Origin of the sequence: Pseudanabaena sp. BC1403 (assembly GCF_002914585.1) — a bacterium.
Lineage (GTDB): Bacteria > Cyanobacteriota > Cyanobacteriia > Pseudanabaenales > Pseudanabaenaceae > Pseudanabaena.
Genome location: NZ_PDDM01000005.1, coordinates 173,015 through 230,685, shown reverse-complemented (window position 1 = coordinate 230,685; position 57,671 = coordinate 173,015). Strand labels below are relative to the sequence as shown.

Below are 57,671 nucleotides of genomic sequence, written 5' to 3'. Positions count from 1 at the left end.
CATCAGATTGAATTTGCCCAATGCAGGTGACCATAGTCCAGCACTCGCCATCACTAAGGCATCTTGATAGGATTTGGGTTGCCCCTTCGCTTCATTTAATGTCACCATCCGCAATTGTATTTTGCGCATGGAACTACCGATCGCTTCTTCAGGTTGAAAAATAAGATAAGCAGGATCATATGATTGAGTTTGATTAACCACCAATTGCACAGAACTAGAATTGCTTGATAAAGCATTACGCCATATTGGAAGCTCTCCCACTGGACTAGTCCATGCATCTAGCTCTACTAACTGCGATCGCTTATCATTAGAAAAGTAATAGATTTGTCCATAGGCGATACCACCGATATTCCCCGTTGTACTAAACCAAATTCCATTGAATTGAGAAGGAGGATTATTTAGTAATGTTAATTTTTTGAGTGGAAGCCGATTGCGATCTGGCCGCAATCGCTCAGGAATAGGCTCAGTAGCATATTTAAACTTTGGCGATCGCACAAAATATTCGTCAATTCCTGCAACTGTGGTTGTACTGACTAACAGGTATTTCTCTACACCCCGATCCCAAATGGGCTGATAGAAGCGAATTTCACGAATATTTTGGGTTTCTGTTTCCAAAACCGTATAGATGATTTCACCCGTTTTGAGATTGTAACTTTCGCCGAGCTTTAGGTAACTACGCCCTAACTCAGCTTGGATTTGCGGGATGCTTTTAGGAATATTCCATAATGAACTAGAGTAAAAAGCAGGAGCATCAGAAGACGCTAACCAACTGATCGCCAAGGGATTGGCTAGATAAATTAGTCCCAGCCCCGCCAAGCCCCCTACTAAAGGAATACTTACAACTACAAAAAAGTTTGTCCATGTAAAGCGATCGCGCGGATCAATTTCTGGTAATTCTGATGTAGAAGGATTAACGCCTTGCAACTCACGATCTGCCTTAACAAGATCGCCAAAAGGTTTTGAAGATTCAGGTAAAGATTTCATGCGCGGCATCGTAAATCTCAAACGGATGCAATAGCCTAGCATATGTGAGAGTTTACCGCGCCTACAGCGCAGTAAACTCTCACAATTGGCTTACCATTTTTAAAGAAAAGGGCTAAGATTGCAATAGTTAAATTTCTGTTGCAATCGCTACAACCTAAAAAAGTTTTCAAATGAGCAAATACTTATTTGAAAACTGAAGGTCAATCTTGTCAAAGGTTTTAAGTTTTAATTTTGCCGCAGGTAAAATTAAAATCGATATAGCGAATTAGCCACCAGAAAATTTAGCTAAAGCCAAATAGTTACGCCAAATAGTTACGATCTCACAATAAACATTCATGAATTAACGCATTATGTCTACATCAGTAACATCTCAAGAGTCTCAAGTTGCTCAAGACCGCATTATCTTTTTTGACACCACCTTACGCGATGGCGAACAGTCCCCAGGCGCAACTCTGAACGTGGAGCAAAAATTGCTAATCGCGCAGCAACTGGCTCGACTTGGTGTAGACATCATTGAGGCAGGTTTCCCTTTTGCCAGCAAAGGTGATTTTCATGCAGTCCAAGAAATCGCTAAGCTCGTTGGCACTGAGAATGGTCCCACGATCTGCGGTTTAGCAAGAGCTACTAGAGGCGATATTGAAGCTGCTGCCGAAGCAGTCAAGCCTGCGGCTAAGGGGCGAATTCATACTTTTCTCGCCACCTCAGATATTCACTTGGAATATAAGCTTCGGAAAACTCGCGCTGAAGTTTTAGCGATCGTGCCAGAAATGGTTGCCTATGCCAGATCAAAGGTTGCCGATGTCGAGTTTTCACCAGAGGATGCAGGTCGCTCTGATCCTGAGTTTCTCTATCAAGTATTAGAGGCTGCGATCGCGGCGGGTGCTAGCACGGTCAATATCCCCGATACGGTCGGCTATTTGACTCCTTCTGAGTTTGGCGCTTTGATCAAAGGGATCAAAGAAAATGTGCCAAATATCGATCGCGCAATTATCTCGGTGCATGGTCACAATGATCTTGGCTTGGCTGTGGCGAACTTCCTTGAAGCTGCCAAAAATGGGGCGCGTCAAATGGAATGCACGATTAACGGCATCGGTGAACGTGCAGGCAATGCTGCCCTCGAAGAATTGGTGATGGCTTTGCATGTGCGCCGCTCCTATTTCAATAGTTTCCTCGGTCGTCCTGCGGAATCAATTGCGCCGCTCTGCAACATTGACACAAAGCAGATTTACAAGACTTCTCGTCTTGTGTCCAACCTCACAGGTATGTTGGTTCAGCCCAATAAAGCGATCGTCGGCGCAAATGCCTTTGCCCATGAGTCAGGTATCCATCAAGATGGCGTATTGAAAAATCGCCTCACCTACGAAATCATGGATGCTCAATCCATCGGGTTAACCGACAATTTGATCGTGCTTGGTAAGCTCTCAGGACGTAATGCCTTGAGTTCTCGCCTCAAAGAGCTTGGCTTTGAGCTTTCGGAACAAGAACTTAATGCTGCCTTTGTGCGTTTTAAGGAACTTGCTGATAAAAAGCGAGAAATTAGCGATCGCGACTTAGAGGCGATCGTCAACGACGAAATTCGTCATGCACCCGAAGCTTTCAAGCTCGATCATGTCCAAGTAAGCTGTGGCGATCGCGCTATCCCCACGGCGACAATCACTATCGTCATGCCCGATGGTGCAGAAATTACTGATGCTTCAGTGGGGACTGGGCCAGTTGATGCAATTTACAAAGCGATTAATCGCATTGTGAATGTACCGAATCAATTGATCGAGTACTCAGTGCAGTCAGTTACCGCAGGTATCGATGCTCTCGGCGAAGTCACGATTCGTCTCAAGCATCCTGACGTGGGGACGCTCTCTGGACATTCTGCAAATACTGACATTATTGTTGCTTCGGCGCGAGCTTATCTCAGTGCTTTGAATAAGCTCTACTTTGCGCTTCAGTCTCCGACCACGAAGATAAGCGATCGCGACAAGCTCAAAAAAGAAGCTGCTCTGTAAAGCTAACTCCATAAGAAGAGGCAATTTACCAATTGCCTCTTCTTACAGCACTATCTTCAGCTAAAGCCAATGTTCTCGCCCCCTAAATCCCCCAATTCTGGGGGACTTGAATCTGGTTCCCCCCAGAATTGGGGGGGCTAGGGGGGCAAAAGTAAAACTTCTCAAACACTCTCTAAGTCATAACTTGCATAGCCAATTCGTACAAAGAAATTTTTGAAAGTGACGCTTTGCGTCACTTTCAAAAATTTCTTTGGTTTTTATGTCAGCGCAAAGCGCTGTGAATTCTATCCTAAATGCTAGAAAAAGTAGATAAAGAAGCAGTAACACAGCATGATCTCTGGATGCAACGCTGTATTGATTTGGCTAAAAAAGCGAGAGGGCAAACTGCGCCAAATCCCATGGTAGGAAGCGTAATTGTGCAAGATGGACAGGTCTTGGGTGAAGGCTTACATCCTAAAGCAGGTCAACCTCATGCAGAGATATTTGCAATTCGAGCCGCGCAACAAAAAGTCGAAGATCTGCGAGATGCAACCCTATATGTCAATCTAGAGCCTTGTAATCATCACGGGCGCACGCCTCCATGTTCTGAAGCAATTATCAAGGCGGGAATTGGTGAGGTTGTCATTGGTGCGATCGATGCTAATCCACAAGTATCTGGAACTGGTCGCGATCGCTTGCTTGCGGCGGGAGTGAAGGTGACTACAGGTGTTTTAGAACAACAATGTTTAGAGCTAAATGAAGCATTCTTCTATCGCATGAAAACGAATTTGCCCTTTGGCATTTTTAAATATGCGATGACCCTTGACGGCAAAATTGCGACGACTTCTGGGCATAGCTATTGGATTACTGGATCAGAGGCTCGGCATTTAGTGCATGATCTGCGCGTGGGTTGTGATGCAATTATTACGGGTGGGAATACAGTTAGGCTGGACAATCCCCACTTAAATACTCATGGATTGAGTGTTCATTCTCCTTTAAGAGTTGTAGTTACGCAAAGTTTCGATCTTCCTGAAGTTGCCAATTTATGGAACATAACAGATACCGAAAAAACCTTGGTAATCACTTTGCCTAATATCAATTCTCAACTTAAGCAAAAACTACGCGATCGCAAAGTTGAAGTTCTCGAACTAGATGACATATCTCCTGAATTCGTCATGCAAGAATTGGGTAAGCGTGGCTGCAATACAGTTTTATGGGAATGCGGAGGGAGATTAGGTGCAGCCGCAATTAAGGCTAAGATGGTACAAAAAGTTTATGCTTTTATTGCGCCCAAGTTAATTGGCGGATTTACGGCTTCGAGTCCTATTGACGATTTAGGATTAGCGTTGATGACTGATGCTATAAATCTTTCGCGATCGCAGTTTCAACAAATTGGTACAGACTTCTTAATTACTGGCTATCTGCAATGAACGACAAAACACCGCGCATTAATCTTCCACCTGAAGTTAGAAAATATGTTTTTGAGCGTGACAATTACCAATGTCAGAGCTGTCAGAAGATTGACCTTACTACTAAAAACTTACAAGTTGATCACATTATCCCGCTAGCACAAGGCGGAACTAATGAATTCAGTAACTTCCAAACCCTTTGTGCTAAATGTAATCGAGAGAAAAGCGCCAAACTCGATCCACGCTTTCGGAGATTGTATAGTGATTAGCAAAAGCGGCGCAATGCGCCGCTTTTGCTTAGACTGGTTGAAAATAAAATGCAAAGCCTAGAATTGCGTATGTCGCTACTAGCAAAGATCCTTCTAGCCAATTCGATCGCCCATCGGAACTAATCGAGTTGGCAATCAGCACCGCCACAGCAACCGCCACTAGCTCAAAAGGATTAAAGTTTAAATCCATTGGTTGTCCCATAAACCAACCGATAATGACTAGCACTGGTGCAACAAATAGCGCTATTTGCATACTTGAGCCTACGGCAACCGAGACCGAGAGTTCCATTTTGTTCTTCATCGCCACGGTAATCGCCGTTGTATGCTCAGCAGCATTACCAATGATTGGCAATAGAATTACCCCTGTGAATAGTTCTGTTAAGCCGAGTTGGGCTGTTGCCTCTTCTAAAGTTCCTACTAAAAGCTCAGATTCTAAGGCAACTAACAAGGTCACGCCAAGCAGAACCGAAATCCATAACTTAAGATTGATTTCCTGAGGATGTCCTTCTTTCTCCTCGGCATCATCTGCTTCAGATTTACCCACGTCATAGAGATAGGCATGGGTTTTCATCGAAAATAGAAGCGTTAGACAATAGACAATAATCAACACGATCGCTACAGCGATCGATAGCTTTTGCAAGATGTCTTCACTAATTCCCGTAGTCGTAAAATTTGCAGCCGTCGGCAACAAAATTGCCACTACTGCCAAATTCATAACTGAAGCGTTTAATCGCGCCATGGTTGGCTGAAATTCCTGCTCTTTGTAACGCAGTCCGCCTAAAAGCATAGACATACCCATCACCAGCAACAGGTTGCCAATGATTGAGCCAGTGATGCTAGCTTTTACAACACTGGTAAATCCTGCATTCAGTGCCACGATCGCAATGATTAGCTCCGTCGCATTACCAAAAGTTGCATTTAACAAACCGCCCCATGAAGGCCCCAAAACCACCGAGATTTCCTCGGTTGCTGTACTTAACCACCCAGCCAAGGGCAAGATCGCGATCGAAGAAGTCACAAATATCAGCGTAGAATTCCATCCTTGCAAGTGACCGATGACCGATATCGGTACAAATACAAGCAAACCAAAGGAGAAGATTTTCTTAAACATATGCAGCCGTTGTAGCATTAAGGCTAAATATACCAACAAAACCCAAAAAATTTAGAGGAGGTCGCTTCGCGACCTCCTCTAAATTTTTTGGGTTTAATTTTTTCTAAGCATTATGACGGTTTAAAATAACTTAACAAAGCATCGCTTTATTGCTATTCATCAGGAAATCTCCATGTCTGAACTTACCGCCGAACAACATCGCACTAAAATGCAGCGCCGCCAAGAGGTGCAACATCAGCGAGTCGCAGAGCGTAACCTCGAAAAAGGGCTGATCATCATTAATACTGGTGACGGCAAGGGCAAAACTACCGCCGCGTTAGGGATGGTATTGCGATCGCTAGGGCATGGATATAAAGTCGCGATCATTCAGTTCATCAAAGGCGCATGGGAACCTGCGGAAAAAAAAGTATTTGAAATGTGGCAGGATCAACTGTTTTTTCAGGCTTTGGGTGAGGGCTTTACATGGGAAACTCAAGACCGCGATCGCGATATTGCAAAAACCAAAGAAGCATGGGCAGTGGGACTTAGCTATATCAAAAATCCTGAATACAAGCTTGTTCTCCTTGATGAGGTAAATATTGCTCTCAAATTAGGCTATCTCGATGTCGAGACTGTGATTGCAGGGCTAAAAGAGAAACCTGCTGATTCCCATGTGATTCTCACTGGTCGGGGGGCTCCTGCTGAACTGATCGAAGTCGCTGACTTAGTAACGAGAATGGAACTTGTTAAACACCCTTTTAGAGAGCAAGGTGTCAAAGCTCAAGCTGGAATCGAGTTTTAGAACCCATTCAAGAATTAATTCAGATCCCCCCCAGCCCCCCTTAAAAAGGGGGGAGAATTAATTCTTCCCCCTTTTTAAGGGGGATTGAGGGGGATCTCTCAGAGATTTTATTGAACCCTTAGAAAAAATATGTCAAAAATTGGTGTTGGTATTATCGGAACGGGCTTTGGTCAGATTATCCATATTCCTGCTCTACAAATTCATCCTGATACAGAAGTTGTAGCGGTTTACCATCGCGATCGCATCAAAGCGCAACAAATTGCTGATAAATTTAATATGCCCCATGCTTGCGATCGCCTTGAGGATTTACTCGCACTACAACAAGTCCAAGCTGTCACCATCTCTACGCCGCCAAGTTTCCATTATGAACAGGCAAAAGCAGCGATCGAAGCTGGCAAGCATATTTTGCTAGAAAAGCCTGTGACAATGAATGCTCAAGAGGCGATCGCACTGTATCAACTTGCCCAAAAGCGTCAAGTCATCACCGCTACCGACTTTGAATTCCGTTGTGTCCCGCAATGGCGCTACTTTAAACATCTCCTAGATCAGAATCATGTGGGTAAAAAAAGGCTGATTCAAATTGATTGGTTGGTACAAGGTCGCGCCGATCCTAAGCGGGTTTGGAATTGGTATAGCCAAAAAGCTTTTGGTGGTGGTGCATTAGGTGCGATCGGTTCCCATGTTTTTGACTATGTGCGCTGGTTATTTGGTGACATTAAAAGTGTGTCTGGTCAACTCAGTACAGGCATTACTGAACGTCCTGATGCAAATGGTGTTCTGCGTCCTGTCGATGCCGATGACACCTGCAATATTCTCCTAGAACTTGCCGATGGAACTCCCTGCAATATTTCTCTGAGTACTGTCACCTATCGCGGTCGTGGTCATTGGCTGACGGTTTATGGTGAAAATGGAACCCTTGTACTGGGTAGTTCTAATCAATCGGATTATGTACATGGCTTCAGTTTGCGCCAAGGCAAAATCGATCGCACGGAAATGGAAGTTGTACCGATCCCATCCGAATATGAACTCCCCAAGACATATACCGATGGTCGTCTCGCGCCTGTGCTAGCCATATGTGATCGCTGGGTGCAGTCAATTCAAACTGGACAACCTATGACTCCGAGTCTCTATGAAGGTGCATGGTCACAGTTACTTATGGATTTAACTCAAGAGTCACACCAGCAAAAGAAATGGCTTGATGTTCCATCGTCTTTCTAGAGAAAAGTTAAAACAACGATCTTCCACAATATCGCTGTTTTAACAATTTGATAGGAATACAACAAAGAACGGAATAGTTAGGATAGATACTAACTGAGTAAAGCTTGATGAACAAGGGACTTAAGCTCCTTGTCTATCCTAAGCAACTTTAATACCAAAACATAAAATTGCTACGCCATTTTGTGTTTTGAAAACCCTTGATGGGTTTGGTTTTTAACTCACAGAAGTGTTGTCACACTTTTGTGAATTGGTATAACTTTGTTATACATCAAAACCTCAAAGTTGAGAAACAATATGAAATATTGCTCCTCAACTTTGAGGCTAATTTTAAAGCATAAGAAAACCACAAACAAAGCTTAAACTAACGATAAATTTGGATAACTAATACAAAAGTATGATCTTCTGTGGCGTGAGGAAAATCATACTAGCTTTGAAACTAACACATTCTAAATTGCAACAGTCATCCTTTGCAGTAGTCTTTTTAGGTTCATTATTTAATATAAATAGTGCCTATGCTATTGATACTCAATCAAATTCTACTTCCCAGAAGCGTGACATCCAAAATCATTTGACTGTAGAAAGTACTCTCCAGAAGATCGATCAGAATGTTCTTCAAGGTACTTTACCACAGTGCTGCCAATGACACGGTTTGGGTAGGCACGATTAAGACTTTATTCACTTTCTAATTAGTCGCTCTGATTAATTCTGGTTTAGCCGCACAAAGCACGGCTAAACCGCTTAAAACTCAATCCATCTAAATTAGCTAAAAATATATGAGCATTAAACGTAGAGATTTCTTGATGTTTTTGGGAGCAGGCGCAGGAACGCTCCTCTTTGATGCCATGCCCAAAGCTAACTCAAATCAAACTTTTTCCATGCCTTTTCTGGAAACTGTACCTTCGGGAGAGGCTTTTGCCGCGACAGTTAGCAACTTGAGTTTTAAACCAGTTCAAGGACCAATGCCACTCAAAACTAGTGGACTGTCTAAGGCTCAAGAGATTGCATCCCACAAAACCTTTGAGGTTGTCGATGATCTCGTTTTGCCAGAAGGTTTCACCTATGATGTAGTGGCAGCATGGGGCGACAAAGTAGGCGATTCACGTTTTGGTTATAACAACGATTATCTATCTCTAGTAGAAACAGGAGAAAATGAAGGTTATCTCACCGTTAATTTTGAATATATTAGCGACGTTCTTTGGGAACAGAGTTTCGGGAAGGTAGTTGGTAAATCTCTTCCTTTTGCTGACATGAATAAGGCACTCAAAGCCGCAGGAGATGATGGCATAAATGTGCTTGCCCTCGCTAAGAGTGATACTTTAAGAGCCAAGTTAGAACTAATCGCAAAAGAAGCCATGATCGATGTCGGCATCGGCGTTATTTCTGTCCGTCGTGATGCAGATGGAAAATGGGTACGCACCAATTCTAACGCCGATCGCCGTGTAACTGGGCTATCTGGTTTAGAGGATGGTCGCTATCTCAAATCTACAGGGCCCGCCGTGAATATCTTCCGCAAAACCGAAGGAATGGGTTATGTGGACAAACTAGGCGATCGCATTATCGGCACATTTAGCAACTGTGCAGGTGGCACAACGCCTTGGGGAACCGTGTTAAGTGCTGAAGAAAATTACCAAACCCTTGTACCAGACCAAGTGATGCCCGATGGAACTCCCTTTGCGCCGAGCAAGAAAAAGTTTGGGAAAAATGATGAAGATGAATTTGTTGGTCTTGGTAGCGTTTTTGGTCTCTCAGGCAATAAGTATGGCTGGATTGTCGAAATTGATCCCGCTAATCCTGAAGACTATGGGACAAAGCACACATGGCTGGGGCGCTATCGCCATGAGGCAGTTGGTATCCGTGCTGAAGCAGGTAAGCCTTTGGCTTTTTATTCAGGTTGCGATCGCCGTGGCGGACATCTTTATAAATTTGTCAGCAACGGTACGATTACCGATCCAAAGGATAAAGGCAACTCTAAGCTTCTAGAGTCAGGAATGCTCTATGCAGCTAAATTTAATTCCGATGGAACGGGAACTTGGATTCCGCTCAAGGCATCTACTCAAGTCAATCCTGATCAACCTAGTGTATTAGCAGGAAAAATGTTGCCCTTGCCAAAACGTCCTGATGGCGGCTCATTTAAGGCAACAAAAGATGAGGAAGTTGCCGAATTCAAAGCAAAATTCAAAGTTTTGGGCGATCTATATAAAGGCAACGATGCAGAGAAGCAGGGCGCAATCTTGATTGATGCTCACTATGCGGCTAATGCTGTAGGCGCAACCTGTACAGCTCGTCCCGAAGATACAGAGATTGTCCCCGATGGCTCTTTGATGATTGCTTTTACCTCTGGGTCAATTAGCGCTAGTGATGGCAGTCCTGATCTTCGCATTTTTAAAGGCAAAGATGGTAAAGCCCATGAGCATGGATGGATTATGCGTCTTGCCGAAAATAGCAATGCACCCGATGCGATGAGTTTCCGTTGGCGCATCCTTGCTACGGGTGGCGAACCCGCAGATGGCGGTCAAGGTTTCACAAATCCTGACAATATGGCGATCGATCGCAGTGGCAATATATGGATGGTGACAGATATTTCTAGCGATAAGTACAACAAAGCGATTCCTAGTCGCACTGACAAGGAAGGTAAACCCGTCAGCCAATCGAATCTACGGGGTCTGTACGGTAATAGCTCCATTTGGTTTATCCCCACATCGGGAGAAAATGCAGGTCAAGCTTACTTGTTTGGTTTTGGTCCAATGGAATGTGAAACTACTGGCCCATTCTTCAGTCGCGATCAGCAAACTCTATTTCTATCGGTTCAGCATCCAGGTGAAGTTAAGGGGACACGCAAGGATATGGCATTTGAGACTCGCAAACTTGCCATGCGAACAACAAGTGGTGAAGAGTTTATCCAAACTCGTAAGGTTCCCATTGGTTCTAACTGGCCCAGTTTAAAGCCTAATGAGCCACCGAAACCTGCGGTAGTTGCCATCCGTAAGCTAAATAATCAGCCTTTGATTTAACGTCATTTCGATAACAGTAAAAAGCGTTATTCCCAATTTATTGGGAATAACGCTTTTCTATATTTGAAGGCATTTTGTCTAGTTTCAGTGACGTTCATAGATATGAGGTTTGAAAAAAGTAAAAAAGGCGATCGCTATCAGACTTTTCAGTTTTATAGCGATTTAAGGGAACTCCAAAGAAAAAATGATCCACATAAAACCAAAAAACATGGCGGCGGGCTACGCCCGCCGCTATGTTTTTTGGTTCAATTATTTTGTGTAGTTATGCCTGATCGCTCAACAATTAGAATGGATTGAAGAGCGCGATGCTACTTGTAAAAGAGAGACTAAACAAAATAGAGGTGGCAATGGATATAGCGCTTTTTTAAACAATTGTCTGATGAGAATAACTATTGAAAGGACTAAGCTTTTAAGAGAATATTTGAGATAACTTATTGCGATCGCTGCGACATCTTGTGGGTTTAGGTTAAAGCATCCCCAAATTGAGGCGATCTAAAAACTTATAAATTTATGAATTTCCGTGGCTTCCCCTACATGAGGATATTATCTGGAACGCGAATAATTCATGACACTAACCGAAACAACAAGGTCATTTTCAGTCTTGGCATAAAATCTCTCTGGGAATCAAAGGGCTGGAATCAATCAGTAAATACAGAAATTTGCTTTCAAACCCGCTACAGCTAAAAATATAAAAACCATTGCTGGGCTTTGCCCAGCGGTCTTCTTTGTGGCAGGTTTGATCAACAAGTGCTGTAAGTACCTGTACTTATGATTTGTAACTTGCCATACTATTAGGCTTAATATTAAAAATACACTTCAAAAATTTATACAATCTCGTGAATTATTACTTTCCTGCTGATCCCCCATATTTTTTGTTTGCTATTTCCCTTCTTGCTGGACTCGCTTGTGGGCGATCATTTGAAGCAACTTTGCGGAATCTTGTTAGATCTTGGTCAAGCAGTAAATCTTCTCGCATCATGCTAGAGCTAAAAAGTGCAAGTATCAAAATCCCCTATCTTGGTATGACTATCAGTATCGCTGTTTTTATGTCAACAGGACTAGAGGTGTTTGGTTTCCCGACTCTATTTGGCTACATCGTCGCAATTCCGATCACTGTCGGTATTGCTTTCCTCGTTTGGCGGCAACTAGGACAGATGCTGGTCGAACTAGAACGGGGTGGCTCAGCAGCATTAGATCTTGATTCATTTGAAGGTTGATTTACATAAATCCTTGAAAGCTCTATTCAGCAAGGCTTTTAAGGATTTATGTGTACAATAACTAGTAGGCTTTTGCCAAGGCTAATCAATTAATGGATGCTAAAGAATTTTTGCAAAAATATCGAATGGGGCACAAATCATTTTCTAACGTTGTTCTAGTGGGAGTAGATTTACAAGCGATTGATCTTCACAAGATAGACTTTAGCCACGCCCTCATGAGCAAAGCTAACTTGGCTAACGCTAAACTTTGTCGTGCCAATCTCACTGGTGCAGATCTGAGCTATGCCAATTTGACTAATGCTGATCTACATCGGGCAAATTTGCGCCATGCTAATTTCAAGGGGGCTGATTTACGCAAAGCTGATTTACGTGGGGCAGATTTACGGGGTGCGAATTTGAGTTGGGCAAATTTACAAGAGGCACTTTTTGAGGGTGCTCAAATGGCAAATGCCAATCTATATAACGCAAAAACATAGAAAATGGACGCAAAGCGTCCCTTTTTTCAAAAAGTGTGAGGCGGCGCTATGCGCTGCCTCACACTTTTTGGGTTTTAAGCTTCGCCTGTAATTGATAGCCCTTCTACCCAAATCTGCGGCGCTACGCCTGAAGGTGTAATTTTTACTTCTGGTTCGATATAAACGATCGCCTTCAGCAATTCTAAAATATCGCCTGCTACAGTTGCCGATTCGACACTGATGCGATCGCCTTTATTGACTAGCCAGCCGTCAAAGGGTAAGGAGAATGAACCTTGAGATGCTTGCACACCAGCATGAAGCGCTTGTAAATCGTCGATTAAAATTACATTCTCAGCAGTTGCCAAATCATAAACTGTCTGATTGGAAGCATTCGCCTCGCTACTACGTTCAATATGGAAAAAATTAGGACTAACGGAAACCTTTGCGCCAATACTACCATTGCCTGTGGGCTTGGCATTTAAGCGTTTCGCAGTAACAGAACTGTGTAAGAAATTAGTTAACACTCCGTTCGTAATTAAAGGAGTGCGGCGAGTAGGAGTTCCTTCCCCATCAAATGTTGACGCTCCCACGTTCCCGACATGAAGTTCATCATCGCTAACATTTAAAAGTGGTGAAGCAATTTGTGTACCTATGGATTCTGGATTGGAAAGACTGTTTTTGTCAAGAATGCTCTGAGCATTGAAGAGACTTGAGAAAGCGCTGATTAAGCTCAAAAAGGCTTCAGGAGAGAATGCAACTAAATATTTACCAGATTTAATTTTGTCGTAATTCAAATGGCTAATTGTTTTCTCTGCTGTTTCCTCAACGCAGCCCTTGACATCAAGATCTTCAAAACTACGGCTTACGCGATATGCACCGCCACTGCGAGGTTTTCGACCGTCTTCTTCGGTTTTAGTATAGAGATAAATAGAGCTAAAAGAACTGCTTTCATTCCGCTTTGCGCCAGCGCTGTTCAAATAGAAGCGACTGATATCACGCTGAGATAAGCCGTTGTAGGGAACTCCTGCGATCGCATCATGTTTTGCCAATAAGTCCTTTTCTGCCGCTAAAAGGGTTTCGACTAGCTTTTCGATCACAGTTTGTGGTGAAGTTTGTGATTCGCGAGGTGGGATATCGGCGATCGCTTCGGGACTAAAATCGGGGATATTTTCTTTAGCGCCAAAGAAACTTGCTTCGTGAGCACTTTGGAGTGCGAGTTCTAGTCCAATGCGATCGATATTGGTGGTAGAAGTAACGCCCACAGTACCTTGATCATTCCAAACTCGTACGGTGATGCTAGCACGGTTGGAGGCTGACACCTGTTTAGGTTCGCCGCTATCGACTTCGGCACTGGTTTCATCGACGATCGCGCCATAAATATCAAATTTGTTAATCTTTAGCTTGTTTGCCGTCTCTTTAGCATCGGAGACTAACTTTTCTACACTGAGCGCTGATGACATAAACCTTTTGATCTTTTTAGTTGATTATTTCATTTTAGCAACTATAGCTATAGACACTTATTCCAAAGCACAAAATGGCTTTGCTATTTTGGGGTTAGTGTCACGCATTATTTGCGCCCTTAATGGTTGATAAAAATAAATTTGTAGGGGCTTAGCATTTGCGCCACAATTTTTAGACTCGTCGCAGAAACCCCGATCCGCAAATGCTAAGCCCTTTGTGCTTTTATAGGCAATTTGTCCCTGCGTTGTGAGGTTTAGGGCAAAGCATTCCCAAATGAAGGTAATCTAAAAAGCTATGAATTTCTGTGGGAATGCTTTGCCCATACATGGGGTTCATCTAGAGCGAGAATAATTCATGACACTAACATTTTGAGCATTTAAAACTCAAAAAGAAGATAGGGCAGCGCAAAGCGCTGCCCTATCTTCTTTTTATAGCCCATTACCGATTAGAAAGAATGCAGACCAAAAATAAGGATGATCGAATGGTGCGCCACCTCGGATCATTGATATCTGAGCTAACCGTAATGACTCCGTGGCAGAAACACCCTTTTTAAGACTGGCGTAAAAGGCATCCATTAGCTTCTGCGTTCCACCATCACTAACTGTCCATAGCGACGCAATTACTGCCCTCGCCCCGACATGCTGAAATTGGTAACCCAATCCTAGTACTTCAGTCCCATCACCGTACTTACCGCCGATTCCCGTTTCGCAGGCACTCAAAACGACTAAATCCACACCCTTGAGCACCCAAGTATCGATCTCCTTCAGTGTCAAGCGATCGCTATCTCCAAAAATCAGAAAAGACTCATCTGGTGTACCTGTATTAAATGACCCATGAGTTGCTAAATGGATGATGGTATGGGAATCTGTCCCTGTCTTAGTTGTGGGTTTTGTAAAGCTAGAGTCAACTAACTCCGTCACATTCGGAAATATTTTGACAATGTTTTTGACTTCCTGTTTGGTGGCAGGAATAGCGCCAAAGGAAACAGGCTTGCCTAGAACATTAACATTATGGGCGATTGTCGAAGCACCAGCTAGAACTTTAGGCTGATTGCCCCCACGGCGATTAAAATTTGTCAGTGAACTTGCCGTAATGTTGTTGATGTTATATTTCTCAACTAAAAACTGCTTGCCATCATAGAGTGTTGCGATGGGAATATATCGCAATCGACTATCAGGAGCGTAAATGATGGTCTGCACATTTGCTTGTTGCAATTCAGCTGCGATCGGTTCAATCAGCCACTTATAAAACTGTTGAGAAGTATCTTGGAAATCAAAATTACTGCTATCTTTTAAGTTTGCTCGAAACTTTTCAACAGCAGCACTGACATCTCTTTGTCTGACTGGAACTGATCGATGTATTGGTGGAGCCGAAGGGGTAACTAATACGATCTCCAGTCGGCTTTCGAGTACAAGTGGATAGATAATCGCGGCATTTAACTGCTTGAGTTCTTTCTGTAAACCAACTATAGCCTTGAGATCAACATTTTGCTGCTGGATGTCTCTATTCAACTCCGTTGTTAGCTTCTGGACTTCCGCACTATTCAAAAAAGCATTGAATTGTCGATTTGCTTCTTTCTCTTGATTGACTAGAGCAGTTAATCGTTCCTTTTGTGGAAGAGTTAGCTTTCCTTGGCTCTCCAGTACTTGCAAATCTGAAAGTTCGATATTCAAGGCGATCATTTGCCTCTCTACAGGCTGATACTCAACGCCCTTAGCAGTTTGTTCATTGCCACGTACATTTTTGAGGTAGTCATCCGCTTCCTGCACTTTTAATAGATCGAGCACCTGCTGCGCTTCGATCACCCGATCCTGTTGCAAAAGCAGATCCGCAAGGCGGCGATATACTGGGGCAATCGTGTCAGCATAGAGTTTTTGCTCTTGCCTTGCTAGGGAGTTCAGATCTTTGCGAATCTCTTCATAAATATTGACCGATTGCTTGAGATAGGCGATCGCTAAAACATTTTGCTTCCGTTCTTTGAGAAGTGAGCCAATGTGCTGATAGAGTTTCGCTTCACCTGCGCGATCGCCTGTTTGACGACTGACGGCTAGAGCCTGTTGGTAATAACCTAAAGCTACGTCAAATTGACCTTGACTGTTGTAGAGAAGTCCAATGTTTCCGAGAGTGACACTTTCATTGACACGATCTGCCAACTTCTGACTGATTTCTAGGGATTGTTGATAGCTTTTGAACGCCTCAGCATTAAGTCCACGCTCATTCAAAAGAAATCCAATGTTGTTGTGGATGACTGCTTCACCTGCGGGATTTTTGCCCGATTCCTTGATTATGGCTAGTGCTTGTCGATAATAGTCTAGTGCATTGGCATATTCTTTGTTGTTGCGATAGACCAGTCCCAAATTGTTGATTGTTCGGGCGATCCCAAAGCGATCGCCTAGTTTCTGTTGAATCTTGAGAGCTTCTTGATAGAGTTTGATCGCTCGATCAAATTGCCCTAAATTGCGATAGACGATTCCCATATTGTTGAGAATGCCACTCTCGCCCAATGCATCTTTACTTTCTTTGCTAATTTTTAGGGCGCGTTCATAGGACTCTATTGCCCTCACAAACTGTCCCAAGTCATTGTAAACCGATGCGATACTATTCAAGGATTGGGCTTGTCCCGCGCGATCATTTTGTTCTTCGTTAAGCTTCAAAGCCCGTTGAAAAGTTTGCAGCGCAGAGTTGAGTTCTCCTTTTTTCTGGAGATCATTTCCAGCTTTTTGAAAAACGTCAGCATCAAATGACTTTGCCTTTGAATTGTTTTCTGAACTGTCTTGTAAGCCAATTTGCGCAGTTGCTTCAGATATGAAGCTCAAAGAGGAGAAAGTCCCAGTATAAATACCAATAGCAATGGGGATGAAACTAAGAGAAGCGCAGAAACCTTTGTGTAAAACCTTAAAGATCATATCGCTGTATTTATTCGCAGGTAACTCAATAATGTAGTACATTTATATGAAATTGAGAATTGTTTACAATTTGATAAGTTTTAGCTCTCGTAGGGTGTGTTAGCGTCAGCGTAACGCACCCAATAAACGCAGTTGGTGCGTTACGCTATCGCTAACACACCCTACAGTTGATGGTTCTCCGACAGGCTGCTAGCTACTTACTTATTTGTAAAACTCTGTAATTCAATAAGTTTAAGGATTTTATCGTGTCAATATTCTCCATCTATCGCCGCGTAATCTTGAGATGGATATCACTATTCTGTGTTGGTCTAGTGCTTTCATTTCTCTTTGTTGGTCAAGCTGAGACTCAAACTCAAAATAATTGCATCAAAATCCCCGAAATCTCTTCGGGAAATGCTGAAGCGATCGAAAAAAATAGACGAATTGCCGTGCTAATTCAGGCTGATCGATTGATTCAAAATAACAACCTCGCTGAAGCAATCAAATTACAACAATCTGTGAAGAAGCCGCTCCCGAATGTGGCTGCACCCAATCCACCCACAAGAAATGTGGAGAATCTAGCCAGTGGAGCTAAGGTGTATTGGCAGAATGCGGAAGAAGGACTAGAGAATGGATTGCCAACTAAAGCATTAATTGCTCTAGAGAAGCTATCTGACAATTATCCTGAATTTATTCCTGGGCATATCAAGTTTGCGGAAGCAGCCATACGCTGGAATCAACCAGAAAAGGCAATTCCAACCTTAGATCGTGCCTATGGTATTTATCCAGACCGTGTGGATTTATTAGAGCCACTACTAAAACTACTCATATCCAAAAAGATGGAGGTAGAAGCTTCTATTGCTGCTCGTCAGTTTGCGCTTAACTATCCAGAACATCCCGACGCTCCTAAATATAAGAAGCTGGCTGATGATTACATGAATCAGTTCATCAATGACTTCAAAAATGAGTCATTTGTCACAGCACTTATTTCTGGCGATCGCAAAATTATGGATCAGATTTTTAAAGGAGAGTCAGGATTTGGAGAAGAAAGCGCCAAAGAGATTAAAGAGAATGCAGTATTGGTTACCGATCCCAAGCTGACAGAATATATTAATAATCTTGGGCAGAAGTTGGCTAAGCTATCAGGTCGAGATGACTTTAAATATGAATTCAATGTCTTACAGGATAATTCTCTAAATGCTTTTGCCTTGCCAGGTGGCAAGATCTTTATCAATACAGGTGCGATCGCTGATATGGAATCGGAAGCAGAACTTGCGGGCATTCTCAGTCATGAAATTGCTCATACGGTCTTTTCTCATTCCTATCAAAAAATCATTACCGAAACCAAAGCTAGAGCTTTGAAAAAAGTAGGGTTGATCAATACATTTTTTGAGTATCTCAAACCAGAACTTGCTTTTGGGCGATCGCTGGAACAGCAAGCCGATTTCCTCGGCACTCGCATTCTCTCGTCGGCTGGCTATTCTGCTGATGGACTATACCGTGTATTTGATCGCTGGCGCGGTTATGAGAAAAACAAACAAACAGGTTGGCTAGACAGCCATCCAGCCTCTTCGGAGCGGGTTAGATATTTGCAATCAATTGTCCAAAATCGCAACTACAATCGCTACTCATTGGAGAACATCGAAGCTCTAATTGCGGCGCGTGGGGCATTTTGCAAGTCTGAAGTGAAAGATCAACCTACTACAGAGACTCCAACTACTACAAAGCCCAGTAACAAGCCAACTCTAGGCAAAGTGTCTGTGACCGCTGGGCAAACCAACGACAATGTGAGCATTAACATTGATGGAGGTAAGGTTGAGTCGAGCGGTAGATACATACTGAATGTAGAAATCGTCAACAAGAGCGGTCAGTCTTTTGGATTTGTACCTATATTTGCGAAGACAACTAATGCTGAAGGAAAGACGGTTTCGTCACAATTTATCAGTGCGTCTGGCAAAAACGTTGTGAATGCTGGAGAAACAGCTAAAGGCACTCTCTCTGTGTTCCAACAACCTTGGCGAGATACTGGTGATCAAGGGCTAGTCTGGCAAGTAACAGAAAGTACTGGCGGCGGTCGAGTATTTCGGATTCCATTCTAATTTGCTTAAAGAAAGCCTTGCTTTGCAAGGCTTTCTTTAATTATTTATATGGTCGCTTTGATACTTGAGATCGCCTTTAGAAGATTGATTTTTTCTGCGATCACTTTTAAATTAAAGTTTTGCTGTCAAAAATGGTTGACTTCGATGTTAAGTTCGGAGACGTTATCGACAATCTCAAACGTAAATAATAATTAAGAGATCGCGGCATAATAACTTATTGGAGCAGACAATATTTAGTAGTTCTGGTGTTGAGTTTGGGTTCATGGCTTGCAGTTAAATTAACCCTTAAGACTTCTAGCGATCTAAACCCCTGACAAATCTAATTTCTCTAACAATATTTGGAAGACATGAGTAAAAATAAAAACTCTAAATATTTCCTTTTCATTGGGATTCCTCTTTTTATCAGTTTTCTCCTGCTCTTATTTTTAATACCTAGCTTCAACTCCTATTGCAGCAAGAATAGTGAAAAGTGTTTCAATATGGGGGTTATTTCCGTACCAAATGATACTCCAACTCAATATCTAGCCTCATTTATCGGAGCATTTCTTACGTTTACCACCTTTTATTCATTGGAAGTAATCAAGGAGGGAACTAAGCCAAAGCCGAAGCTGGAAGTAAGTTTCAACGAAAATGATAAAGAAGAATTAATAGTGCGTTCAGCTCCTCACATGATTTTTGTGCCCAGAGAACAGAATAATAATGTCGAAGTCGGTGAGGCATACTACCTAAGAGTTAAGGTTACAAATATAGGTAATAAGATTGCTTCGGGATGTAGTGGTTACTTGAAGACTATCAAGCGGAAGGAAAAAGATGGCTCATTCCAAAAATTAGAAAAATATGATAGTCCAATGCGGTTACTCTGGCCTTATGAACGAAAGGAAGATTACAGATCAAACAGTGTTGAACAAATTCCATCTGGGGCATCGGAATATCTTGATATTTTAGTTTCTTACGATAATTCTTTAAAGTTTGGAAATTTAACAAAAGAGAAAGAGTCTTGGTTCTTGAAATTGAAAACCCAACCTCAACCTAGAAAACACGTTGATTTGCTTAGGATAGACCGTAGGTCGGAGATTCAGTATGAGCTAACTATTGAAGTTTATGCAGATGGATGTGATTCTTCTAGTGTATGCCTTATTCTAAAGCACGAAAGAGGGGCGAATACAATAGATGTTCATTCTAAAAAAAGCCCTAGCACTCCAATGTGCCTTAACCTTTGCGACTTACAAGTTACTCCCTCAAAAAATCTTGAAGGTTATAAAGTTGAAGAACTTTACGATTTGCTATGATTTAAACATGGGATATCACTTTTTTCTTGAGATTTACAAAGAAATTTAGTCTGATTTCCATGTTGAATTACTCATTCTCAAAGAAATCAAACAAACTTAGAGAAGTTACTGCCTGAATTTTAAGCAGGTTATAAAATTTTAAGCTGTCACGCAATTAAATTATTAATAATCATAAGGATGAAGTTAAAAATGTTTATTGTCAACAATAAAGAACTGGAAAAGTTTATTAAGCATAAATATACGCCACAAGATATTCGCTTGCTTTCACATTTTCTCATAGAAAAAGGGACATTCTATTTCTCAGCCTTAGATAACGGTTTGTTCCCAGCCGCCTCCGCAGTGAGCGCAGAAAACACTGGTTATTCTTACGTTTGGGTGCGAGACAACATTTATGTTGCCTATGCTCATTATATTTTGGGGCAAGTTGACATAGCAGTAAAGAATGTCCTTACTTTGATGTCCTATTTTAAGAAACATAAGTTTCGTTTTGAGAGTATTATTGATGGCAGAGCTGATCCAGCCATTGCGATGAATCGTCCGCATATACGCTTTAATGGACAACTTCTCTTAGAAGTTGATGAAAGCTGGGAACATGCTCAGAATGATGCACTAGGTTATTTTTTATGGTTCTACTGTAAATTAGCTAGTGAAGGACATTTCAGCTTACATCAAGATGATATTGAAATGTTAGGACTTTTTCCTCTCTATTTTCAAGCTGTTCAATATTGGAAAGACGAAGACAGTGGACATTGGGAAGAGGGGAGGAAAATAGAGGCTTCTAGCATTGGAGTGGCAGTTGCTGGATTAAGAGCCTTGAAACAACTATTCAGTGATCCCTTGTTTGATTCACATTGTTGCCTAAATAAAGATGAACTTGTAACCCCTCATCTTCTAGATGAATTAATCAGCAACGGCGAGTTCACTCTCAGCGAGATTCTGCCAGCAGAGTGCATTCAATCAAAACCTAAAGAAAGACGATTTGATGGAGCTTTGCTTTTTCTCATTTACCCTCTAAATGTCTTAAATGAGGAAGTTTCTGACAAGATTATTCAAGATATCAAAACTAATTTGCAAGGAGAATATGGAATACCGAGATATTTGGGAGATTCGTTTTGGTGTCGTAATTTCTTTGCTGACTTGCCAGAAAATATACAAACCTCAATATCAACTGAGCGCGAAGCATGGCTAGAGGCTAACAATAAGACAGTCAAACAGGGTGAGGAAGCTCAGTGGTGTATCTTTGATCCAATCATCTCAGTTATCTATGGAGTAAAGTTCCAAAAAAAACGATGTGAGGCTGATCTAGAACAACAAATTTACTATCTAAATCGAGCTTTAGGTCAAGTAACTGGCGAAAACTGTAAAGTTGGAAAGTATAACATTGAGCAGTTTAAATGTCCAGAACTCTACTATATACAGGATGATAAATATATCCCAAATGTTTCGACTCCTTTACTGTGGACTCAAGCTAATTTGATGATTGCGCTAAAGTCAATTGAGCAGAGTTTAATGCTGGTATAAATGCTAGTTTATTCTATTTAGATGCTTAAGATTCTCTTGAACCACAGCAGCCTAACAAGTCGATAAAGCATATGGGTAAGAGACTTTGGTGGAGGTGCAGAGGTTATCTGTCGCCGCTTATCTTAGTTTTTATACCAAGGCTATACGCTCGTTAAAGTTGGGAACTTTTATCCAAGATTGTGCCATGAAAAAAGCTTGATTTCGTTGTTAAACCCCAATAAGTCATTGGCGATTTCTTTCAGGATGTGTTTCACTTCAAAGACAAGTAATTGTGAAGCGATCGCCTAGACCTCACGAATCACAGTAATAGCGATCGCTTAGAAATCACAATGCACAGTGCAATTGCTAATCTTGTAGAGTTAATTAAATCAAACCCATTATCTATTACAAAAAAATGATTTCCATTAAAGAAAATTTTCCTCAAATAACCCCAGAAGAATACTTTGCTTGGGAAGAAAAGCAGCTAGAAAAACACGAACTTATCAACGGTCAAGTTTACGCCATGAGCGGCGGTAGCGTTAATCATAGCCGCATCGCAATTCGATTTACGACTTTGGTAGATACCCACTTAGACGCTAGTAGTTGCATAACAGGTAACTCAGACCTGAGAATTAATATTGTTGGCACAAATAACTACATCTACCCCGATGTCAGCGTTACTTGTGACGATCGCGATAAAACTACAACCCAATACATTACCTACCCATCCCTCATCGTTGAGGTTCTTTCCCCTAGTACCGAATCCTATGACAGAAGTGGCAAATTTAGACTGTACCGCAAAAATCCAAACTTACAAGATTACTTATTAGTCAGTTCCACCAGCATTGAAATGGATTTATACCATAAAAATGACGCTGGCGAATGGCTCATCATTAACTACCAAGAAGGCGACACCGTAGAACTAAAAAGCATTAACTTAAGCTTTCCCATCGAGCAAGTCTATCGCGGTTTAGAATTGAAACCAGAATAATTACTCAAATCAGCAAATAAATTGAGAGTACTAGCGATCGCCTTGAGAAAATAGATTGATAAGGCGATCACCTAGAAATTACGACTCACAGTAATTGCGATCGCAAAGTTAAAGAATTGGTATGCGATCGTCAATAACACATTAGTTGGAGCGGACAAAAGCGTAGTCTTCTAGTTAAGAGTAAAACTTTTGCCACTCAACTAAGCCGCTAATCTGCAAGTTCTGAGAGTGGGCAGTGACAATGTATACTTGGGGAATCACTCACAAAGTAAAGTGGCTTTCATCTCTGAGTAAAGAATAATTAGATAATTGTTGATTGAGTTCACACTAATATGGTCAATCGCATAGAAATAGTTAAAGGAGACATCACAAAACTTCAAATTGATGCAGTTGTTAATGCTGCTAATAGCTCTCTTCTTGGAGGTGGTGGAGTGGATGGGGCTATCCATAGAGCGGCTGGTTCTGAGCTTGCTCAAGAATGTCGTTTGCTGGGTGGTTGCAAAACTGGTCAAGCCAAGATAACTCGTGGATACAATCTACCTGCTAAGTGGATTATTCATACGGTTGGTCCAGTTTGGAGAGGCGGGCTTAATGGCGAGCCTGAGCTATTGGTCTCATGTTATAAAAACTCTCTTAAATTAGCAGTAAAAAATGAAATTAAAACTATAGCCTTTCCTGCAATAAGTTGTGGTGTCTATGGTTATCCTGTAGAAAAAGCAGCTCACGTAGCTATTACAGAAATAATACAATTCCTAGCAAGCGACAATACAATCGAAAAGATATTATTTACTTGTTTTTCCGAGGATATTTACCGAGCGTATTTGCAGGCATTAGCGCAAGCAGCATAACTATCTCACTACACCAAAACTGATAACAAGCATGTCAGTTTGTTGTCAGTTTTTTGGTGTCGGGTGCGCGAACGTTATATCAACACGATAAGCTCGACAAAGTTATCTGTTTTCAGTCACAACTAAGCACTCAAAGATAACTGACTTCGTTGATTAGTTCTGAGAAGTTATTAGCGATACTGTGATGGTTTATGCCTATGCAAAGACAAATAAGAATTAAACAATCGCCTAGAAATCACAACTCACAGTAATAGCGATCGCCATGTAAAATAAATCCTCTAGGGTTGTGCTATATATTGTTCAGGAAGTTTTTACTAGGATAGTTTCCAAGATTGCCTTAACTTTTATGTCATTTTGCCAACGCTTCTATCCCAAATTATTCTCAATAGTAGTAGTAACGCTAGTAATCCTACTACTGAAACAACCAGTTGGCATGGCTCAATCCACTAATGATTTGGTTAATCCACAACAAAAGGATAGCAAACAGCAGTGGATTTACGATCGCGCTGATTTGTTGGATTGGCAAACGGAGTTTAGTCTTAACCTTCGCATCAACAAACTAGTTGGCAGAACCAGTGCTGAATTAGCGATCGCTACCATCCCAAAAGTCGAAACAGAGCAATCCCCTCGTGCTTTTGCCATAAAGCAATTTAACGCTTTGGGCATTGGCAAGAGAGAAACTAATAATGGTGTGTTGTTATTGGTCAGCAAAAATGATCGGCGCATTGAAATTATTACTGGCAAGGGATTAGGTGAAGTATTGCCCGATGCGGAAGTCAGTGATTTGATTCAGCAAAAGATTGTGCCATCATTTCAGCAGCAGCAATATGCTACGGGAATTATTCAGGGTGTAAATGCGATCGCCCAACGCCTAGAATCGCGACTTCCTAGTACAATTCTCCCAAGCTGGATGCCGATGATCTGCGTGTGGATTCCTTGGCTAATTGCGATCGCTGGTGCAGGCTGGGCAATTTTCAGTACAGTTCAAGTGATGGTGTTAAGTTTTACTCCAATCCAAATACTCATCTCCACGCAAGGATTTAATACCAATGCCTTCTCCTCTTCTCAGCTATTAGCCTCCTATTCATTTACTGACTTACTCGCTAAAGTTTGCCTACATAAAAGCGCTCGCACTGACGAGAAAATCCCTAGCTTAGCCATCAATATCTTGGCGGGTGGATGGATATTAGGAATTGGATTGATATATGGATTTTGGCAATTTATCTTGATGCATCCTGAAGCAGAATTTTGGCAAAGCGATCGCACTACTTGGCTAGTCTTCGGAATGGCTGGCAGTATTGGGTGGATTTGGGGGCTGTTGATAAGTTGGATTGTTTCCCGTGATTTGCCTTGGCTCTCGGTTGCGATATCGCTTTTGGCAGCAGGATTGCTGGCACTGTTGAGTGGATTTTTTGGCTTTCTCATGACGACAGCTTGGAGTGGAAATGGAATCACAGTAATGTTGATTGTCGCGATTGTAGTTGCATCTGCTTGGGCAATTTTGGTAAATCCTTATCTAAGTTTCAAACGCCAATGTGATTACCGCAGCGATCGTACAGGACAGCCACCAAAAGAACTGACAGAACAAGAGATAGAAAATGTACTAACTCCAAGGGAAATATCAGCGCGATCACTAGGAAAATTAGAATTTCGGGGATGGAGAGAAGCTGAGCTTACTTTGCCAATAACGCGAGAACAGGTTTATCTAGTTCAACGCATTGATAGTAGTGCGAGTGTTTGCGCCCATTGTAAATCCTATGCGGTTGATGTTTCCGAGCAAACTGTCGAGAGAGCGATCGAATCACCTAAGAATAACAAAAATAGCAAAAAGAGCGATCGCCAACCAGAAGAAAAGATTACCTCTGTCCGCTTAGTGAAGCAAACAGTTTATAGCTGTCATTTTTGCGGCTGCGTCTTTGCTTACGATCAACGAGAACCCGCAATTGTAGCTAGCAGTGATTCGAGCGACTACAGTTCCAGTGATTCAAGCTATAGCAGTACTAGTAGTGATTCCAGTAGCTATGACAGCTCCTATAGTAGCGATTATGGTAGTTCATCTAGTGATTTTGGTGGCGGTAGTAGTGATGGTGGTGGCGCAGGGAGTGATTGGTAGAGGAACATTATCCATCAAACGACCATCGCCATAGAATGCGAGAATTCGCGGCAATAATACGCGGATAGTTGGGGTTCTCACTATAGGTATTCCCAAGTCTTCTGGGCAGTTTGACCGTAACATAACGCGGCAGATGGGAAACCGCTGTTGTGCGAAGCCAAGCTTCTAAATTTGCGATCGCATCTAATTCAGTCAGGGGAACTTGAAAATGCTGGTTAATTAGTGCGGCAACTTCCTGAACATTGTTTGCTGATGAAGCCTCGACATCATGGCGAAACAGCAGTCGAGAGAATTCTTGCCGCAGGCGATCGGGATCGGAATTTGAGTCAAGATAGTTTCTCAGAGACTCCAACCCTTCTCCTGTGGCTTCAAAGTAAATATAATCACCATCAAATAGATCCCAAGAAATCTCTCCTAACTCTCCTGCCATAATTGCCGTCAAGAGCATGGCATCGAGCGATTGCTGATCGAAATTGGGTGTGTGGTAGCTACGATCCAAGCAAAACAGACCATCACAAAAAACTATCCATCCCGTGCGGATATCACCTGATTTAGCCACATAGCTATAATCTTGGTCAGGGCAGTATACCTGAGGCAATCGCCCTTGATGCTGAGTTTGCAAATCCTCAACACATTGATAAAATTCGCTTGCGGATAATTCAGTGATTGCTAAATCCTCAAAATAAATTCTTAGCTCATTAGCGATCGCATATTGATTGTTGTACAAGCATGGATAGAAATTATTTTGAGGTAATCGCGTGGTGATGATATCTGCAAACCACTCTTTTAGCTTAGCAGATGTTCTGTCCACAAAGATCTTTAAATAGATGGGACCGAGACTTGAATGTTCTCGCCACATCCAGTCCCAATCACGTTGAGATGGAGATGCTTGGACAAGATTGGTTAGTGGCTGGAGAATCATATCTTGCCCTAACTGCCATGTTTGCAATGAACCCAAAGCTGTGCGATCGCTAACAATCGGAGAGATTTTTCTAGGTTTAATTAAAATTGGCTTTTGAGCATCAAGAAGAGTGTCATCTTCAGTATCTAGCTTTGAGGTCAGTGCTAAATAGAATCTGTATTCTCCACTCTCCCAATCTTCACTCCATCTTACTGTGTCCCACGTCGCAATCAGGATGCGATCTTCTGCGGGAGAAAGCGATCGCCTAAATCGCATAAAGGGAGCGCTGACAGACAACAAAATCCATGTCTGCCAACAGGCGACTGGCTTATTCCACTTTTGTTCAAGATGCATGTCCCAATATTCTCCATAGGTCAAGCCCCAGCCAAACTCCTCCTCTGGCTCGTGGTAATCTTCATCATAGTTGGCATCGACCTCAAAACTGACTGCGCCATGTTCATGGACTCGGCGAATGATTTCTGCTTTCTGTGCAAAGTCTTGCCAAAATGGAATCTTTTCAGGGGCGACAAATCGAAACAAACCTTCGCCTGTATTAATTTCTCCAGTTTCCAAAATTCGGATATATTCATTCATTGTTGTGCAGGTTAACTGAAGTAAGTATCCAAAAAATCTTTGCTCGCGAAGAAGTATAATTATAAAGCGATCGCTCCATAAATCAAGACTTGCAGTAATAGCGATCGCCTTTAGGAGATAGATTGTTAATGCGATCTCGACTAAATTATCTATCTGCTCTGCTAAACATTAAATGCTAAGATATTTGTGTGTTTAAGTCCATGCTAGTCATTTAAACAAGGCAGTAGGTAAGGTAAATGAAACCATTGAAGTTTTTGAAACTAGGAAGAAAACATAGAAAGATTCTTTTCCTAGTTGTGCTTTTTTTCTTCCTAGCTCTTAATGTTTTGTCTTACTTTGGCGCTTATGCTCTGACACACTATAGTTCTCCTGGTCGTTTTGGTATAGGAATTCCTAAATCTACTAACTCAAAACTCCCCAGTGATATTGGGCTTGAATATGTCACACAACGTATTCCTATCAATCAAACTGAGTGGCTAGAGACTTGGTTTATTCCCACTCAACTGCCTGTATCTAATGGTACTGTCCTGCTATTTCCTGGTAATGCAGGAAGTAAAGATAAACAACTTCTAGCTCCAGCCAAGGAGTTTCATCGTTTGGGCTACGCCGCTATGCTTATTGATTTCCGAGGTCTAGGAGGTTCTAGCGGAAATACGACAACTTTGGGTGTACGGGAAGCTAAAGATGTTGCTCTATCTCTGAGTCATGCTCAACGTTCAAATTTTCAGCGTCCATTTATCCTCTATGGTGTGTCAATGGGAAGTGCGGCGATCCTTAAAGCCGTTGCCGATGAAAAAATTAATCCTGATGTTGTAATTCTTGAACTTCCTTTTGCACGACTTTTAGATGCTGTCAGAAGTCGATTGAGTGCAAGCTGGATTCCAACATTTCCGTTCGCTGAGATGGTTGTCTTTTGGGGAAGTATTCAGCATGGAATCAATGGTTTTACGCATAATCCAGTAACTTATGCCAAACAAGTTCGATGTCCTGCTTTGTTATTGCATGGCAAACTTGATAAATGGACTAATTTAGCAGAGATCGATCAGATATTTCAGAATTTACACGGTTTTAAGGAACTAAGCATTTTCCCCAACGCCGATCATAGCTTGCTCGTTACGGTTGATAAAGAACGCTGGCAACGAAGTGTCGAGCAATTTTTAAAGGAAAAAAAGTGATAAAAATCATGTTTGAAGATGTCTAACGCTATAATAAATTCGCTGTCATTAAAGCAATGCACAAAAGCAATGCACATACGATTTATTTGCCTATGGAGTCTTCAAACTTTGAAAGCATCTAACTGTAACAATCAAGAATACACATAAGGGTAGCAAATATGATTACTCAAACAATGGTGCAACCTTCTTTCTGGATAGAGGTTGGCATTCAAATCCAAAAGGTAAGAGGGCTTAACCTTTTTAAGTTCAATGATGATCTCCAATCGCGCCTCGAAATCCTTATTGAGCGAAAAAAAATAACATCCTCACTGTAGAAGAAAGTGCTGAGCTTGCTGGCATCACTGAACTTGATCGTATTTTCACACTTATGAATGCTCGGATTATTGCCGAGTCATGACTATCAGTTTCGCTAGTCGTCAACGCATCCGCGATCGAGCTAATTTTCTGTGTGAGTACTGCCATTCTTTTGAAGAAGCTAGTAGCTCACTATTTACACTCGATCATCTTATTCCACAATCCCTTGGTGGAAACGATACTGAAGATAATCTTGCTCTTGCGTGTCATCGCTGTAATGGTCGTCGTTACAACTTCACAGAGGGTATTGACCCTGAAACCCAAACAATTGTCTCAATCTTCAACCCTAGACAAAACAAGTGGTATGAACATTTCGTTTGGTCTGACAATGGACAAAAAATTCTCGGCATTACAGCCTGGGACGCGCCACGATTGAACGTCTCGATATGAACGATGAGCGTCATGATGATGGTGCTATTCAGCGTGCGCGTCGTTTCTGGATTCGTGGCGGCTGGCATCCACCTGCCCATGATCCTCAACAGTAACCTATTGAGAAAGTTGAAGCGATCGCCTAAAAATCACGACTCATGGTAACAGCGATCGCCTTGAGGAGATAGATTGCTGATGCGATCGCCTAACTCCTTAAATCGCCAATATAAGCCCCAATTTGTTTAAGTCCCTGCAAAACTTGAACACGCTCTGTAATATTTTCGAGCAATCGATAAGTAGGCGATCGCGAATATTGAGGAGCATTTTGGTGGCGATCGCATTTCAAAAACAATACTTCTCTTCCATTTGTAACCATTCCATAGCAGCTTGATTGTAAGTTGGGAGCGCTCAACAAATAAGTAAGTGCTTGAGGAATTCCTGCGGTAACATCTAGCTTTGCAGGTTTTGATTCGATTACCAAAATCCAAAAACTATCTTGGATTACCAAAATATCAATTCGACCTTGAACCGCCATAGCATTAGCTTCGTCAGCAACTTCGATACTAGTACTTACTTCTGCTTTTACCAAAAAAGGAAATTGATAGAAACCCGCTAAATCTAGCAATGGCGATACCACGACAAGCTTAACAATCCCTTCGAGGGGCGGTTCCTCTTGACTGAGATAGGTGTAGTTGCGAGTGAGGCGATCAAGTCCTTGTAGTTCCGCTTCGGTTAGATTCGGTGCATCATTTAACCATTCATCAAAAAAGCGATCGCTAGAATTGAGACTCAAGCCAAAGGTTTGACGGAGATTGCTAAGAGTAAGGCTATTAGCATTTGTAATCACGGTTAAATCCTTTTAATAATCACAGACATTTCAGGAGTCTAGAGATGGGAGCTAAGTGCTGAGATATTTAATGCATAACTAAATATTACGACAACATCAGCGATCGTATAGAACTAAAGAATCACAGAACTGTTTCTAGAAATTGCATTGTGGAATTGGGACATGGAGAAGATTGCTAGCAATCTTGATCGCATTGTGAGTGATTTCTTCATTTTTGGTTTTAGGTAGACTGATGTTTTTGTTACAAAAAAATGTTAATCTTAATAAAAAGTTAAGTTTTGTTGCTACCCTAAATCTATGCTTCGTCTCGAACACATCCAAAAAATTTATCCTACTGGTGAAGTCCTCAAAGACGTTAACTGGGAAGTCAAAACAGGCGATCGCATTGGTTTAGTCGGCGTAAACGGCGCAGGGAAATCAACACAGCTAAAGATTATTGCAGGGGAAATCGAACCCACCTCAGGACAGGTTGTCCGTCCTACTAGTCTCAAAATTGCCTATCTCAGTCAAGAATTTGATATCGAAGAGAGCCGCACAGTTAAACAAGAGATGTGGCAAGCGTTTCAAGAAGTGCGCGAAATTCAAAAACAATTAGCAGTAGTCCATCATCATTTAGAAAATTTAAAAGATGGTGAGGACTATGAACCGATTCTCAAAAAGATGGATCGCCTCCAGCGCCAGTTTGAAGACCACAATGGCTATGAGCTGGAAAGTCGCATCGATAAACTATTGCCAGAGCTAGGATTTAAGGCTGACGATGGCGATCGCTTTGTCAGCGAATATAGCGGCGGTTGGCAGATGCGCATGGGCTTAGGCAAAATTTTGCTGCAATCACCAGATTTGTTATTGCTGGATGAACCGACGAACCATTTAGATTTGGAAACGATCGAATGGTTAGAGAAATATTTGCGATCGCTTAGTACGCCAATGGTGATCGTCTCCCATGACCGTGAATTCTTGGATCGCCTCTGTACCTCGATCGTCGAAACCGAGCGTGGTGTATCTACAACTTATTTGGGTAATTACTCATCTTATCTGGCTCAAAAAGCGGAAGCCAAAGCTGCGCAGGGAGCAGCATTTGAACGTCAGCAAAAATATATCGAGAAACAACAGGTTTTCGTAGATCGCTTCCGTGCTAGTGCTACTCGTAGTACCCAAGCCAAAAGCCGTGAAAAACAACTGGACAAAATCGATCGCATCGAAGCACCTGATAGCGATGTCAGGACTTTAAAATTTCATTTTCCACCAGCATCTCGGAGCGGACGTGTTAGCGTTGAGATTAAAGAGCTAACCCATGCCTATGGCGACCAAATCCTATTTTTAGGTGCAAATCTGGAAATCGAAAGAGGCGATCGCGTTGCCTTTCTGGGGCCCAACGGTGCAGGAAAATCAACCTTATTAAAAATGGTTGTTGGCAAAGAAGCCTATAACGAAGGTGAAATTGTCCTCGGTCATAACGTGCTAATTGGGTACTTTGAGCAAAACCAAGCTGAAGCGCTTGATCTTCACAAAAACGTTTTTGATACGATCCATGATGATTTCCCGAAGATGACCCATGAAGAAGTACGGGGTGTCCTTGGTAAGTTCTTGTTTAGTGGAGACACCGTATTTAAGCAAGTACGCGATCTTAGTGGCGGCGAAAAAGCAAGACTAGCCCTCGCCAAGATGTTGCTCACACCAGTGAATTTCCTCATCCTCGATGAGCCGACAAACCACCTTGATATCCCCGCTAAGGAGATGCTAGAGGCCGCTTTACGTGAATACGAAGGTACGGTGGCAGTGATCTCTCATGATCGCTATTTCATCTCGCAAGTCGCCAATAAAATTGTGGAAATTCGTGATGGCGATCTCTGTGTCTATGCTGGCGAATATTCCTACTATCAAGAAAAAAGAGAAGAGGAAACCAGAGAGGCTAAATATAAAGCGGAAATGGCGGCAAAAGCTGCAAAAGATACGCTAAGAAAGGAAAAAGAAAAAGCCAAACAAACGGAAAAGCGCCAAGAGAAACAACAACAAAAGGTTAAATCAAAGTAATATGCAATCATTGCTAATGCTTTCATAAAAACCGAATTGGGATCAGAAAATTCCAGTTTGGTTGTAACCTACGCCCTAATGATTAGTGGTGAGTGGCAAAGCCGCTCACCACTAATCATTCACTGGGAAGTTCTTCGGTGGGTAAATGAAAGAGCCGCATACGTTCTTTTTGATATAAGCATATTATTTTTATGTTGAATCACATTGCTAAGCAACGCAATTTGATAGAACGTTATTCCCAAGGAGAAAGGAACTTTGAGGGATGGGATTTGAAGGGCGTAGATTTGAGTAAAGTGGATCTCAGTCATGCGATCTTACGCAACACGAACCTAGCTTTTGCGAATTTATGGGAGGCAACTCTCTGTAACACCGATCTATCAGGTGCAAATTTATCCGATGCCGACCTATGTGGGGCATTGCTATTAGACTCAAATCTTAGCAATGCCAATATTAACCGAACTAACTTCAGTTATGCAGGGTTGAGTGGGGTAAGGTTTACAAATGTAAACTTTAACAGTGCTAACTTTCGACTAGCGATATTGAATTGTACAAATTTACGGGGAATGGATTTTCAAGGTGCAAATTTACAAAAGGCTTATTTACTAGAAGCTAATCTTTCTAATGCAGATTTGAGTCATGCTAACTTGCAACATGCTTTTTTGTTTCGGGCAAATTTAAGTCGATCTAATTTACAAAATGCTGATCTCAGTGAAGCTGATCTCAGTGAAGCTAGTTTACATGGGGCAAATTTAAAAGGAGCAAATTTGAGTGAAGTAGATTTACGTGAGGCAGATCTTGATCGTATAGATTTCAGCGAGCTTAATCTCCGTCTAGCCAATTTAAGCGGATTAAATTTGAGTAGTGTCAATTTTATCGGCAGCAATTTAAGCAAAGTCATCTTGCGCAATGCCATTTTGCACGGGGCTTGTTTTAACGGTGCGAATTTATGGAATGCTGATTTAACTAATGCTGATTTAACTAATGCTGATTTGACAGGAGCAGATTTACGGGGTGTAAACTTTAATGGCGCTAATTTAAAATATGCGATGTTAGATGTGGGATGGATGAATGAGGCAAGTATTTGCGAAACGATATTGCCGTCAGGTAATATCTCTTATCGAAGTTGTCTCTCGTAAGATTTAGGAATCCTACAATGCTTTGTGCCCAAACCCAAATTTCAGGAAGAAAAAACTTAATGGGGTTGGTTTTCAATCCTCGAAAGTGTAATCTCACTTTCGAGGATTGGTATAGCAAGAGTTATATTAGTCAAAATGAAAGACTTGTTTATTTTTAAGGATGAAAAATTATGGCGAATGGCGCTGACCCATCGCTCCTATGTTCATGAAAATCCTTGGGCAGGGGAAGATAATGAGCGTTTAGAATTTTTAGGCGATGCTATTTTAAACTTTTTGAGTGGTTCCTATCTCTATCGTCAGCATTCAGATCTTGGTGAAGATGAACTTACTCGCCGTCGAGCAGCTCTAGTTGATGAAAAACAGCTGGCAAATTTTGCGATCGCCTTAGAACTAGATACGCAAATTCTATTAGGTAAAGGCGCTTTGCGCGATGGCGGTAATAAAAGCGACAACCTTTTAAGCTGCGTATTTGAAGCGATGATTGGAGCTTTTTATCTAGATTGTAATTGTGATGTGGAGGCAGTTCGTCCTGTGGTTGAGGCATTGTTTGACTCAGTACCACCAGAATTAGTAAATACTCGCGCTGATCTTGATGCTAAAAATCGTTTACAGGAATGGGTGCAGTCTTATATTGGTCATATCTTGCCAAGATATGTCACCGAAAAAGTAGGTGGAACCGATCATACGCCCGAATTTGCGTCTAAAGTATATGTTGGTGATCGCCTATATGGTCAGAGTATGCGAAATTTTTCTAGCAAAAAGGAAGCAGAACGAGCAGCCGCACTAGATGCCTTAGAACAAATAGAAAGAATGTTATAAGTTTTCAAATTTTTGCTCAAGTACCTCAGATTAAAACCCAAAAGCATACGCCGCTCCTTGCTCTGACGGCACATGCTCTGGCTTAGATACTTAGCCTGAATTTCAAAACCAAGGATGAAATATATGACTGAAGATTGGTTAATGATTGGTAAAATTGTTTCACCGCAAGGGCTAAAAGGCGAAGTGAGAATATTGTCTTATTCGGATTTTCCTGAACGCTTTGAGACTGCTGGCAAACGTTGGATTGCGGCTTCGGAGAAAGATGAGCCACAAGAGATCATGATGCTATCGGGGCGAGAAATTGCTGGTAAAAAGAATCTATTTGTGGTGCGCCTTGAAGGAATTAATGATTGCGATCGCGCTGAATCGCTGCGTAATTATGTAATGTTTATCCCCACAAGCGATCGCCCCTCTCTAGGACATAACGAGTATATGATTGCAGATTTGGTAGGTTGCAATGTTTATCATCAACCAACGGGAAAGCTATTGGGTGAAGTGATCAGTATCATCGCCGCAGGAAATGATCTATTAGAAGTTCGCAATCTCGAAAATAATGAAATAGAGCTTATTCCTTTTGTAGAAGAGATCGCGCCTTTTGTGGATATTCACCAAAAAAGAATTGAAGTAATTCCCCCACGCGGACTTATCGATAAATGGCTAGAAGCTTAACCCTTCCTTTAGGCTTACTCACAAAAAATCTATATAGTAATTCGACGGAACTTTTCGATCAAACCCGAACCAATACATTTTTTAAAAGTGTTGCTTAGCAACACTTTTAAAAAATGTAGCTGTAATTCATTTGTGAGATTATATAGCTATAATTTGATTTTTAGGACTTACGCAAATCAACCAAGAACTAAAGTTCTTGGCTCAAAGCTCAAGTCAGTTAAAACTGACTAAAGAAAGCCTCAAACCAACCTGTTTCAATAGGTTTAAGCTTTTAGCCCGCAATTTATTGCAGGGCAGATGCGTAAGTCCTATAGCTATAATTTGGTTTTATGTACTAAGCGAAATTTACATCTGCCACCAAAGTACAAATGTGTTGTCACACATTTGTACTTTGGTGGCAGATGTTATGGTGTGACGATTCTGCAAGGTTTTGCTTGGCTGAACCTTGTAGTGAAGATGCGAGAGAGATTTTTGCAGTTTGTGCTTTCGCCTAACCTAAACGGATTATACCAATTCACAAAAGTGTTGCCACACTTTCGTGAATTAAAAAACAAACCCAGTAAGGGTTTTAAAAACACAAAATGGCGTAGCCATTTTGTGTTTTGGTATTAATCTAGCAACTCAACAGCAACTATTCAAAAAATATGACGAATCAGCCTTTAGAGCAACTTTTTTATTCCAGTCTAGTTACAGAACATATTGTTCCTCAAGGTCGAGACTTTCCTTTTAAACGATGGCACAATCATTTAGTAGAAACCTCAAAGAAATATAATGGGTTCCTCCGTTGTGATCTATGCCCTCCACTCATATGTAAAGACCGAGTTGTGAAATGGTACTACATTATTCATTTCGATTCGCCAGAGCATCTTAATCAATGGATGGAGTCTAGCGATCGCAAACAGTTATTAGAATCAGGACAAGAAATATTTTCCGCTTATCGATTTAAGTCTTTTACTACAGGATTAGAGGGTTGGTTTTCAGCTCTAGCTGGTAATTCAGAATATAAAGGGCTTGGTCCACCGAGATGGAAACAAATCCTCGCAGTGGTTTTAGCGCTTTATCCTGTAGTGATGATGCAGGCGATCGCATTTTCTGTATTTGGAATTATGCAATCATGGTCACTAGCTAGCTCAATGATTGTGAATAATCTAATTACTTCAACAATCCTGAGCTTATTCGTAATGCCTTTTGTCTCAAAACGTTTAAGTTTTTGGCTCCAACCTGCCTATTTCCCAGTATCTACTAAAACAAATTTAATTGGGGCTTCTTTGGTAACAGTCAGTTTGGCGCTAATGGTGAGCATATTCAATGGAGCTTTAGGCCTGATTAAGCAATAAAAAATCCTCGCTTAGCGAGGATTTTTTATTGTGGAATACCAAAAATACCAATTTTTAAAAATGTTATAGCGTTTTGCAAATGAGTGGGTACTCATTTTTGGGCTTATTCTTTATGGTTTGGTTTTAGCCTCGATCGCTTCCAATCGACTCTTCAGATCCTGATTGTCTTTGCGAACTTGATCAAGCTCTTCACGTAGTTGCTTCAGCCCTGCATCCTTACCAATTGCTCTCTGTACACGCTGAACCGCTTCATCGGCGGCACGGCGCACTCGCCCATCAGGAGTCGAGTCAGACAGCGATCGCAATATGCCAATGGCAGCAGCACTATCAACTTGCCCAAGTGCCCCAACCGAAGCCATTTGCGTCAAGAAAAATGTTTCTTGAGCAATTACCTTCAAGCGATTGAGAATCTGTTCCGTTTTAGGTTTTGATTGCGATTTACCCATCGCACCTAAGGCTCTGATGGAAGCTAAGCGCAATGGCTGTGGTACATCAGGTTCCGTATATTTGATGACAGTTTCCAAAGCTTCATCAGAATCCTTGATTTTAGATAGACCTGCGATCGCGCCAGATCGTACTACTTCATTCCAACCTGCTCTCTCTTTGAGAACTGTCTGTAATAGCTTCACCACCTTGGATGGTTCACGCTCTGTGCTCAAAGCAGCCGCCAATTCACCAGTTAGCCTTGCTGCGGTTGCTTCCACATTGTAGCTAGGATCGCCTTTTTTGATGAATGGTTTAATCAAATCTAAACTCTTCTGCACCTTGTTTTGTGCCAAACCACTGATTACAGCCATTCTCACCTTTGCATCTGCATCTTCTAAGCCTTTTGCCAAAGCTTCAAAAGCTTGATCGAGCTTAATCGAGGCAAGATTTTCGGCAATCTCCACGCGCACGCCCCAGAATTTTTCATCTAAGAGAGCTTGTCCAAGAGCTTTTACCGATTCTAAACCACCTTTTTTCGCCAAGGCTTCTGCACATTGGATTCTAGCGATTGGATCGGGATTTGACTGCAAGCCAGCTTTTAGTTCAGCGACACCATATTCAAGACTGACTTGTTTGAGATAGTTGTTGCCGCGATCAAAACTGATGTACTTGGGTTTTTTGGACAATGGGAAGTAAAAAGCTTGTTCTTTCTCAAATACGCGCACTGTGAAAACTTGGCTGTCTGAAACTTCTTCAAAACCAAAGCCAATGGGAATCTTCAAATCAAAGAGTTCATCTTGGGTTTGGGAAACCGTGACCTTCGCCAAGTTATTATCACTATCCCAGCTATAACCAATCTTATATTCTGGATGTCCACCACGGAATACATATTGATCGAAGAGAAACATACAGTTTTTACCCGTTGCTTCTTCGATCGCTCTTAGCAGATCAATTGTCTCAACGGTCTTGTGGGCATTAGTCCGCACAAAATGATGAATCGCTTTCCAAAACAAATCATCACCTAGCTCGGTACGAAGCATATGATAAACACAGCCACCCTTCTCGTAAATATGGCGATCGTATAGCTCGATCGCCTCACGATAGACATGGGTCACCATCGGGCGGCGATAGCGATCTTTATCTTCGGAAATATACCGCCGCGCTTCACCTAGCAAATAATAGGCAGCTTCCTCAGCTCCATATTCATGGTCTGTCCATAGCACTTCTGCATAGGTGGCTGCACCTTCCTTTACCCATGCATGTGACCAATGCTTGATCACCAACAAATCACCGAACCATTGATGCGCTAATTCGTGGGCAACTAAACTTTCGCTAGAGCGATTATCAAGTGCAGCTCTACTATCCAATACACAGCGATCGGTTAACAGAGTAGTGGAAGTGTTTTCCATGCCGCCAAAGATGAAATCAGCGACGCAAACCTGTGCATATTTAGGAAATGCATAGTCATAGCCATATTTCTCGCTAAAGAACTCAATCATCTGTGGGGTTTTACCCATCGTCAAGATCGCTTCTTCGGCAGTACGAGACTTATCGACATAGTAAGTTACAGGCTTGCCTTTCCATTCATCCTTAACTTCGACAAAATCACCGATCGCAAGAGTCATCAGATAGCTAGGATGAACTTCTTTTTGTGACCAATGATAAATCTTCTCTTTTTTCTGTTCCTTAACCTCGATTAATTCTCCATTGGAAATCACCATCAAGTCTTTAGGAACCTTAATCCGAATCTCCGAAGTCGCCAGTTGTCCAGGATAATCAAAACAAGGGAACCAATAGCGCGAGTCCTCATCTTCACCCTGTGTCCAGACTTGGGTTGGTTTATTTGGTTGTGCTTCGGTGGGCTGCACAAAGTAAATCCCACGCTGTGGTTGCTCGGCAGCATAGGCGATCGCAATTTCAATCGGCACACCTGCTTGCGTTGGCTGATTGAGATAAATCTTCAGGAATTCACCGTCATAATCAAATTTGCACTTAGATTTATCTGGATCAGGCTTAGCTTCTATTTGATCAGTAATCGACACATTGTCAATTCGCAAACTGACTGCATCCAAGGTCGCTTCCATGATGCCATCGCGCACAGGTCGCAGACGAATCTTGCAAGTACCTGCGATCGCTTTTTGAGGAATATCAAGCACTAAATCTAGAGCAATATGCTCAACTTGTCCTGGGCGATCGGGATTGTAATGTGGCTTTGCTCCTGGCATGTGGAAAGATTTATGTTTTTTCGATTTGTCCCCATCTCCATCCCAGAAGCCCAATTCTGAGCCTAATTCCAAATAGTTATCCCAAGATTTGCGTGTCATATAACTTGATCTCTAATACGTGCCTTGATTTCACCATAATATAGCAATCTCAAAAGAGTTGGGAGAATAATAGCTTAATGGGAGATGGCTATATTTCCAAAATTTTCTAAAACTGGATTAATGTGATGGCTTAAGTTATGTAAATCAATTTCTTGTTTCATGTATTTCAAAATAGTAGAAGCCACAAAATAAGCTAAATTCACTGGTACAGAATTACCAATCATTTGTTCTAGATTTGTTTTAGTTCCAAAAAACTTAAATGATTCTGGGAATGTTTGAAGATAACTACGTTCAATAGTTGATAAAGGTCTAATTGTGGAAATATCAATATCCTGTGGATCGCCACTATGCAATTTATAATTTGCAGGTATTGGACGATTAACACCTCTGATAGTTGGACTTGGCTCGTCAATCGAAAAAATTCCCCTTCGAGCATAGCTTCTAGGATGTCGATAGTAGTATTGTAGCTTCAACTTATCGCCAAGATAATCTCTAATTGTCATCGGTTTATTTGCTAAATCAATCTTAAATAAATCTACTAAAGCATTTTGTTTACCACCAAATTCACCAATCAAGAAAAAACGAGATCGCGATTGTGGTACATGACATAGAGATGCATCTAAAACAACACTAGATAAACCATAGCCACATCTTCTTAACTGGTCAGATATTTGCGGAAGAATAGGACTTTTAGTGATTCTCTGAACATTTTCCATCACAAACCATTTAGGTTTGATTTCACAGACAATATTTGCAAAGTTGTAAGTTAGATTTGCGCGATCACCATTTACATCGCGTTTTCCAGCACTCGAAAAATCTTGACATGGCGACCCTCCAATGATCATCTCTGGTGCAAATTTACGAATTATTTTAATCGAGGTAACTTCCTCAGATAAATCTTGTTGAATAACTGGGTGATTAAAGTTTTCCCTGTAAATATCCAGCGCAATATCCCAGTTGTCAATAGCCGCTAAAATATCAACCCCCGCTTTCTGAAAGCCAAGAGATAGACCACCGCAACCACTAAACAAATCAATAGTAGTAATCATGAGAATAACTCTGGCGAATTGAAAATAATTGCATCAAATCTACGTTCTGGACTAAGTAGATTTTGACCACCACCCAAAATAATATTTTTAATTTCGTCTTTTCTAATTCTGGGAGATATCAAGTTCTCACATGACATATAGGGATTCGTTACGTTCCCTGCGGATGCAAAAGCTTTATCATTTTTAGTATTGTAAGAAAGCTTGTCAATAATATCTTTATAGTCACATCTGCCATTAATGCAGATATCCAAAAGCATTTTATATAACCAGATACTTGTTCGCGTTTGGCGAGTTATTTGAGTCGCAGAATTATCATTTTTAGATACTTGTGATATAAACCAAGCAAAAGCTGCATCACTCCATACAAAAACATCAAGACAATTCTCGGCAAGCTTTGGTGATTTTCCAACAGTCTTCCAAATTGGATGTAAAAGGAACGGCGATTGATTTTTCTCAATATCAATACTGATATCAGAGATACAGCTAATAATTTTTGTAATGCTAGTAATTACTTCTCTTGCATCTGACCAATTCTCAACAAATACAGCACTGCTTTCGATATGTTGTCTAACTATCTCAATACTTGTGCTGACTATACTTGCAGCTAAATATACTATTGTGTCTGGTCTGACCACAATTTCAGAACCAAATTTATCATCACTCAAGTTGCAAGTTGTATTATCAGGTAATGCAGTTAATTTAACTTCTAAACCTCGTAAACATTGTCCTGTCGAACTATCTTGAATTACTAAATCAGTTCTAGGTAAAGTGCCAACAATATATTTTTGAAATGGAGTATATTGTGCTTCAAATGCAAAATATACGCTAGTTCCATTGGGCTTCATTCCAAAAACATTGGTAATATCAATTAAACTTATCCCAAATTTTTGATTTGTGATTGCTATATAATTAGCAGCCAATTCTTGATGATCGAGATAACAAGATAAAGCGGCTGGAAAACTTGAGTTAAATTGATTTTTACCCCAAGCATCTACCTTAGTAAAATCTCGATTTGAATTGTCTAGACCAAATAACTTCGCTTGTGTTGCCATTAACCCATTCTTATATCGCTAACTGATGTAATTAATCCAGACCTTAATAGAAAATGGAAATCACTAAAATTACTGCTCAAATTGTGGCATTTCTAGAGAAACTGGTGCAAATTCTAATTGCACGGTTGACTGCCGAACTTTGGCGGCGAAGGCTAGAGGATCGAGGTCGAATTGCTCGAATAGTTCTCGTCCGCGTAGACAGCGTAATTCAGGATTTTCGGCTGCGCCGCTTACGACCCACAGCACAAAATCTTTATTGCTACGGGCATTCTCAATCTCGATCGCAGAAATTGCAAAGGACTCGCGATCGCTAGTGAAGCTTTTAATTACCACTGCTTCGCAAATGCCGTCTTTGGCACATTCAAGATCGTACCCAACCTGAGATTTATCAACCGATCGCACCATCCAGCCATCGCGCATATATTGCGCCATCACTGAGATCATCGCCAGTTTTTCCGCAGTACTCGGATCTTCAATAGAGAAGGGAATCGGTTTTTCGACGACCCTCTCAACTACCCGATCAACAAACTTCTCAACTACGCGATCGACAACCTTCTCAACTTCAACAAATTTCTCAACCTCGACTATTCTTTCTACTTCAACAATCTTCTCAACCTCAACAATTTTTTCTACTTCTACAATTTTTTCGACAATTTTCTCAACTTCCATGATCTTTTCGATCGCTTCAGTCAAGTCCGATATTGCCTCTTCAGCTTTTGAGATGGCGACCTCATTAGCAATTGGCTCTGTCTCAATAATTAGCTTGCTAGACTCCTCATCCCTATCATCAATACTCGTAGCCATAGCTAGCGGGACTTCGGTAGCTATCGCTTCGGTGGCAGTATCTATGACTGGGTCTGTGGCAGAAGCTGCGATCGCAAAGCTACTTCTTGGTCTTGCCTTAGGCAAAGAATCAATCGCAAGAGTTTCTAAAAATTCCTTAGCTTTTTTCGCCTTGTCAGGTTTACCCTGAGTTTGATATAGGACGATCGCTTTGCGTAAATCATCACCCGCGAGAGTCTCATCAGCAATATCAGGTTGAGAATAGGTTAAGCCGCGATAGTAATAGGCATCAACATTACTCGGCTGCAACTCGATCGCATAGCTAAAATCGCGAAGCGCTTCAGGAAATTCTTTGAGAATGTAATGTGATCTCCCCCGCCGAAATGCAGCTAGGTCAAGGTTGGGGCTTAACTCCATGGTGCGACTATAACAAGCGATCGCCTGTTCGTAACTCTTGAGCTTGAAGTATGTATTGCCAAGAGACATTTGAGCATCAGCAAAATTTGGATCGATCGCAATCGAGGCCTGAAAATCTGCCATCGCTTGCTGAAGTTGCCCCAACAAAAAATTAATTTCGCCACGCTTAAAATAGGCTAAACGCGCCTTGTCGGGTCGCATAGATATTGCTTTGCCGTAGTCACCTACGGCTTTAGCATATTCGCGTAAACTTACATGGGCATCACCTAAGCCTAGATATGCCTTGATGAAATTAGGATTGAGCTTAAGTGCTTGCCGAAAGGATTCCAGCGCATCCTGAGGGAATCCTTGCTGAATATCTTCTAAGCCCCAGCGGTAATACACATCGATTAAGCTAATCCCCTTGCCAGCTCGAAATGCCTTTTGAGTTTGTTTCTCCCATTCGCGATCAAGCATCCGCACATATTCTTCACGAAATACTCCCGCATCGGTTTGTGGTTCGAGGGGCATTCCCTGAAAGTGGGGCAACTGCCGTAAATAATCTGTCCTGAGTGGCTCATCAAAGGTCACACAGGCATCCCAAGCTACCCATACACGAAAGTTATTGGCTTGTGAGTCAATGTCATAGGCTTCGCTCAGTTCGCGATACCGCGCCGATCGCAGTTTAAGTTGATATTCACGATCGGCAGGAACTATTGTCCCCGACGCAAAATAGCCCTGATTGGCACTCCCGATCCGCTTAAAATAAGCGCGATCGCCCACCTTAAGTGTTTGAATATTGCCGCAGTTCCACGTAACGATATACTGCTCCCCCTCAGAGATATCGGCGATCGCTTCACGAATAAAATCGCGAATCTCTGGCTCTGTCTGCTCGTTACACAGAAAAATTCTTGTGACCATAGGGGTATTATCTTACGTTTGAACTGATTGTACCGAGAAAATATAGGGAGTGCGACGCACTCCCTATATTTTCTCAAATTTGAGCGTAAACGAGATCAGGACGTAAATCTCTAGCTCCGTTTAGGTAAATATGCTTGATTTGATGTTGCTCAAGTGGTGTATTCACATGAATTAATACCCTGATACAACGCTCTAAACTACCCTTAACATACATTTGTTGCACATCTAAAAGCGGGACATTTTCCCATTGCGATCGCGATCGGGCGATTTTGGCAGGAAAGACCACATCAATATCTATTGTTGCCGAAAAAGTAGCACTTACTATTTCGCGCGGATCAATGTCATTTTGTGCCTCGATCTCCTCCATAAGTTCCAACACAGCCCTCTCTAGGGCTTCGTATGTATTTGCCTCAACTGTTGTTGCACCACGAACGCCACGTACACGCCAACCCACGTTTTACACCATCCGTACTGTATGTAAATGTTTTTGATGTTTAATCATATTCATCATGAATCAGATTACCCCTAAAAAACAATGTTAAGTTAATTGCGATCGCCTAAAACATAAAATCCCTAGTGAATATGACCGAAGTCTTTAAAGTTTCACCACTGATTCGGGTTACATTACTGCTGTTATATGTAGCTCTCACTGCTCCTTTACCATTTTTGAGTAACTTTACCCATGCTGCTATTCCTGCCTCTTGGCTAAGTGTTGGCTTAGCGATCGGTTTTATATTTTTGTATGGGGCTCTTAGCGATCGCCTAATTCTAAATAATCAAGGCATAAGCTTAGTCTATCCGCGCTGGTTTCCTACTTTTTTGCGTAAGGGTTGGTCATTGGATTGGCAAAATATCAAGGCTCTCAAACCAAGAATTACTGGACAAGGCGGCATTGTTTATTATTTTGTCAGTAAAGACTCAGAGCAAGCTTATTTATTGCCGATGCGAGTAGTTGGCTTTACCCGATTAGTAAAACAGGTTGAAGAACGCATAGGGATCGACATGAGAGATGTTCGTCCTCTGGCTCAACCTTGGATGTATCTAATTTTGCTGGTGTTTACTCTGTTATTACTACTAATGGATGGCTGGACGATTTATACGGCATTAACATTTCCGCATTAAACTAAATCTAAAAGTTTATACTTTGCGTGTAATTGAGCGTTAACTATTATTCCTGTAATAATTTCCATGCTATATTGCATCACCATAGCTAGCTCTTCATCGAAATGGTTAGGATTAGGGTGTGTCAATGTGATAATTCCGATCACATCGATGCCATAGATTAGAGGGACGGCCAAAGCTGAGCGAGCGTCATATGGTTGATTAGGCAATTGTACCCAACGGTCGTCGATAGTCGCATCATAGATAAGCCCGATCTGTCGATGGCGCAAAGTCCATCCTGCCAAACCATCATCTAACACTTTAGAAATCACAGAATCTTTGAGATCCCGATTCACGGGACTTCGAGCCAAGATGCTCTCCACGATCGCTCCATCTTCATCGATCAAAAAGATGCTTCCTTCAGCTGTATCACTATATTGGGTAAGAATTTCCAATGTATGTTTGAGAGTAGTTTTGAGAATGAGACTACCATTTATGGACTGAGCATAGGAAATTGAGCTTTTTAGTAAATTTGTTTGTAACTGGATCGCAGCTTGAGCTGCTATTAGTAACGATTTATCTTCCAGACTCGATTGGAAAGGAACTACATTTAAGCGATTGTGAATTGGCGGCTCTTGTGAGTTGATTTTTTTTAGGTTCATACACGATTCCGATGTGCTGCTTCAAAAAAGTGTAAACCGATTTTTGGGTTTTAAGAGATTTTTACAGCGTTTTAGATAAGTAACTGCGCATAATTAATTGCAAATCTAAACCCGCAGGGGGACAACCACTAAGGGTTTCGGTAATTTATTCTGCACAGTTACTTATCTACGATCGCTGACGTTTTGCTTCATAGAGCAGTAATGCCGCACAAATAGCCACATTTAAGGATTCTACGTGATCGCTTTGTGGAATCGATACAGTTTCATCCGCAAGTTCAATTAATTCTTGAGATAGTCCATTGCCTTCATTACCCAGCAAAATCAAAGTCGGTTGCGTAAAGTCATAATCCCAATAGGTTTTGGGTGCATTTGCTAATGTGGCGATTACTTTTACGCCCTGTGCTTGCAATTTGCGAATATCATCGGCGATATGTGTGGATGTTTGCATCGCACAGCGAAACCATTGTCCTGCGGTAGCCCGAATAATTTTGGGATTAGTCAAATCGACACTATCGCTACTTACCAACATACCATCAATCCCCACGGCAACTGCCGATCGCACGATCGCTCCAATATTACCTGGATCTTGAATTGTTTCTAAAGCTAAACCCAATGACTTGATCTTGGCGACTTTGCGAGATGGCATAAATGCTGCTGCGATCGCCCCATCAGGATTTTTGGTCGTAGCGATCGCCTGAATCACTTCTTCAGAGACAATTTCTAATCTTTCGATCGTATCAATGGCTGCAATCTGTTCATACAAATAGGGATTCACTGCGATCCATTTTTCGGTACAGCAGACTACTGAAAGTGGATAAGCTGTGGCGATCGCTTCTATTAGGGCATGAGTTCCTTCTACTAAAAACAGTCCTTGCTCTTTCCGATCTTTAGCATTCTCACCAAGCGATCTCAGTTGCTTAACTAATGGATTTTTTGTACTGGTGAGCAATTGCTAATTCCTACGATAAATATTTTTTTATTCATGCACATTTTAATATATAGCGTTTCTCAACCCTCTGTACCTCGCTTGCTTGAAAATCGCAAAGCCGTCACCATAAAGTCCAAAACAAACCAAGAACTTAAGTGTTGTCTAAAATCTCAAGCCCAATGAAACGGTTTGATTAAAGGTATTTTTCAGCCTGCTGAAGCAGAATTGAGCTTTTAGACCACACTTAAGTTCTTGGTTTATTTGCGTAATCCCTAATTTGACTAGTTGTTAGAGGCGATCGCAGTTTGTATAGGTTACCTTTGATAAAGGATGAGAGAGAGTTACTAAAAAAACCTAAAGGAAACTTATATGGATTTCAGTGCAGCCTTACCGATTTTTGCGATTACTTTACGCGAAGGTGTTGAAGCCGCCCTTGTGGTGGGCATCGTGATGGCTTATCTCAAAAAAGTCGATCGCAGCTCGCTTAACCCTTGGGTGTTTGGTGGCATTGGTACAGGTATCTTAGCTAGCTTTGTGGTGGGGATATTACTGAATTGGTTTTTAAAACAGGTCGAAAGTACTGACCCAGACCAAGCAGCTTTTTATGGACAATTGTGGCAAGGCATTTTGGGAATCACTGCGATCGCCATGCTGAGTTGGATGTTGGTATGGATGACTGAAAATGCTAAAGCGCTGAAGGGTGAAATCGAGGGGCGAATTGGTAAGGCGATCGCGAATGAAAAGAATGCAGGATGGGCAGTTTTCACGCTGATTCTAATTGCAGTTTTGCGCGAAGGTTTTGAAGTAGTGATTTTTATCTCGGCAAAGCTGCAAGGTGGACTTGTGCCAATTTTGGGTGCGATCGCAGGTTTAGTTGGTGCTGTAGCGATCGGGATTGCACTGTTTCAGTTCGGGATTCGCATCAATCTCAAAGTATTTTTTCAAGCGATGGGGATATTTCTATTACTAATCGTTGGAGGTTTAGTAATCAGCGCGATCGGGCATCTTGACAAAGCCATAGCAGCCTACGCTGAACTCTCGCAAGCTTCGCTTTGTTTCCCAACCGATGCAACAACTGGATTAACTTCTTGTCTTCTAGGTGGTTTAGTTTGGGATGTGCATGAGATTCTTCCTGACAATGAATTCCCTGGAATCTTACTCAAAGCTTTGTTTGGCTTTCGCGATCGCCTATTTTTTGGACAAGCGATCGCTTACTTTACATTCCTAGCCTCTGCGGGACTGCTATATTTCCAAAGCCTTTCAGATAAGCCTATTAAAAGTGTGGCGAAGAATTGACGGTAACGTAAAATCATTACACTATCCGAAGTCTTGCCCTAAATCAGCAAATTTAATCTCTATGCACGACAACTTAAAGCAAATTCTGGAAACAGTAGCGAAAGGAGAACTTAGTCCAGAGAAAGCTTTAGAAGAATTGAAATATATGCATTATGAATCGGTTGGAGATTTCGCCAAAATCGATCACCATCGCACTTTACGAACAGGATTTCCTGAAGTGATTTTTGGCTTAGGTAAAACACCTGAGCAAATTGTCCAGATTATGCGCGTAATGGAGTCCAAAAATCCCTTGGTAATGGCTACCAAAATCTCATCCTCTATTTATGAACTTATTCAGCCATCTTTACGCGGTTTGCGCTATTACCCGATCGCCCAAATTTGCTGTCTCGGTGAGTCAATCATGAAAAAGCAAGGCACAATGACAATTCTCACCGCAGGAACTGCCGATCTGCCGATCGCAGAGGAAGCGGCTGTCACAGGTGAGCTATGTGGATTTACAGTGAAGCGGCTTTGGGATGTGGGTGTGGCAGGTATCCACCGTTTGCTCAGTCATCGTGATGCGATCGCGGATGCTGATGTGATTATTGTGGTTGCGGGTATGGAAGGGGCTTTGGCAAGTGTGGTTGCAGGTTTGGCAGATTGCCCGATTGTGGCAGTGCCGACGAGTATCGGTTATGGTGCTAGTTTTAATGGGCTTGCGCCTTTGCTGACGATGCTCAATTCCTGTGCCACTGGTGTTGGTGTGGTAAATATCGATAACGGCTTCGGAGCGGCGATGCTGGCAGGAAAAATTTTACGCTTAGCAAGCGATCGGCAAGATCTTTAATGCTTTTAATACCAATTCACAACAGTGTTGTCACGCTTTTGCGAATTAAAAACCAAACCCAGTAATGGTTTTAAAAACACAAAACGGTTACGCCATTTTGTGTTTTGGGATAAACATGATTTAGTCAGTTTGTATATCTTTTACGCGATCATTTTTTTATTTTTAGGCTGAATTCCTGCGATACGATTTTTTACTCAATAATGAAATTCAAATCCCAAGATTAAAAAGGCTCGCTAAGCGAGCCTTTTTAATCTTAAGCGTTCTTTTTCAAGAGTTCCACTTTGTCTAGAAGTTCCCAAGGAAGGTCTAAATCATTGCGTCCCATGTGACCATAGGCAGCGACATCTTGATAGAAACGCCCCTTTCGAGCACTGGGTAAATTTTGCAAATCAAAATTCTTGATAATTGCCGCAGGGCGCAAATCAAAATGATCCTTGACTAAGCGGAGCAAAGTCTCTTCATCAACCTTACCCGTACCAAAAGTATCGATATGCATACTGGTTGGACGAGCCACACCGATCGCATAACTAATTTGTAACTCGCATTTGCTAGCCAAACCTGCTGCCACAATATTTTTAGCAGCATGACGAGCAGCATATGCAGCGCTGCGATCGACCTTTGTCGGATCTTTGCCCGAAAAAGCACCACCGCCATGACGAGCATAGCCACCGTAAGTATCAACAATAATTTTACGCCCCGTTAGCCCTGAGTCACCTTGGGGCCCGCCGATCACAAACTTACCTGTTGGATTAACCAAATAGCGGGTTTGATCATTAGGCTTGACTGATGTATCGGCAAAGCTTGGTAAAACTACATGTGTCCAGAGATCAGCTTTAATGCGTTCTTGCACTTTGGCTTCGTCACTAATGCCATCGATTGCCGCATCATGCTGTGTCGAAATTAGGATCGTGTCGATCGCAACAGGTTTATCGTTTTCATAAACTACAGTGACCTGAGTTTTGCCATCAGGACGTAAATATGGCAATGTACCATTTTTACGAACCACTGATAACTGACGGGCTAAGCGGTGGGCGATCGCGATCGGCATCGGCATAAACTCGGGTGTTTCGTCGCAAGCAAACCCAAACATAATGCCTTGATCGCCAGCACCTACGGCTTCGATATCCGCTTCTTCTTCCGCACCAGTGCGGACTTCATGGGCAACATTCACCCCTTGAGCAATGTCTGGAGACTGTTCGTCAAGGGCTACCATCACCGCGCAGCTATTTGCTGAAAAGCCATTATCAGCATTGGTATATCCAATTTCTGCAATTTTTTTACGAGCAATATCGACGTAGTTGACATTCGCTTTGGTGGTGATTTCCCCCGTGATCAAGACCAAACCCGTGTTGACCACAACCTCAGCTGCAACACGCGATCGTGGATCTTGAGCCAGTAAGGTATCAAGAATCGTATCGGAAATTTGATCACAAATTTTGTCGGGGTGACCTTCCGTAACTGATTCAGATGTAAATAAGAAGCGACTAGCCAACTATGTTTCCTCCTAAACGTAAGAAGTAATAAGGCAAATTTTTGGTATCTCTTAAGATTTATCCATCATAGTACAAGGGGTCAAATGAAACCCTAAAAATAGGATGGGGCGCTTTGCGCCCCATCCTATTTTTAGGGTTTCATTTTAAAATGTACCTGTATATAGGTATAGTCTGATTAATCTAAGTACTAATATCTGATTGCCAAAATCAAAAAGTTGTCTAAACCTATGGAGGCAAATAACTTGAAATTTCAAACTACTGCTCAAGAAGCCTGTTATGAAAAAGTAGTAACGTGGATGCAAGAGATATTTAGTAAATGTCCCTGCGCTCGCCAAGATATTCCAGGATTAGGCATATTTATGGGTTCAGCGTTAGTAGAAGTATTGGTTTTTCCTTGGGATGGAGATGATGCAATTATTAATACGCGATCGTATGTGGTAGTTGGTGCAGAATTAAAGCCAGACCTGATGCGATATTTACTTGAAGAAAATGCCAAGATGATTTTTGGAGCCTTTGGCATATCGCCAGACAGTGAAATTCTGTTTGAACATTCAATCGTTGGCTCGACTTGTGACATGAAAGAGCTAGAAGCCTCAGTTAAAGCAGTGATGGAAATTGCTGACGAATATGATGACAAAATTGTCGATCGCTGGGGTGGCAAACGCGCCTTAGATCGTATTCATGCAGGCACATTATCAAGTAATGGCTGGTCACCATAAAAAGCAAAGGGGGCACTAAGTGCCCCCTTTGCTTTTTATGAGAGCGCAAAGCGCTATATTCTAGATAAGCACCTTGGCATAATTAAAAACCCAGAGCCAAAATCTGTACCGCTCGCTAAGTGGGCGGTACAGATTTTGGGGTTTTATATTTAATTGTGCGTAGCTACTCAACTGCAATTTAGCAAAGTCCTATGCCTCAAACGATCGCCGATATTAATGCCAAAATCAAAGCTGGCAAGGCTAAAGTCCTTACTGCTACCGAACTCAAAGCCCTTGTCGTAGATATCGGGGTAACTCAAGCTACTAAGCAAGTAGATGTGATCGTCACAGGTACATTCGAGCCGATGGAGTCCTCGGGGGCTGTGCTCAATTTAGGACATACTGATCCACCGATTAAGATTAGAACTTGCTGGATAGATGGTGTACCAGCCTATGCAGGATTTGGAGCAGTGGATATTTATTTAGGAGCAACTCAAGAAGCTGATCCTACCGATGAAGCACCGCAATATCGTGGCGGTGGTCATGTGATCGCTGATTTGATTGCAGGAAAGACTGTGAGCTTTAAAGCGATCGGACATCCCAATGATTGCTATCCTCGCGCTAATTTTGAAACGACGATTACTAAAGAATCCATTAATCAATTCTATCTATTTAATCCCCGTAATCTCTACCAGAATTTTATTGTCGGGGTCAATGGTGGCGAAGAAACTCTCTATACATATCTGGGCCCACTTCAGCCCCGCTTAGGTAATGCTGTTTATTCTAATCCAGGCGCAATTTCGCCATTGTGGAACGATCCTGATCTGCAATTAATTGGCATTGGTACACGTATCTTTATGGGCGGTGGCATTGGCTATGTGGCATGGGAAGGAACGCAACACTTCCCATTACAAAAGCGGTTAGAGAACCGTACTCCCATTGGACCTGCGGCAACTCTGGCTCTGATTGGCGATGCTAAGCAAATGACTTCTGATTGGGTGCGTGGTTGCTATTTCCGTAATTATGGTGCGTCTTTGATGATGGGAGTTGCTGTACCACTTCCCGTAATTAATGAAGAAGTGGTGGCAAGAGCGGCTGTTTTGGATGAAGAGTTAGTCGCACCTGTAATTGATTTCTCGATTCCGAGACGTGTACGCCCTATTTTTGGGTCTGTTTCCTATGCACAACTCAAGTCTGGCAAAATTACGATCGCAGGTTCAACAGTTCGTACTGCGCCTTTAGCTAGTTTACATTTATCCGAAGAAGCCGCTAAAACGCTGAAGGATTGGATTGTGAAAGGTGAATTTACGCTTACAGAACCTGTAGCAATGTTGCCAAGCGATCGCGCCTTTTTACCGCAAGATGTACGAGGGTTCTAGATTTGTAAAAACCAAAGGTTGTGAGGTGGCGCTAAGCACCACCTCACAACCTTTGGTTTTTTATTTATAACTTTTTTTGCATATGTGTCATGTTTTGGTATGATTAAAATCCGCGCGATTAAGCAAACAACTTTAACAGAGTTTTTTGTCACGTTAAGCGAGGAGAGATGGCCGAGTGGTTGAAGGCGCAGCACTGGAAATGCTGTTTAGGGGTAACTTTAACGAGGGTTCGAATCCCTCTCTCTCCGTAGTAATAGAATAGGCTCCTGCTAAATGCGGGAGCCTATTTATTTTTGAAGCAATGCTTCATGCTTAGGGTTAAAAATAGCAACAGCTATAGTAGTAATACCAAAACACAAAGTGGCTGCGCCACTTTGTGTTTTTAAAACCCTTACAGGGTTTGGTTTTTAATTCACAGAAGTGTTGTCACACTTTTGTGAATTGGTATAAAGAAATGCAAATAGGAAATTTTTCGTATGTTCTACACTCCGCCTTGGCATCTAAAAAATGGATTGCTAATGACTCTTTATACGGCTCTGCGGATCAGTAAAAAGTGGGAAAATTTCACGGTAGAACCAGAACCCATCTATCAAGAGCATATATTTATTGGTGCACAGGGCGTTCCCATCTTTGGGAAATATGCAATTCCTCAAAATGCTAAGGGCACAATAGTTGGAACCTATGGAATTACAGGTGATTTAGATAATCAATGGTTTCTGAAAATTTTGGGTCGCAAAGCTTTTGCCAAAGGATACGCAATAGTTTTATTTGATTGGCGAGCACATGGCAAAACTGCCGAGCTTTCGCCAGCACTGACCTCCGATGGACTGTATGAAGGTGAAGATTTTATTCGTATCGCCAATACTGCTAAACAACTAGGCTGTCCAGCACCCTTTTGGCTAATGGGTTATTCCCTCGGAGGGCAATTGGCTTTATGGGGAATTAAGGCGGGAGAATCGATCGCTGAATGGGGGAGCGATCTAGAAATTACATCCGCTGATATTGCGGGCGGTGCGGTAATCTGTCCTAGTGTTGACTCCAATCGCTCGCTTACTTATTTAGTTAAAGACGAACTGGGAAAATTTCTCGAAAAGGCGATCGCACGTGAATTGAAGAAGCTTGGTCGTGGCATGGCAAAAATGCATCCTGACACGATAGCTCGCGATGCAGTAGAACGAGCTAACAGCATTTGGGGATTTGATAACGAATTAACAATCGCCAAATTAGGCTTTGACTCGGTAGAGGAATATTACGATGCCAGTTGTCCGTTATATTTCATGCCGCATTTGCAAAAGCCAACCTTTATTCTTTATGCTGCGGATGATCCGATGTTTGATCCAGTGATTATTTCAGACTTAGAAAAAATTGCTCAAGACAACCCTGCAATAAAACTAATGCTGACACAGTACGGTGGTCATGTTGGCTATGTTAGTAGCAAAAAATGCCAGAACCAATATGGCGATCGCGATCGATGGTGGGCATGGAATCGCATTTTTGAATGGATAGAATTATTCGCATAAAAGCAACAAGAGCAGACTTGCCATTGTTGCGGACAAGTCTGCTCTTATTGCTTAGAAACCATTTAAGAATTACTTTCTGCGGTCAAAAGCCCTAAGAGATCCCCCTCAATCCCCCTTAAAAAGGGGGAAGAATTTAATTCTCCCCCCTTTTTAAGGGGGGCTGGGGGGGATCTAGACAATTCTTAAATGGTTTCTTAAGTCAGCATACTAAAAATTTAAGGTTTCGGTCGTATCTTCTTTGTCAACTGTTTGCTTACCTCTATCTACTAGCCTCTTTAGTTGTGAAAAAATACGATAGTTATCTAAATTAATATCTGTTAAATCATTCTCAATATTTTTCATTTTAATCAAGCTATAGTCTGTATCCTCATCAAAAATTGCTAACGTGACATTCAACACATCAAGAAAATTAATGAAGGCTTGACATTCAGTTTCTTCATAGACACTATAAAACTTGATTAATTCAGCCACATATCCTTCTAAATAAAAGCGAATTTGCGGCTGAATTAATACAATCTTTAGCAACAAAATTATAGGATTGAGGAAATTATCATATTCTAATGATAATTGTAGAAATTCAGACGGCTTCCCCCGCTCACTTAATAATAGATATTGCAAAACCCGATTACAAGTTACATATAATAAGCTAAGAGTCATTAATTCATCATTACGATGTTCTTGAAAATGTTTTAATTTCTGTACAACCGTCAAACGGAATACTTCTGATATTTCCAAATCATCTTGTGATATGCCTAAATAGCCAAGTAATCTGGATTTAAATTCTACAAAAGTTATATTTTGAGCATGATCGTAAAGATTTCTAGCAGCTTTTCGATAGTTCTCATTACCTTGTTTATTCAGCACTCTTTTGATTAGAAGTAATACCCCATCGCCTAAATTAGTTGGATTTTGACGCTGAGGATTTGCCCCTGAATTTGAATCAATACGAGCGGTATACATTGCGAGATCAAACTTAAATTGCTTTTTTATCTTACGAGATAAATTCTCCGCGTATTGGCGTTGTTCTAATGGTTTTCTTGGATCAGCATATTCTGATATCAATAGATAAGAAGAAAATCGTTCACTCCAGTTATGATAGGCTTTGCGAACGCCTGGTCTACCTGACAGCGATCGCAAAGTATTATATTCTTCAGATTGAACAAAGCTTTGTAACCACTGCCTTAGCTTTTTTAATTTGTGAATTCTTGTAGGAATGCCAATTGAATCTGCTAAGAAGAAGTCAACCAACCTCTGGCAAGCGCTAATATTTCCATTGATTGCCCAGTTATTATTGAGAATATAGCAACAACGTAAAAGAGTATATTTAAACTCAGCTTCTTTGTTGTGAAATATAATTTCACCTAGAGCATGATAAGCACTAACATTATCAGTTTCTTCATACTTAATAAATAGTTTCTCAAATTGATTTAAAATTACTTCAGATTCATAACGCTTTATGATTTCCAAGAAGAAATTATAGATATGTTGCTGAGCTTTCTCAATGCTACCTGTAGTTATATCGGTAACTTGTTCAGAAAATCTGTGAGATTGATTTTTATTGTAAAACTGTGCCATATCAATATTTTCTTGAACAATAGCAAAAAATCTTAAATTTCAAATTTGACTAGATTCTAAGTGCATTGACTTAATTAAAGACCTTATTCAAAAACTATGATGAGCGCTGAGCGGACGGAACAGTTTTTTTAGAATTATATTTAATTAAGCCATTAACAAAAGATTCATTCTAAGTTTGACTCCTTCAAACAACTTATTGTTTCAGAGAAGTTTTTCTAATAAGTAGACTTTTAATTCAGCTAAAAAAGTCCATATCCGAATAATTGCAGTAATTTACGATCAAACCCATCTATGGCGAAAAATATAAAACCCTTTGAGGGGCTTTAGAGTGTTACCTTTATTTTGGTAATGAGTTCGTTCAATAACTACTGCTGACGTTTTTGGGCGAGATCTACATAAATCTTTAGCGACTCTCAGTATCACGTTATGGATATGAGATTTTTATTATTTAGATACTGAGTTGCCTAAAAACCTTATTGCCTTAGTGTTGTTTTTTAGACACTGATCAACATTGATTTAGACAATAAGAGCTTTTACTCAATACTATAAATCTGAGCTATGTTTATTATATAAGCTTTGTAAGGTCGAGTCATTATACTAAACGCTTATTTTAAGAATTGTTCACTAAATTTATTTATAGAAATAATCTAAAAATAAAAGTTTAGTATTAAGCATGATTATTCTTACTTTAAGACCATAATTTGTCAATTCTACAAATAGCGTACTTAAAAAGTTCCTTATCTTGCTAAAGATGATTTTGGATAGTGAAAATCTTTAGGTTTCTGCAATCCAAAAAGAAGAGCTGATTTTGTCAGTATTACCTATAGAAATGCTTTTCGGCAGCAAATCTTATTTTGAAAGGTAGATAGTCATAAGTTTTTTGCGGAAAAAATTGAGTTTAATTAAACTTTACAGCCGACTGACTTTATCCCAAAACTAACTTTTATAATGAGAATTACTAAATTTTGTTTTGTAAAAGCTGTATAACTGCTAGAGACAATTTACGAATCTAACCAAAAAACTAAGATGCCAGCCTTTAAAATCTTTGATAACGATATTGATTTTGAGACTCTCCAAGAATATCTTGGCTGTGAAGCGATCGCAGTTGATACTGAAACTATGGGGCTTATCCCCAGACGCGATCGCCTTTGCTTAATCCAAATTTGCAATGATGATGAGACTGTAAGTTTAGTTCGACTTGCACAGGGAATTAAAGATGCACCCAACCTTAAGTATTTGTTTGAAGCACCCAACGTTACTAAAGTTTTTCACTTTGCGAGGTTTGATGTAGCGATGCTGGAAGCGCATCTCAGCATTGCCACTCATCCAATTTTTTGTACTAAAATTGCTAGCAAACTGGCGAGGACATACACAGACAAGCATGGCTTAAAGGAATTAGTGCGCGAACTTGAAAAAATTGAATTAGACAAAACTTCGCAGTCTTCAGATTGGGGGAATGTCAAAGTTCTCTCAGAAGCCCAGCTACACTATGCAGCCAATGATGTGCGCTATCTATTAACGGTTTATCGCAAATTGATTGATATGCTGATTCGAGAAAATCGCTACGATTTGGCAAAAGCTTGTTTTGCGCATATTCCAACACTTGTTTATTTAGATTTACTAGGTTATGCGGATGTTTTTGCCCATTAGTAAAAATTTAGGCTATTCTTAGTACCAACCAATTTTTTATATTTTGTATATTTATAGCAATGCAAGTTTTGCTTAGGACATAAAATCCAAAAGATGATTGGTGGAGCTTCGCGCTGCCAATCATCTTTTGGGTTTTGAATTGTACTTTTTGCGACTATGGTAAAGGTCAAAAAACGCGAAAAATAGGTTTATCTTGGAAAAAAAAGCTTTTTTCAACCTATTACTGATTCGTTCCTATTTTTCTATACTATGCCACATCAAACTATCAAAGGGTTTCGAGCCAGTTTTCTAGACACGATCGCTGATCCATTTTATGCCCCAGAATCTGATTGTGTTCGCTATTTTCCCGATGGCTTGCTGGTAGTTGAAAATGGCAAAGTTAAAGACTTAGGTAGTTATGAAGAGTTACAAACTAAATATGCAGATATTCTCATCTCTGATTACCGAGATCATCTGATTGTTTCAGGATTTATCGATACTCATATTCATTTTCCGCAGACGGAGATGATTGCTTCCTATGGTGAGCAATTATTAGAATGGCTGAGTACTTATACATTTCCAACAGAACGGAAGTTTGCCGATCGCAATTATGCATTGGAAATTGCTTCTATTTTTCTTGATGAATTATTGCGAAATGGAACTACGACAGCACTAGTATTTACGGCAGTATTTCCTCAATCTACAGATGCTTTTTTTGAAGAGGCACAGCGTCGCAATTTGCGCATGATTGCTGGCAAGGTGATGATGGATCGCAATGCTCCTGAATTTTTGAGGGATACGGCCGTATCTTCCTATGTAGAAACTAAGCAGTTAATCGAGAAATGGCACAAGTGCGATCGCCTACTTTACGCAGTCACACCAAGATTTGCACTGACATCGACACCAGAGCAATTAACTAACATCAGCAAACTCTTGGTGGAATTTCCTGATGTTTATTTACACACCCATCTTTCAGAGAATGTGAAAGAAGTAGAAGCGGTGGCGGCTGCGTTTCCAGAAAGTGAAGGTTATCTAGATGTCTATGATCGCGCAGGTTTAGTTGGTGAGAGATCAATATTTGCTCATGGAGTGCAGCTTACAGATCAGGAATTTGCGAGATTATCAGAAGCAAAATCTGCGATCGCGTTTTGCCCAACATCTAATCTATTTTTGGGGAGCGGACTCTTTAAAATAGAAAAGGCAAAATCTCTAGAAACACCTGTAAAAGTAGGATTGGGAACGGATGTGGGCGCAGGAACTAGTTTCTCGATTTTACGCACCGCTAGCGCTGCCTATCAAGTCGCTCAGTTGCGATCGCAAAAACTTTCAGCCATTCAAGCATTATTTTTGGCTACTTTAGGTGGTGCAAGAGCTTTATGTCTTGAAGATAAATTAGGGAATTTTGAAGTTGGTAAAGAAGCCGATTTTGTAGTGCTAAATTTACGCTCAACGCCAATTATGGCTTTAAGAAATAAATCATTTGATTCGGCTAATCTACCTACACTTACCGAAATCTCCGATCAACTATTTGCCACAATCATCATGGGTGATGATCGTGCGATCGCCGCAACTTATATCATGGGCGAAAAAGCAGAATTTTAAAAACCCAATAAACAATTGGCGGCGCGAAGCGCCGCCAATTGTTTATTGGGTTTTATGTCCCGACAGAGTTAAAATTCTGCACTTTGAGGAAAACGAGGGAATGGAATCACGTCGCGAATGTTACCCATGCCTGTGATGAATTGAACTAAGCGCTCA

The 57,671-nt window shown here is 41.3% G+C and carries 46 protein-coding genes, 1 tRNA gene and 2 pseudogenes (2 of these 49 running past the window's edge); 33 read left to right on the top strand and 16 right to left on the bottom strand.

Annotation, left to right across the window (positions count from 1 at the left end; all coding sequences use genetic code 11):
* Nucleotides 1-984, bottom strand: the beginning of a protein-coding gene (locus CQ839_RS07270; RefSeq protein ID WP_103667605.1) for a hypothetical protein. 1,221 nt of this gene lie to the left of the window's left edge; the window shows 984 of its 2,205 coding nt (coding positions 1-984); its start codon is at nt 982-984; its stop codon lies beyond the left edge, outside the window.
* A 350-nt stretch (nt 985-1,334) separates the two neighbouring features.
* Between CQ839_RS07270 and CQ839_RS07265 the strand changes: the two genes are divergently transcribed.
* The 3 genes from CQ839_RS07265 to CQ839_RS07255 all read left to right on the top strand — a co-directional run bounded on the left by CQ839_RS07265 (nt 1,335) and on the right by CQ839_RS07255 (nt 4,641).
* Nucleotides 1,335-2,984, top strand: a complete 1,650-nt coding sequence (locus tag CQ839_RS07265) for a 2-isopropylmalate synthase (protein ID WP_103667604.1) — start codon at nt 1,335-1,337, stop codon at nt 2,982-2,984.
* Nucleotides 2,985-3,277: 293 nt separating this feature from the next.
* Nucleotides 3,278-4,393 carry a bifunctional diaminohydroxyphosphoribosylaminopyrimidine deaminase/5-amino-6-(5-phosphoribosylamino)uracil reductase RibD gene (ribD, locus tag CQ839_RS07260; RefSeq protein ID WP_103667603.1) on the top strand — a complete coding sequence of 372 codons (1,116 nt, stop codon included), beginning with the start codon at nt 3,278-3,280 and terminating at the stop codon, nt 4,391-4,393.
* Entirely contained in the window at nt 4,390-4,641 is a 252-nt protein-coding gene (locus tag CQ839_RS07255) for an HNH endonuclease (protein WP_103667602.1), read from the top strand. The genes ribD and CQ839_RS07255 overlap by 4 nt, the downstream gene beginning before the upstream one ends.
* A 28-nt stretch (nt 4,642-4,669) precedes the next feature.
* On the opposite strand, the gene cax is transcribed toward CQ839_RS07255, so the two are convergent.
* Nucleotides 4,670-5,752: a calcium/proton exchanger gene (gene cax / locus CQ839_RS07250; protein WP_103667601.1), complete on the bottom strand. Its 1,083-nt coding sequence runs from the start codon at nt 5,750-5,752 to the stop codon at nt 4,670-4,672.
* Between the two features lie 172 nt (nt 5,753-5,924).
* Here cax and cobO point away from each other — a divergent pair, with 172 nt between their 5' ends.
* The 7 genes from cobO to CQ839_RS07215 all read left to right on the top strand — a co-directional run bounded on the left by cobO (nt 5,925) and on the right by CQ839_RS07215 (nt 12,455).
* Nucleotides 5,925-6,533 (top strand): cob(I)yrinic acid a,c-diamide adenosyltransferase, encoded by a 609-nt coding sequence (gene cobO / locus CQ839_RS07245; RefSeq protein ID WP_181016131.1) that lies wholly within the window; start codon nt 5,925-5,927, stop codon nt 6,531-6,533.
* A gap of 129 nt (nt 6,534-6,662) precedes the next feature.
* A complete protein-coding gene (locus tag CQ839_RS07240) occupies nt 6,663-7,751 on the top strand; it encodes a Gfo/Idh/MocA family protein (RefSeq protein WP_103667599.1) in 1,089 nt (362 codons plus the stop codon).
* A 430-nt stretch (nt 7,752-8,181) separates the two neighbouring features.
* Entirely contained in the window at nt 8,182-8,394 is a 213-nt protein-coding gene (locus CQ839_RS24775; RefSeq protein WP_146048707.1) for a hypothetical protein, read from the top strand.
* A 130-nt stretch (nt 8,395-8,524) separates the two neighbouring features.
* Entirely contained in the window at nt 8,525-10,762 is a 2,238-nt protein-coding gene (locus CQ839_RS07235) for a PhoX family phosphatase (protein WP_103667598.1), read from the top strand.
* A gap of 268 nt (nt 10,763-11,030) precedes the next feature.
* Nucleotides 11,031-11,192 (top strand): lysozyme inhibitor LprI family protein, encoded by a 162-nt coding sequence (locus CQ839_RS25980; protein ID WP_103667618.1) that lies wholly within the window; start codon nt 11,031-11,033, stop codon nt 11,190-11,192.
* A 406-nt stretch (nt 11,193-11,598) separates the two neighbouring features.
* Entirely contained in the window at nt 11,599-11,979 is a 381-nt protein-coding gene (locus tag CQ839_RS07220) for a hypothetical protein (RefSeq protein WP_103667596.1), read from the top strand.
* Between the two features lie 92 nt (nt 11,980-12,071).
* Complete coding sequence (locus CQ839_RS07215; RefSeq protein WP_103667595.1) at nt 12,072-12,455, top strand: pentapeptide repeat-containing protein; 384 nt, start codon at nt 12,072-12,074, stop codon at nt 12,453-12,455.
* Nucleotides 12,456-12,529: 74 nt separating this feature from the next.
* Here the strand turns inward: CQ839_RS07215 and CQ839_RS07210 are convergent, their stop codons facing one another.
* Together CQ839_RS07210 and CQ839_RS07205 are read right to left on the bottom strand one after the other, a co-directional pair.
* Nucleotides 12,530-13,894 carry a TldD/PmbA family protein gene (locus CQ839_RS07210; RefSeq protein WP_103667594.1) on the bottom strand — a complete coding sequence of 455 codons (1,365 nt, stop codon included), beginning with the start codon at nt 13,892-13,894 and terminating at the stop codon, nt 12,530-12,532.
* 429 nt (nt 13,895-14,323) lie between these two features.
* Nucleotides 14,324-16,843, bottom strand: coding sequence for a CHAT domain-containing protein (locus CQ839_RS07205; protein ID WP_103667593.1), 2,520 nt, complete (start codon nt 16,841-16,843; stop codon nt 14,324-14,326).
* A 203-nt stretch (nt 16,844-17,046) separates the two neighbouring features.
* Here CQ839_RS07205 and CQ839_RS07200 point away from each other — a divergent pair, with 203 nt between their 5' ends.
* The 6 genes from CQ839_RS07200 to CQ839_RS07175 all read left to right on the top strand — a co-directional run bounded on the left by CQ839_RS07200 (nt 17,047) and on the right by CQ839_RS07175 (nt 25,620).
* A complete protein-coding gene (locus tag CQ839_RS07200) occupies nt 17,047-18,879 on the top strand; it encodes a M48 family metallopeptidase (protein ID WP_146048706.1) in 1,833 nt (610 codons plus the stop codon).
* 347 nt (nt 18,880-19,226) lie between these two features.
* Entirely contained in the window at nt 19,227-20,168 is a 942-nt protein-coding gene (locus CQ839_RS07195) for a hypothetical protein (RefSeq protein WP_103667591.1), read from the top strand.
* Nucleotides 20,169-20,357: 189 nt separating this feature from the next.
* Entirely contained in the window at nt 20,358-21,689 is a 1,332-nt protein-coding gene (locus CQ839_RS07190; protein ID WP_103667617.1) for a glycoside hydrolase family 15 protein, read from the top strand.
* A 394-nt stretch (nt 21,690-22,083) separates the two neighbouring features.
* Nucleotides 22,084-22,659 (top strand): Uma2 family endonuclease, encoded by a 576-nt coding sequence (locus CQ839_RS07185; protein WP_103667590.1) that lies wholly within the window; start codon nt 22,084-22,086, stop codon nt 22,657-22,659.
* Between the two features lie 332 nt (nt 22,660-22,991).
* Complete coding sequence (locus CQ839_RS07180) at nt 22,992-23,507, top strand: O-acetyl-ADP-ribose deacetylase (protein WP_103667589.1); 516 nt, start codon at nt 22,992-22,994, stop codon at nt 23,505-23,507.
* Between the two features lie 346 nt (nt 23,508-23,853).
* A complete protein-coding gene (locus tag CQ839_RS07175; protein ID WP_103667588.1) occupies nt 23,854-25,620 on the top strand; it encodes a YgcG family protein in 1,767 nt (588 codons plus the stop codon).
* Nucleotides 25,621-25,627: 7 nt separating this feature from the next.
* Here CQ839_RS07175 and CQ839_RS07170 read toward each other — a convergent pair whose 3' ends face one another.
* A complete protein-coding gene (locus CQ839_RS07170; RefSeq protein ID WP_103667587.1) occupies nt 25,628-27,115 on the bottom strand; it encodes a hypothetical protein in 1,488 nt (495 codons plus the stop codon).
* Between the two features lie 236 nt (nt 27,116-27,351).
* Here CQ839_RS07170 and CQ839_RS07165 point away from each other — a divergent pair, with 236 nt between their 5' ends.
* The 3 genes and pseudogenes from CQ839_RS07165 (at nt 27,352) to CQ839_RS07155 (ending at nt 29,129) form a co-directional block, all read left to right on the top strand.
* Nucleotides 27,352-28,290 carry an alpha/beta hydrolase gene (locus CQ839_RS07165; RefSeq protein WP_103667586.1) on the top strand — a complete coding sequence of 313 codons (939 nt, stop codon included), beginning with the start codon at nt 27,352-27,354 and terminating at the stop codon, nt 28,288-28,290.
* A 158-nt stretch (nt 28,291-28,448) separates the two neighbouring features.
* Nucleotides 28,449-28,687 (top strand): annotated as a pseudogene (locus CQ839_RS25975) (hypothetical protein).
* A pseudogene (locus CQ839_RS07155) lies at nt 28,684-29,129 on the top strand (HNH endonuclease). The pseudogenes CQ839_RS25975 and CQ839_RS07155 overlap by 4 nt, the downstream one beginning before the upstream one ends.
* A gap of 89 nt (nt 29,130-29,218) precedes the next feature.
* Here the strand turns inward: CQ839_RS07155 and CQ839_RS07150 are convergent.
* The gene (locus CQ839_RS07150) at nt 29,219-29,860 is read right to left on the bottom strand and encodes a type I restriction enzyme HsdR N-terminal domain-containing protein (protein ID WP_103667585.1); all 642 of its coding nucleotides are present in this window, start codon (nt 29,858-29,860) and stop codon (nt 29,219-29,221) included.
* A 297-nt stretch (nt 29,861-30,157) separates the two neighbouring features.
* On the opposite strand from CQ839_RS07150, the gene CQ839_RS07145 reads away from it, so the two are divergent.
* From CQ839_RS07145 to CQ839_RS07125, 5 genes are all read left to right on the top strand, one after another.
* Nucleotides 30,158-31,894, top strand: a complete 1,737-nt coding sequence (locus CQ839_RS07145; RefSeq protein ID WP_103667584.1) for an ABC-F family ATP-binding cassette domain-containing protein — start codon at nt 30,158-30,160, stop codon at nt 31,892-31,894.
* 191 nt (nt 31,895-32,085) lie between these two features.
* Nucleotides 32,086-33,030, top strand: a complete 945-nt coding sequence (locus tag CQ839_RS07140) for a pentapeptide repeat-containing protein (RefSeq protein ID WP_103667583.1) — start codon at nt 32,086-32,088, stop codon at nt 33,028-33,030.
* Between the two features lie 135 nt (nt 33,031-33,165).
* On the top strand, nt 33,166-33,849 hold the full coding sequence (gene rnc, locus CQ839_RS07135) for a ribonuclease III (protein ID WP_103667582.1): 684 nt from the start codon (nt 33,166-33,168) through the stop codon (nt 33,847-33,849).
* A gap of 123 nt (nt 33,850-33,972) precedes the next feature.
* Nucleotides 33,973-34,518, top strand: coding sequence for a ribosome maturation factor RimM (gene rimM, locus CQ839_RS07130; protein WP_103667581.1), 546 nt, complete (start codon nt 33,973-33,975; stop codon nt 34,516-34,518).
* A gap of 644 nt (nt 34,519-35,162) precedes the next feature.
* On the top strand, nt 35,163-35,855 hold the full coding sequence (locus tag CQ839_RS07125; RefSeq protein WP_103667580.1) for a hypothetical protein: 693 nt from the start codon (nt 35,163-35,165) through the stop codon (nt 35,853-35,855).
* A 110-nt stretch (nt 35,856-35,965) separates the two neighbouring features.
* Here CQ839_RS07125 and CQ839_RS07120 read toward each other — a convergent pair whose 3' ends face one another.
* The 5 genes from CQ839_RS07120 to aroH all read right to left on the bottom strand — a co-directional run bounded on the left by CQ839_RS07120 (nt 35,966) and on the right by aroH (nt 43,260).
* Entirely contained in the window at nt 35,966-38,605 is a 2,640-nt protein-coding gene (locus CQ839_RS07120; RefSeq protein ID WP_219817736.1) for a M1 family metallopeptidase, read from the bottom strand.
* A 74-nt stretch (nt 38,606-38,679) separates the two neighbouring features.
* Nucleotides 38,680-39,651: a DNA cytosine methyltransferase gene (locus tag CQ839_RS07115; protein WP_103667615.1), complete on the bottom strand. Its 972-nt coding sequence runs from the start codon at nt 39,649-39,651 to the stop codon at nt 38,680-38,682.
* Nucleotides 39,651-40,706: a HindVP family restriction endonuclease gene (locus CQ839_RS07110; protein WP_103667579.1), complete on the bottom strand. Its 1,056-nt coding sequence runs from the start codon at nt 40,704-40,706 to the stop codon at nt 39,651-39,653. Before CQ839_RS07110 ends, CQ839_RS07115 begins: the two co-directional genes overlap by 1 nt.
* A 69-nt stretch (nt 40,707-40,775) precedes the next feature.
* Nucleotides 40,776-42,806, bottom strand: coding sequence for a tetratricopeptide repeat protein (locus CQ839_RS07105; RefSeq protein ID WP_103667578.1), 2,031 nt, complete (start codon nt 42,804-42,806; stop codon nt 40,776-40,778).
* Between the two features lie 73 nt (nt 42,807-42,879).
* On the bottom strand, nt 42,880-43,260 hold the full coding sequence (gene aroH / locus CQ839_RS07100) for a chorismate mutase (RefSeq protein ID WP_103667577.1): 381 nt from the start codon (nt 43,258-43,260) through the stop codon (nt 42,880-42,882).
* 128 nt (nt 43,261-43,388) lie between these two features.
* Between aroH and CQ839_RS07095 the strand changes: the two genes are divergently transcribed.
* Entirely contained in the window at nt 43,389-43,928 is a 540-nt protein-coding gene (locus CQ839_RS07095; RefSeq protein WP_103667576.1) for a hypothetical protein, read from the top strand.
* On the opposite strand, the gene CQ839_RS07090 is transcribed toward CQ839_RS07095, so the two are convergent.
* Together CQ839_RS07090 and CQ839_RS07085 are read right to left on the bottom strand one after the other, a co-directional pair.
* The gene (locus tag CQ839_RS07090; RefSeq protein ID WP_103667575.1) at nt 43,925-44,569 is read right to left on the bottom strand and encodes a GAF domain-containing protein; all 645 of its coding nucleotides are present in this window, start codon (nt 44,567-44,569) and stop codon (nt 43,925-43,927) included. The genes CQ839_RS07095 and CQ839_RS07090 overlap by 4 nt on opposite strands.
* 166 nt (nt 44,570-44,735) lie before the next feature.
* Nucleotides 44,736-45,518: an RNA methyltransferase gene (locus CQ839_RS07085; protein WP_103667574.1), complete on the bottom strand. Its 783-nt coding sequence runs from the start codon at nt 45,516-45,518 to the stop codon at nt 44,736-44,738.
* Between the two features lie 348 nt (nt 45,519-45,866).
* Between CQ839_RS07085 and CQ839_RS07080 the strand changes: the two genes are divergently transcribed.
* Nucleotides 45,867-46,793: an FTR1 family protein gene (locus tag CQ839_RS07080; RefSeq protein WP_103667573.1), complete on the top strand. Its 927-nt coding sequence runs from the start codon at nt 45,867-45,869 to the stop codon at nt 46,791-46,793.
* Between the two features lie 61 nt (nt 46,794-46,854).
* On the top strand, nt 46,855-47,619 hold the full coding sequence (gene larB, locus CQ839_RS07075) for a nickel pincer cofactor biosynthesis protein LarB (protein WP_103667572.1): 765 nt from the start codon (nt 46,855-46,857) through the stop codon (nt 47,617-47,619).
* Between the two features lie 253 nt (nt 47,620-47,872).
* On the opposite strand, the gene metK is transcribed toward larB, so the two are convergent.
* Nucleotides 47,873-49,111, bottom strand: coding sequence for a methionine adenosyltransferase (metK, locus tag CQ839_RS07070; protein WP_103667571.1), 1,239 nt, complete (start codon nt 49,109-49,111; stop codon nt 47,873-47,875).
* A gap of 243 nt (nt 49,112-49,354) precedes the next feature.
* Here metK and CQ839_RS07065 point away from each other — a divergent pair, with 243 nt between their 5' ends.
* From CQ839_RS07065 to CQ839_RS07050, 4 genes are all read left to right on the top strand, one after another.
* Entirely contained in the window at nt 49,355-49,831 is a 477-nt protein-coding gene (locus CQ839_RS07065) for a YbjN domain-containing protein (protein WP_103667614.1), read from the top strand.
* Nucleotides 49,832-50,022: 191 nt separating this feature from the next.
* The gene (locus CQ839_RS07060; RefSeq protein ID WP_103667570.1) at nt 50,023-51,189 is read left to right on the top strand and encodes a homocysteine biosynthesis protein; all 1,167 of its coding nucleotides are present in this window, start codon (nt 50,023-50,025) and stop codon (nt 51,187-51,189) included.
* Nucleotides 51,190-51,350: 161 nt separating this feature from the next.
* Nucleotides 51,351-51,437 (top strand) — tRNA-Ser (locus tag CQ839_RS07055).
* Between the two features lie 228 nt (nt 51,438-51,665).
* A complete protein-coding gene (locus CQ839_RS07050; RefSeq protein ID WP_103667569.1) occupies nt 51,666-52,709 on the top strand; it encodes a YheT family hydrolase in 1,044 nt (347 codons plus the stop codon).
* Nucleotides 52,710-52,916: 207 nt separating this feature from the next.
* Here the strand turns inward: CQ839_RS07050 and CQ839_RS07045 are convergent, their stop codons facing one another.
* Complete coding sequence (locus tag CQ839_RS07045; protein ID WP_103667568.1) at nt 52,917-54,284, bottom strand: hypothetical protein; 1,368 nt, start codon at nt 54,282-54,284, stop codon at nt 52,917-52,919.
* A 1,026-nt stretch (nt 54,285-55,310) separates the two neighbouring features.
* Here CQ839_RS07045 and CQ839_RS07040 point away from each other — a divergent pair.
* The gene (locus tag CQ839_RS07040) at nt 55,311-55,934 is read left to right on the top strand and encodes a ribonuclease H-like domain-containing protein (RefSeq protein WP_103667567.1); all 624 of its coding nucleotides are present in this window, start codon (nt 55,311-55,313) and stop codon (nt 55,932-55,934) included.
* Nucleotides 55,935-56,183: 249 nt separating this feature from the next.
* On the top strand, nt 56,184-57,515 hold the full coding sequence (guaD, locus tag CQ839_RS07035) for a guanine deaminase (protein WP_103667566.1): 1,332 nt from the start codon (nt 56,184-56,186) through the stop codon (nt 57,513-57,515).
* A gap of 68 nt (nt 57,516-57,583) precedes the next feature.
* Here the strand turns inward: guaD and asnS are convergent, their stop codons facing one another.
* Nucleotides 57,584-57,671, bottom strand: partial view of an asparagine--tRNA ligase gene (gene asnS / locus CQ839_RS07030; protein ID WP_103667565.1) — the 3' end only. The gene runs 1,313 nt beyond the window's last position; only the last 88 of its 1,401 coding nucleotides appear in the window; its start codon lies off the right edge, out of view; it ends in the stop codon at nt 57,584-57,586.

Coding starts and splice junctions, on each gene's coding strand:
- CQ839_RS07175 (WP_103667588.1), top strand. CDS start 23,854: ATGTCATTTTGCCAACGCTTCTATCCCAAATTATTCTCAATAGTAGTA.
- CQ839_RS07105 (WP_103667578.1), bottom strand. CDS start 42,806: ATGGTCACAAGAATTTTTCTGTGTAACGAGCAGACAGAGCCAGAGATT.
- CQ839_RS07045 (WP_103667568.1), bottom strand. CDS start 54,284: ATGGCACAGTTTTACAATAAAAATCAATCTCACAGATTTTCTGAACAA.
- CQ839_RS07215 (WP_103667595.1), top strand. CDS start 12,072: ATGGATGCTAAAGAATTTTTGCAAAAATATCGAATGGGGCACAAATCA.
- CQ839_RS07240 (WP_103667599.1), top strand. CDS start 6,663: ATGTCAAAAATTGGTGTTGGTATTATCGGAACGGGCTTTGGTCAGATT.
- CQ839_RS07110 (WP_103667579.1), bottom strand. CDS start 40,706: ATGGCAACACAAGCGAAGTTATTTGGTCTAGACAATTCAAATCGAGAT.
- CQ839_RS07050 (WP_103667569.1), top strand. CDS start 51,666: ATGTTCTACACTCCGCCTTGGCATCTAAAAAATGGATTGCTAATGACT.
- CQ839_RS07090 (WP_103667575.1), bottom strand. CDS start 44,569: ATGAACCTAAAAAAAATCAACTCACAAGAGCCGCCAATTCACAATCGC.
- CQ839_RS07170 (WP_103667587.1), bottom strand. CDS start 27,115: ATGAATGAATATATCCGAATTTTGGAAACTGGAGAAATTAATACAGGC.
- guaD (WP_103667566.1), top strand. CDS start 56,184: ATGCCACATCAAACTATCAAAGGGTTTCGAGCCAGTTTTCTAGACACG.
- CQ839_RS07140 (WP_103667583.1), top strand. CDS start 32,086: ATGTTGAATCACATTGCTAAGCAACGCAATTTGATAGAACGTTATTCC.
- rnc (WP_103667582.1), top strand. CDS start 33,166: ATGAAAGACTTGTTTATTTTTAAGGATGAAAAATTATGGCGAATGGCG.
- CQ839_RS07265 (WP_103667604.1), top strand. CDS start 1,335: ATGTCTACATCAGTAACATCTCAAGAGTCTCAAGTTGCTCAAGACCGC.
- cobO (WP_181016131.1), top strand. CDS start 5,925: ATGTCTGAACTTACCGCCGAACAACATCGCACTAAAATGCAGCGCCGC.
- CQ839_RS07180 (WP_103667589.1), top strand. CDS start 22,992: ATGGTCAATCGCATAGAAATAGTTAAAGGAGACATCACAAAACTTCAA.
- CQ839_RS07125 (WP_103667580.1), top strand. CDS start 35,163: ATGACGAATCAGCCTTTAGAGCAACTTTTTTATTCCAGTCTAGTTACA.
- CQ839_RS07255 (WP_103667602.1), top strand. CDS start 4,390: ATGAACGACAAAACACCGCGCATTAATCTTCCACCTGAAGTTAGAAAA.
- CQ839_RS07060 (WP_103667570.1), top strand. CDS start 50,023: ATGCCTCAAACGATCGCCGATATTAATGCCAAAATCAAAGCTGGCAAG.
- CQ839_RS07195 (WP_103667591.1), top strand. CDS start 19,227: ATGAGTAAAAATAAAAACTCTAAATATTTCCTTTTCATTGGGATTCCT.
- CQ839_RS07040 (WP_103667567.1), top strand. CDS start 55,311: ATGCCAGCCTTTAAAATCTTTGATAACGATATTGATTTTGAGACTCTC.
- CQ839_RS07145 (WP_103667584.1), top strand. CDS start 30,158: ATGCTTCGTCTCGAACACATCCAAAAAATTTATCCTACTGGTGAAGTC.
- CQ839_RS07210 (WP_103667594.1), bottom strand. CDS start 13,894: ATGTCATCAGCGCTCAGTGTAGAAAAGTTAGTCTCCGATGCTAAAGAG.
- CQ839_RS07080 (WP_103667573.1), top strand. CDS start 45,867: ATGGATTTCAGTGCAGCCTTACCGATTTTTGCGATTACTTTACGCGAA.
- CQ839_RS07185 (WP_103667590.1), top strand. CDS start 22,084: ATGATTTCCATTAAAGAAAATTTTCCTCAAATAACCCCAGAAGAATAC.
- CQ839_RS07095 (WP_103667576.1), top strand. CDS start 43,389: ATGACCGAAGTCTTTAAAGTTTCACCACTGATTCGGGTTACATTACTG.
- CQ839_RS07190 (WP_103667617.1), top strand. CDS start 20,358: ATGTTTATTGTCAACAATAAAGAACTGGAAAAGTTTATTAAGCATAAA.
- ribD (WP_103667603.1), top strand. CDS start 3,278: ATGCTAGAAAAAGTAGATAAAGAAGCAGTAACACAGCATGATCTCTGG.
- CQ839_RS07165 (WP_103667586.1), top strand. CDS start 27,352: ATGAAACCATTGAAGTTTTTGAAACTAGGAAGAAAACATAGAAAGATT.
- CQ839_RS07120 (WP_219817736.1), bottom strand. CDS start 38,605: ATGACACGCAAATCTTGGGATAACTATTTGGAATTAGGCTCAGAATTG.
- CQ839_RS07205 (WP_103667593.1), bottom strand. CDS start 16,843: ATGTACTACATTATTGAGTTACCTGCGAATAAATACAGCGATATGATC.
- larB (WP_103667572.1), top strand. CDS start 46,855: ATGCACGACAACTTAAAGCAAATTCTGGAAACAGTAGCGAAAGGAGAA.
- rimM (WP_103667581.1), top strand. CDS start 33,973: ATGACTGAAGATTGGTTAATGATTGGTAAAATTGTTTCACCGCAAGGG.
- CQ839_RS07235 (WP_103667598.1), top strand. CDS start 8,525: ATGAGCATTAAACGTAGAGATTTCTTGATGTTTTTGGGAGCAGGCGCA.
- cax (WP_103667601.1), bottom strand. CDS start 5,752: ATGTTTAAGAAAATCTTCTCCTTTGGTTTGCTTGTATTTGTACCGATA.